The organism is Streptomyces sp. NPDC087270 (assembly GCF_044744625.1).
Classification (GTDB): Bacteria; Actinomycetota; Actinomycetes; order Streptomycetales; family Streptomycetaceae; genus Actinacidiphila.
Genome location: NZ_JBIUYR010000006.1, coordinates 399695 through 456917 on the forward strand (window position 1 = coordinate 399695; position 57223 = coordinate 456917).

Sequence of the window (57223 nt, forward strand, 5' to 3'; positions counted from 1 at the left end):
GCCGGGCCGCGCCGGCCCGGCTGCGCGGTGCGGAGCGCATCCGGGAGGACGTGCGATGAGCGGCGGCGCGGGACGCGACGGGCGACGCACGGGCCGCGGCACCGTACGTGACGCGGTGCGCGGCAGCGCCCTGGGCGCGCGGCTGGGCGCCGGGCGGTCCGCAACCGCGCGGCGCACCCCGTTCGTCGTTCTGGTCGTGACGCTGCTCGCCGGGGGACTCATCTCGCTGCTGATGCTCAACGCGGCCCTGAACCGGGACTCGTTCAAGCTCGACAAGCTCCAGGACCAGACGACCCACTACACCGACCAGCAGCAGCAGCTCCAGCAGGAGGTCGACGGCTACTCGGCGCCGGACTCGCTGGAGCAGCGGGCCCGCGAGCTGGGCATGGTGCCCGGCGGCGACCCGGCCTTCCTCGACCCGAACGGCAAGGTGCAGGGCTCGCCTTCGCCCGCGACCGCCCCGCCCGCGCCCCCGCCGACGACGACCGCGCAGCCGCCCACGACGACGCCGGCCAACCCGGCCACCGGGTCCACCTCGTCCGGCACGAATCCGGTGGGGACGGCCGCGAACCCGGCGGGGACGGCGGACCCGGGCGAGGCCGGCACCCCGACGGGCACCGCGCCGGTGAACGGCACCTCGTCGCGCACCACGCGGTCGACCACCTCCTCGTCGACCACTTCCACCAGCGGCCCGACCTCGACGACGTCCACTACGTCCTCGACCTCCACGACGACCCCGACCCCCGGCAGGTGAGCGCGTGACCCCTCGCGACGACGCAGACCGCCCGCGCGGCGACGGCCCCCGGCGGCCGTCCTCCTCCGGCGGCGCCGGCGGTGCGAGCCGGGAGGGGGGCAGGGACGCCGGCGCGGCACGCGACGCCCGGTACGGCGGGGGCCGGGACGGCTCGGCGCCGCGCCCGCAGGCCCGCCGCACCGCCCGCCCCACCGCGCCCCGCCCCGACGCCGACCCCGCGGACGGCGGCCGGCCCCGCGCCCCGCGCGTACCGCGTCCCGGCGGTGCGGGCGGCTCCGGCGGCTCGGGCGCCCCCGGCCCCCGTCGCGCCCGCCCGCCGCGCCCCGCCGGCCGTTCGCCCCGCCTGCGGCCCCCGCAGCCGGGCGGCCCCCGGGCGGTCCGCCTCGGCGCCGTCCGCCCGCGGCTGCGGCTGGTCGGAGTCGTGCTGACGCTGGTGATGTCGGTGTTCGTGGTGCGGCTGCTCCAGGTGCAGGCGGTCGACGCGTCCGCGTACGCCGCCAAGGCGGCCGTCAACCGCTGGGTCACCCACGAGGTCACCGCCGACCGCGGCACCATCACCGACCGCTCCGGCGTGGACCTGGCGACCACCGTGGACGCCTACGACATCACCGCGGACCCGTACCTGTTCACGCCCGCGCAGGCGAAGGTGAACGACGCGCCGCAGCAGGCCGCGCAACTGCTCGCGCCGATCGTCGGCGGCGACGCCACGAAGATCGCCCAGCAGCTCGCCACCCCGAACTCCCGCTACCAGATCATCGCCCAGCAGCAGTCCCCGCAGGCGTGGAACCAGATCCAGGACCTGAAGTCCACCCTCGCCGCCAAGGGCCCGAACGCCAACGTGCTCGCCGGGATCTTCCACGTACCGCACTCCAAGCGGGTCTACCCGGCCGGCGACCTGGCCGCGGGCGTCGTCGGCTTCGTCAACAGCCAGGGGCAGGGCGCGGGCGGCCTGGAGTCCATGCTCGACAAGGAACTCGCCGGGAAGAACGGCAAGATCCGCTACGCGCAGTCCGACGGCCGCCAGGTGCCCACCGCCGGCAGCCAGGAGCAGCCCGCCGTGCCCGGCACCGACGTGCAGCTCACCCTCGACCGCGACATCCAGTGGGCCGCCCAGAGCGCCATCACCAAGCAGGTGCAGAAGTCCAAGGCGGACCGCGGCTACGTCATCGTGCAGGACCCCCGCACCGGCCAGGTGCTCGCGATGGCCGACGCCCCCGGCTTCAACCCCAACGACCTGACGCACGCCGACCCCGCGTCGCTCGGCAACGCGGCGATGCAGGACGCCTACGAGCCCGGCAGCGTCAGCAAGCTGATGTCGATGTCCGCGATCATCGACACCGGCGCGGCCACCCCCACCACCCGCGTCACCGTGCCCGGCACCCTGCCGCGCGCCGACCGGATCTTCCACGACGACGTCGACCACGGCACCTGGTACCTCACCCTCAACGGGGTGCTCGCCAAGTCCAGCAACATCGGCACCATCGAGGCCAGCGGCCAGCTCGGCAAGACCCAGCCGCAGGCCAACCAGGTGCTCTACGACTACCTGCGGAAGTTCGGCATCGGCCAGCCCACCGGCATCGGCTTCCCCGGCGAGACCCCCGGCATCCTCGCCAAGCCCCAGAAGTGGAACGCCTCGCAGCAGTACACCATCCCGTTCGGCCAGGGCCTGTCGGTCAACGCGCTCCAGGCCACCTCGGTCTACTCCACGATCGCCAACGGCGGGGTACGGGTCGAGCCCAGCCTGATCCGCGGCACCACCGGCCCCGACGGCCGGTTCGTGCCCGCCGCCGCCCCGAAGAAGACCCGGGTGGTGTCCGCGCAGACCGCCAGGACCGTCTCGCAGATGCTGGAGTCGGTGGTCGGCAGCGAGCAGGGCACCGGCATCAACGCCCGGATCGACGGCTACCGGGTCGCCGGCAAGACCGGTACGGCCAACCGGGTGGACCCGCTGACCGGCCGCTACAAGGGCTACACCTCCTCCTTCCTCGGCTTCGCACCGGCCGACAAACCGCGCGTGACGATCTCCTGCGTGATCCAGAACCCCACGAAGGGCAGCTACTTCGGCGGCGACATCTGCGGCCCGGTCTTCAAGCAGGTCATGCAGTTCGCGCTCAAGTCCCTGGGCGTGCCGCCGTCCGGCGCCCCCGCCCCGAAGCTGCCGGTCACCTGGAACCCGTCCGACCCGGCCACCAACGACAAGAAAGTCGGGTGATCACCATCGGCCGCCGATCCACCCCGCCCGCGCCTCCCGCGCCCGGCGGCACCACCAGGCACGACAGCGGTCGTTTTGGCCCGGACCCCGGCTCGCCGGGTAACCTCGCCGCCGTGCCCACAGCTGATCAACCCACCCTCAGACAGCCGGGTGCACCGCGCCCGGCGCACGTGCGCCCCACACCGCTGGCCGACCTCGCCCGCCGCCTCGGCCCCTCCGCGGCCGCGCCGGCGGACGACGGCCCGCAGGTCACCGGCATCACCCACGACTCCCGCGCGGTCCGCCCCGGCGACCTGTACGCGGCCCTGCCCGGCGCCCACGTGCACGGCGCCGACTTCGCCGCGCAGGCCGCCCAGGCCGGCGCGGTGGCCGTACTGACCGATCCCGACGGCACCGAACGCGCGGCAGCGACCGGGCTGCCGGTGCTCACCGCGGCCGACCCGCGCGCCGAGATGGGCGAGCTCGCCGCCGTCGTCTACGGCCGCCCCGGCGAGGGCATGCTGCGGATCGGCATCACCGGGACCTCCGGTAAGACCACCACCTCCTACCTCGCCGAGGGGGGCCTGCGGGCCGGCCACGCGGCCGGCCGCACCGGTCTGATCGGCACCGTCGAGACCCGGATCGGCGACGAGCGGATCAAGAGCGAGCGCACCACCCCCGAGGCCACCGACCTCCAGGCGCTCTTCGCGGTGATGCGCGAACGCGGCGTGGACGCGGCGGTCATGGAGGTCTCCAGCCACGCCCTGATCCTCGGCCGGGTCGACGGCACCGTCTTCGACGTCGCGGTCTTCACCAACCTCAGCCCGGAGCACATGGAGTTCCACTCCGGCATGGAGGACTACTTCCAGGCCAAGGCGCGGCTGTTCACCCCGCAGCGCAGCCGCCTGGGCGTGGTCAACCTCGACGACGAGTACGGCCGCCGGCTCGTCGCGGAGGCCGGCGTGCCGCTGGTGACGTTCTCCGCGCAGGGCAGCCTCGACGCCGACTGGCGGGCCGAGGACGTCCGGGCCGGCCTGATGGACAGCCGCTTCACCGCGATCGGCCCCAAGGGCGAGCGGGTGCAGGCGGTGGCGCCGCTGCCCGGCCCGTTCAACGTCGCCAACACCCTCGCCGCGCTGGCCGCCCTGGCCGCCGCCGGCCTCGACCCGCAGACCGCCGCCGACGGCATCGCCGCCGTCCCCGGCGTCCCGGGCCGGCTGGAGCGGGTCGACGCCGGACAGCCCTACCTCGCGGTCGTGGACTACGCCCACAAGACCGACGCCGTCGAGTCGGTGCTGCGCGCGCTGCGCACCACCACCGACGGCCGTATCCACGCCGTGCTCGGCTGCGGCGGCGACCGGGACGCCACCAAGCGCGCTCCCATGGGCGCGGCCGTCGCCCGGCTCGCCGACACCGCCGTGCTCACGTCCGACAACCCCCGCTCGGAGGACCCGCTGCAGATCCTCAGCGCGATGCTCGCCGGCGCGGCGCAAGTGCCGGCCGCACAGCGCGGACACGTCATCGTCGAACCCGACCGGGCCGCCGCGGTGGCCGCCGCCGTCGCGCTCGCGCGGCCCGGCGACATCGTGCTGGTGGCCGGCAAGGGACATGAGCAGGGCCAGGACATCGCCGGAGAGGTGCGCCCCTTCGACGACCGAGAGGTGCTGCGCGCCGCGATCGATAAGGACCGACAAGAACAGTGATCCCTCTCACCCTCGCCGAGGTCGCACGTGCGGTCGGCGGGAGCACGCACGACATACCGGACAGTGCGGTACGCGTCACGGGTCCGGTGGTCAAGGACTCCCGCGAGGTGGTCCCCGGCGCCCTGTTCGTCGCGTTCGCCGGAGAGCGCTCGGACGGCCACGACTTCGCCGCCGGGGCGGTCGCCGACGGGGCGGTGGCGGTGCTCGCGTCCCGACCGGTCGGCGTGCCCGCCATCGTGGTGGACGACGTCCAGGCCGCGCTCGGCGCGCTCGCCCGGCACGTCATCGAGCAGTTGGGCGCGACCGTGGTGGCGCTCACCGGCTCGGCCGGCAAGACCAGCACCAAGGACCTGCTCGCGCAGCTCCTGGAGCGCCTGGCACCGACGGTGTGGACACCCGGCTCCTTCAACAACGAGATCGGGCTGCCGCTGACCGCGCTCAGCGCCGACGAGGGCACCCGGCACCTGGTGCTGGAGATGGGCGCCCGCGGCATCGGCCACATCGCCTACCTGACCGGGCTCACCCCGCCCCGGATCGGCCTGGTGCTCAACGTGGGCAGCGCGCACATCGGCGAGTTCGGCGGCCGCGAGCAGATCGCGCAGGCCAAGGGCGAACTCGTGGAGGCGCTGCCGGCCGAGGCCGAGGGCGGCATCGCCGTGCTCAACGCCGACGATCCGCTGGTGAGTGCCATGCGCACCCGAACCAAGGCGAAAGTGGTGACCTTCGGCGAAGCCCCCGAAGCGGACGTACGCGCCGAGAACGTGACGCTGGGCGCCGACGGCCGCCCCCACTTCACGCTGCGCACACCCTCCGGGTGCGCCGAAGTGACCTTGCGCCTGTACGGTGAGCATCACGTGTCGAACGCGCTCGCCGCGGCCGCCGTCGCCCGTGAACTCGGCATGCCTGTCGAGGAGATCGCCACCGCGCTCTCCGCGGCCGGCACGCTCTCGCGCTGGCGGATGGAGGTCACCGAGCTGCCCGACGGCGTGACGGTCATCAATGACGCCTACAACGCGAACCCGGAATCCATGAGGGCAGCCCTGCGGACACTCGCGGCGATGGGCAGCTCCGCACAGGCTCGGGGGGGCCGTACGTGGGCGGTGCTGGGCAAGATGGCCGAACTCGGTGAGCAGTCGCTCGCGGAGCACGACGCGGTGGGGCGGCTGGCCGTCCGACTCAACGTCAGCAAGCTCGTGGCCGTCGGCGGCACGGAAGCCGCATGGCTGCAAATGGGCGCCTACAACGAGGGTTCGTGGGGTGAGGAGTCGGTGCACGTGTCCGACGCGGAGGCGGCGGTCGACCTGGTGCGCGCAGGGGCGCGGCCGGGAGATGTCGTGCTGGTCAAGGCATCGAGGTCGGTCGGACTTGAGTCCGTCGCCCTCGCGCTGATCGAGGCCGGCGGCGGCGCCGACGGCCCGGGAGCGGCCCGCGAGGGTGCCACCCGATGAAGCAGATCCTCGTCTCCGGCGTCCTGGGACTGTTCCTGTCGCTGTTCGGCACCCCCCTGCTGATCCGCCTGCTGGCCCGCAAGGGCTACGGGCAGATGATCCGGGACGACGGCCCGAAGACCCACCACAGCAAGCGCGGCACGCCCACCATGGGCGGTATCGCGTTCATCCTGGCCACGGTGATCGCGTATGTGGTCACCAAGCTGGCCACCGGTGACAAGCCCACCGTCTCCGGTGTGCTGGTGCTGTTCCTGACCGTCGGCATGGGCCTGGTCGGCTTCCTCGACGACTACATCAAGATCGTCAAGCAGCGCAGCCTGGGCCTGCGGGCCAAGGCGAAGATGGCCGGCCAGCTCATCGTCGGCATCGGCTTCGCGGTGCTCGCGCTGAACTTCCACGACTCGCGCGGCCAGACCCCGGCGTCCACGAAGCTCTCCTTCACCTCGGACTTCGGCTGGTCGATCGGCCCGGTCATCTTCGTGATCTGGGCGCTGTTCATGATCCTGGCGATGTCCAACGGCGTGAACCTCACCGACGGCCTCGACGGCCTGGCCACCGGCGCGTCCGTGATGGTCTTCGCCGCCTACACCGTCATCGGCGTGTGGCAGCACGGCGAGTGGTGCGGCGCCCCGGTCAGCGCCAACGGTGCCTGCTACGAGGTGCGCGACCCGCTCGACCTGGCCGTGGTGGCCGCCGCGCTGATGGGCGCCTGCTTCGGCTTCCTGTGGTGGAACACCTCGCCGGCGAAGATCTTCATGGGCGACACCGGCTCGCTCGCCCTCGGCGGGGCGCTGGCCGGTCTGGCGATCTGCTCCCGCACCGAGTTGCTGATGGCCATCCTGGGCGGCCTGTTCGTCCTGATCACCATGTCCGTGGTCATCCAGGTCGGCTCCTTCCGCCTCACCGGCAAGCGGGTCTTCCGCATGGCGCCACTCCAGCACCACTTCGAACTCAAGGGCTGGAGCGAGGTCCTGATCGTGGTCCGGTTCTGGATCATCCAGGGCATGTGCATGGCGGTCGGCCTCGGCCTGTTCTACGCGGCCTGGGTGGCGGCGTCGTGACGGGCACTCAGCCCGGTGCCGGCGGCCCGGCCGGGTCCGGGCAGAGCCCGGCCCGGTCCGAGGACGGCCCGGCCCGGTTCGACGACCCGGCCGACTTCAAGGATGCCCGGGTCACCGTCGCCGGGCTCGGCGTCTCCGGGGTGCCCGCGGCGAAGGCGCTGCACCACCTCGGCGCCCGCGTCACCGTGGTCAACGGCCCGGCCGGCGACAAGCAGCACGCCGAAGCGGCCGAACTGGAGGCACTCGGCATCGCCGTACGCCTCGGCGACGCCGACACCCTCCCCGACGGCACCGAACTGGTCGTCACCAGCCCCGGCTGGAAGCCGTCCAGCCCGCTGTTCGCGGCGGCCGGGGCCGCGGGCGTGCAGGTGTGGGGCGACGTCGAACTCGCCTGGCGGCTCCGCGGACCCGGCGCGGCACCGTGGCTGGCCATCACCGGCACCAACGGCAAGACCACCGCCACCCGCATGCTCGCCGCGATCCTCACCGCGGCGGGCCTGCGCACCGCGGCCGTCGGCAACATCGGCGTCTCGCTCTTCGACGTCATCCTCGGCGACCAGGAGGGCGGTCCTTACGACGTCCTCGCCGTCGAACTGTCCAGCTACCAGCTCCACTGGGCGCCGAGCATCCGCCCGCACTCCGCGGCCGTGCTCAACCTCGCGCCCGACCACCTCGACTGGCACGGCTCGATGGCCGCGTACGCCGCGGACAAGGGCCGGATCTACACGGGCAACCAGGTCGCCTGCGTGTACAACGCGGCCGACCCGGAGACCGAGCGGCTGGTCCGCGAGGCCGACGTCGAGGAGGGCTGCCGGGCGATCGGCTTCACCCTCCAGGCGCCCACGCCCTCCCAGTTCGGCGTGGTCGACGGCATCCTGGTGGACCGCGCGTTCGTCGAGGACCGGCAGCACCAGGCGCAGGAACTCGCCGAGGTCGCGGACGTCCGCCCGCCCGCGCCGCACAACATCGCCAACGCGCTGGCCGCAGCCGCGCTCGCCCGCGCCTACGGGGTCCGGCCGGACGCCGTCCGCGAAGGGCTGCGGGCCTTCCGGCCCGACGCCCACCGCATCGCCGAGGTCGCCGTCGTCGACGGCGTCACCTACGTCGACGACTCCAAGGCCACCAACACGCACGCCGCCGAGGCGTCGCTGACGTCGTACCCGTCGGTGGTGTGGCTGGCGGGGGGCCTCGCCAAGGGCGCGGAGTTCGACGAGCTGGCCGCGGCGGCCGCGTCCCGGCTGCGGGCGGCGGTCCTGTTCGGCGCCGACCGGGCGGTGATCCGCGAAGCGCTCGCGCGACACGCCCCGCAGGTACCCGTGGTGGAGCTGGAACGGACCGACACTGGGGCGATGTCCGCCGCCGTCGGCACGGCCCGCGACCTCGCCCAGCCGGGCGACACGGTCCTGCTCGCCCCGGCCTGCGCGTCGATGGACATGTTCACCAACTACAACCAGCGCGGTGACGTGTTCGCCGAGGCGGTACGCGCCCTCGCCGCCCGTGGCGGCGGACCGGAGGAGGCCGGCCCGGCCGACCACGGCCGCTGACCCGCGGTCCCGGCTCGGGACGGCGGCCGGCCGTACCCGCGCACCGAGGAGGGGACGCATGCCGCGAGACCGCTTCACCGCCCACGGCGGCGAGGACCGTCCGCCCCCGTCCGGCCGCCGCCCGGCCGACGGCGCGTCCCCGCGTACCCCCGGCCCGGACCGGCTCCCGCCGGCCGGGCGCAGCGGCGGCGGCGCGCCGAAGGGCACGCCCGGCACCCGTGGCACCGATCCGCTGCCGCCGTCCGGCCGTACCGCCGCCGGCGGCGGCCGCGCGGGCGGAGCACGGTCGCCGGGCGAGCGCCCGGCGCCGGATCGCGGCCGGCCGACCGGTGCTGACGGGGCGTCCGGGAACGGCCGCCGGGCCGACGAGGGGCGCCGCACCGACCGGGGCCGGCTGTCCGGCGCCGGCGGGATCTCCGACGGCCCCCGGCCTTCCGGCGAGCGCCGGGCCGACCGGGCACCCAGCGCACCGCGCGCGGGCCAGGGCGCCGAGGGCGCGCCCGCGGGTTCCGGGCGGCGGATGCCGTCCCCCACGGGTCGCGTGCGGCGGGCCGCCGCCGGCGACGGCCCGGCCGCCCCGCGCGGCAGCGCGAGCACCGCGGACCACGGCGGCTCCCGGGCCGCCGCCGCGGAGCGCGCCGCCGTGCGCCGCGCGGCAACGCCCCCGTCGGACCGCCCGCGCGGCGCATCCGTACCGGCCGCCCGCCCGCCCCGGTACACGGCCGGCGGCAACCGGCCGCGCGGCAGCGCGCGGCGCGGCGCGGCACGGCTGCCGAAGCAGGTGCGCGACGCATGGGACCGCCCGCTCACCGCGTACTACGTGATCCTCGGCGCCGGGCTGCTGATCACCGTGCTCGGCCTGGTGATGGTCTACTCCGCGTCGATGATCCAGGCGCTGCGCTACGGCCTGCCGTCGACGTACTACTTCCGCAAGCAGCTGATGGCCGTGGCGATCGGCTCGGTGCTGCTGTACGCGGCGGCGCGGATGCCGATCCGGCTGCACCGGGCGCTGGCCTACCCGCTGCTGCTCGGCGCGGTCTTCCTGATGTGCCTGGTCCAGGTGCCGGGGATAGGGCAGACGGTCAACGGCAACACCAACTGGCTGTCCATCGGCGGCCCGTTCCAGCTCCAGCCCAGCGAGTTCGGCAAGCTCGCCCTGGTGATGTGGGGCGCCGACCTGCTGGCCCGCAAGAACGAGAAGAAGCTGCTCACCCAGTGGAAGCACCTGCTGGTGCCGCTGGTGCCGGTCGCCGTGCTGCTGCTCGGCCTGATCATGCTCGGCGGCGACATGGGCACCACCATGGTGCTCACCGCGGTCCTGTTCGGCCTGCTGTGGCTGGCCGGCGCCCCCACCCGGCTGTTCACCGGCGTGCTGGCCGCGGCCGGCGTGCTGGCCGCGCTCTTCGTGGCGACCAGCCCCAACCGGATGGGCCGGCTGCACTGCATCGCCGCGACCTCACCCGGCGCCAACGACCAGTGCTGGCAGGCCGTGCACGGCATCTACGCCCTCGCCTCTGGCGGCTGGTTCGGCACCGGCCTGGGCGCGAGCGTGGAGAAATGGGGCGAACTTCCCGAGCCGCACACCGACTTCATCTTCGCCGTGACCGGTGAGGAACTGGGCCTGGCGGGCACGCTGTCCGTACTCGCCCTCTTCGCGGCACTAGGCTACGCGGGTATCCGCGTGGCCGGTCGCACGGAGGACCCCTTCGTCAGGTTCGCAGCGGGTGGCGTGACCACCTGGATCACGGTCCAATCCGTGATCAACGTCGGTGCGGTGCTCGGCCTGCTGCCGATCGCCGGTGTCCCGCTCCCGCTGTTCTCCTACGGAGGCTCGGCCCTCCTGCCGACCATGTACGCCGTGGGGCTGCTGATCTCCTTCGCCAGAAGCGAGCCGGCGGCGCGGGCGGCCCTGGCCATGCGGGAGCACAACTCCCTGACCGGGGTGATGAAAAGGACGATGCGACGGCGTACCGGAAGGCGGCCGTCGGGAGAGCGGTGAATGACGGTGCATGTCGTACTCGCCGGTGGGGGGACCGCCGGCCACATCGAGCCGGCGCTCGCGCTCGCCGATGCCCTGCGCAGGCAGGACCCGACCGTGGGAATCACCGCACTGGGCACCGAGCGCGGCCTGGAGACCAGGCTCGTGCCCGAGCGGGGCTACGAACTCGCCCTCATCCCCGCGGTCCCGCTGCCGCGCCGGCCCACCCCCGAACTGATCACCGTCCCCGGTCGGCTGCGCGGCACCATCAAGGCCGCCGAGCAGATCCTGGAGCGCACCAAGGCCGACTGCCTGGTCGGCTTCGGCGGCTACGTCGCCCTGCCCGGGTACCTCGCCGCCAAGCGCCTCGGCGTGCCGATCGTCGTCCACGAGGCCAACGCCCGGCCGGGCCTGGCCAACAAGATCGGCTCCCGCTACGCGCACACCGTGGCCGTCTCCACCCCGGACAGCAAGCTGCGCGACTCGCACTACATCGGCATCCCGCTGCGCCGCTCCATCGCCACCCTCGACCGGGCCGCCGCCCGCCCCGAGGCCCGGCACGCGTTCGGCCTCGACCAGAACCTGCCGACGCTGCTGGTCTCCGGCGGCTCCCAGGGCGCCCGGCGGCTCAACGAGGTGGTGACCACGGTCGCCCCGCGGCTCCAGCAGTCCGGGGTGCAGATCCTGCACGCGGTCGGCCCGAAGAACGAACTGCCGCAGTCCGACAACATGCCCGGCATGCCGCCGTACCGTCCGGTGCCCTACCTCGACCGGATGGATCTCGCCTACGCCGCCGCCGACATGATGCTGTGCCGGGCCGGCGCGATGACCGTGGCCGAACTCTCCGCGGTGGGGCTGCCCGCGGCGTACGTGCCGCTGCCGATCGGCAACGGCGAGCAGCGGCTCAACGCGCAGCCGGTGGTCAAGGCCGGCGGCGGCGTGCTGGTGGACGACGCGGAGCTGACGCCGGACTGGGTGCTGGGGAACGTCCTTCCCGTCCTCACCGACCCGCACCGGCTGTACGACATGTCCCGCGCCGCCGCGGAGTTCGGCCGCCGCGACGCGGACGAGCTGCTGATGCGAATGGTCTACGAGGCGATCGCCGCCCGACGGTAACGGGGACTCCCGCGGCGGGTTGCCGTACCCGCGGGCGAACCCGTTGCAGGATAGGAGCACCATCGCCCACCCCGGAGGCCGAGATGACCCGACTGGCAGCGCCCGGCGCGAGCCGCGTGCGGGGCGGCCCGCTCCGACCGTCGCCTCGGCCACCCCGCGGCACGGCGCGCCGCAGGCGGAACGTACTGCTGCTCGCGCTGGTCGCGTTGACCGTGGTCGGCGGGGGCGGCGGCTACCTCGTGTACGGCTCTCCGCTGCTGCGGGCCGAACGCGTCAAGGTCACCGGGAACTCCGTATTGACCGATGATCAGATCGTCAGCGCGGCGAAAGTCCCGCTCGGCGGCGCCCTGTTCTCCGTGGACACCGGCGCCGTCGGCAAACGGCTCACCACCGCGCTCCCGCGCATCGACCACGTGGACGTGGACCGCTCCTGGCCGCACACCGTCAAGCTGCGGATCGTCGAACGGACCCCGTCGGCCGTGCTCAAGAACGGCACCCGCTACACCGAAGTCGACCGCGGTGGCGTGCGATTCGCCACCGTCGACCGGGCGCCGCGCGGGGTGCCGCTGGTGCAGTTGACCGACCCGCAGGCCGCGAGCGTTCGCCAATTCGGCACAAAGGGACTGCTGCGCGCCGCCATTGCCGTCTCGGCCGAGTTGCCGCAATCCCTCAGTGGCCACGCCACCGCGATCCGGGTGCGTTCCTACGACGGCATCACCGTCGAACTCTCCGGCGGGCGCGAGGTGGTGTGGGGGAGTTCCGAGAACGGCGCACGCAAGGCGCGCACGCTCGCCGCGCTGATGAAGGCGCAGCCGGACGCGACGCACTACGACGTCAGTGCGCCCACCGCCCCTGCTGCTTCCGGGAGTTGACGGCTGGGAGGCCAGCCGCGACAAGGCGTTCGCACCCGGCTGCGCGAAGGACGGCGTGATCACATAGGGTGAAAAGAAAAACGGGAGGTTCGGCGTGTTCGTTGAACCGCCACCGCTTGTCGACTTAGTGTCTCGTCCCAAGGGAACACATGGGACTGGCGTACTGGTAACCCTAAACCTCAGGGTTAGGGTTCGGAACGGCACCGGCGAGCGTACCGACCGTCCCACACGATTCGTAACTCGAGGCGAGAGGCCTTCGACGTGGCAGCACCGCAGAACTACCTCGCAGTCATCAAGGTCGTCGGCATCGGCGGCGGTGGCGTCAACGCCATCAACCGGATGATCGAGGTCGGTCTCAAGGGCGTCGAGTTCATCGCGATCAATACCGATGCGCAGGCCCTGCTCATGAGCGACGCCGACGTCAAGCTGGACGTCGGCCGCGAACTGACCCGGGGCCTCGGCGCCGGCGCCAACCCCGACGTCGGCCGCAAGGCCGCGGAGGACCACCGCGAGGAGATCGAAGAGGTGCTCAAGGGCGCCGACATGGTCTTCGTCACCGCGGGCGAGGGGGGCGGCACCGGCACCGGCGGCGCCCCCGTCGTGGCCAACATCGCCCGCTCGCTGGGGGCGCTCACCATCGGCGTGGTGACCCGCCCCTTCACCTTCGAGGGCCGCCGCCGCGCCAACCAGGCCGAGGACGGCATCGCCGGCCTGCGGGAGAACGTCGACACGCTGATCGTGATCCCCAACGACCGGCTGCTGTCGATCTCCGACCGCCAGGTGAGCGTGCTGGACGCCTTCCGCTCCGCGGACCAGGTGCTGCTCTCCGGCGTGCAGGGCATCACCGACCTGATCACCACCCCCGGCCTGATCAACCTTGACTTCGCCGACGTCAAGTCGGTGATGTCCGAGGCGGGTTCCGCGCTGATGGGCATCGGCTCCGCCCGCGGCGACGACCGCGCGGTGGCGGCCGCGGAGATGGCGATCTCCTCGCCGCTGCTGGAGGCGTCGATCGACGGCGCCCGCGGTGTGCTGCTCTCCATCTCCGGTGGCTCCGACCTCGGCCTGTTCGAGATCAACGAGGCGGCCCAACTGGTCAGCGAGGCCGCCCACCCCGAGGCGAACATCATCTTCGGCGCGGTCATCGACGACGCCCTCGGCGACGAGGTGCGGGTGACCGTCATCGCGGCCGGCTTCGACGGCGGCCAGCCGCCGACCAAGGGCAGCCGGGACAAACTGGTCGGCGGCTACACCGCCCGTGACGACTCGTCGGGCTCTTCGTCCGGCACCCCGACCGGTTCGTCCGGCGCCGGTGCCGGCCGGGGCGCCGGCTCCGACGCGGGCCGGCTGACCCCGTCGTTCACCGGTATCGGCAGCGTGCCGGCGCCGGTCGAGCGGGAGCCCGAGCCGGACAGCGAGCCGGTCGCCGAGAACCCCGGCACCCCGTCCGGCCCGCTGGTCCCGCCGGCCCGGCCGTACCAGGACCCGGCCGTCGAGGAACTCGACGTTCCCGACTTCCTGAAGTGACCGCCCGGAAGTGATAGGGCACAGCACGGCAGTGGACGGCGCGCACTTCGCCTTCACCGACAGGTGGGGCGGGGTGAGCGCCGTTCCGTATGACAGCCTCAACCTCGGTGGCGCGGTGGGCGACGACCCGGCCGCGGTCCGGGCCAACCGCGAGCGCGCCGCGCGGGCGCTCGGCCGCGACGCGGACCGGGTGGTGTGGATGCACCAGGTGCACGGCCGCGACGTCGTGGTCGTCGACGCACCCTGGGGCGAGAGACCGGTTCCGGCGGCCGACGCCGTCGTCACCACCCGCGCGGACCTGACCCTCGCGGTGCTCACCGCCGACTGCGTACCGGTGTTGCTCGCCGACCCCGCCGCCGGCGTGGTCGCCGCCGCGCACGCCGGACGGCCCGGACTGGTGGCCGGCGTGGTGCCGGCCGCGGTCGGCGCGATGGTCGCGGCCGGCGCGCGGCCGGAGCGGATCAGCGCGCTGCTCGGCCCCTCGGTGTGCGGTAAGTGCTATGAGGTGCCCGCCGCGCTCCGGAGCGAGGTCGCGTCCGCCGTACCCGAGTCGTACGCCGAGACGAGTTGGGGTACGCCCGCGCTCGATGTGAGCGCCGGCGTGATCGCCCAACTCGCGCGCTGCGGCGTACGGGTGATCGAGGGTCCGACGGTCTGCACGCGGGAGTCCGCCGACCACTTCTCGTACCGCCGCGACCGCACCACCGGCCGGCTGGCGGGCTATGTCTGGCGCGACGGCGGGCCGGACGGCACGGCCGCCGCGGCGCCGGAACGGACCGGGTGAACGGGAGTGTCGAGCAGAGCCGAAGAGATCGCCGCGAACCTGGCGGTGGTACGGGAACGGATCGCGCGCGCCTGCGAGGCGGCCGGCCGGAGCCGCGACGAGGTCACCCTGATCGTGGTGACGAAGACCTACCCGGCCGAGGACGTCCGGGTGCTGTCCGGCCTCGGTGTGCGGCAGGTCGCGGAGAACCGCGACCAGGATGCCGGACCCAAGGCCGCCGCATGCGCCGACCTCCCGCTGACCTGGCACTTCGTCGGCCAGTTGCAGACCAACAAAGCGCGCTCCGTGGTCCGTTACGCTGACCACGTGCACTCCGTCGACCGCCCTCGCCTGGTCACCGCACTGTCCGCCGCGGCCACCGCCGCGGGAAGACGGCTCGGCTGCCTGGTGCAGGTCGCCCTCGACGCGGAGTCCGGCGACCGGGGCGAACGCGGCGGGGTGGCACCCGACGCGGTGGGCCCGCTGGCCGACGCGATCGCCGCCGCCGACGGGCTGCGGCTCGACGGTGTGATGACGGTCGCGCCGCTGGCGGGGGCGTACGCGGGTCAACCCCGCGCGGCCTTCGATCGGTTGGCGGAAATCTCATCCCGCCTGCGCGAGACGCATCCGGCTGCGAACATGGTCTCGGCAGGGATGAGTCAGGATCTGGACGAAGCGGTGGCCGCCGGAGCGACACATGTACGCGTCGGTACGGCGGTACTCGGAGTCCGTCCCGGGCTCCGGTAACGTCACCAAACAAGTCGGACCACAGCATAAATATGGTGTGGCGGCCGCCCCGAGCGGCGGCCGCGGACCGAACCCCGCTGAGAGGACGCAGAGCATGGCCGGCGCGATGCGCAAGATGGCGGTCTACCTCGGTCTCGTGGAGGACGACGGATACGACGGACCGGGGTTCGACCCCGACGACGAGTTCGAGCCCGAGATGGCCACGCCGCCCAGCGGCCGGGCCGACCCGGAGCCCGAACGCGCCGCCCCTCGTAGGCCGCACAGCCAGCACGTGCCGCCGAGCCCGCAGCCGCAGGACGACCCCCCGCGGCTGGTGCATGCCCCGGCGCCGCGCGAACCGCGGATCGCCCCAGTGGCATCCATCACACCCGAACGTCAGAACCTGGAGAAGAACGCACCGGTGATCATGCCCAAGGTCGTGTCAGAGCGGGAACCGTACCGGATCACCACGCTGCACCCCCGGACCTACAACGAAGCCCGTACCATCGGGGAACACTTCCGTGAAGGCACCCCGGTGATCATGAACTTGACCGAGATGGACGACACCGACGCGAAGCGACTTGTCGACTTTGCCGCCGGTCTGGTCTTCGGCCTGCACGGCAGCATCGAGCGGGTGACGCAGAAGGTCTTTCTGCTCTCGCCTGCTAACGTCGATGTCACGGCGGAGGACAAGGCTCGCATCGCCGAGGGTGGGTTCTTCAACCAGAGCTAGCCTGAACCTGGTCTGACCAGGCAGAACGCAACCGCACGACATGTAGGACCCGGCCGGCAGGCCGATGGATGAGCAGGGGAGAGGGAAGCGCGATGAATGTCGCACTCCAGGTGCTGTACATCGCGCTGTACGTCTTCCTGTTCGTGCTCATCTTCCGATTGGTGATGGATTACGTCTTCCAGTTCGCCCGTTCGTGGCACCCTGGGAAGGCGATGGTGGTCATCCTGGAAGCCACCTACACTGTCACCGATCCGCCACTTAAGCTTCTGCGGCGTTTCATCCCGCCGCTACGTCTCGGGGGCGTGGCGCTCGACCTGTCCTTCTTCGTATTGATGATCATCGTGTTCATCCTGATCTCCGTCGTAGGGGGTTTGATGTGAACGGTGTGGGCTCCCGATATGTCGACGATCACGTTGAGGTGAAGAGATGCCGCTGACCCCCGAGGACGTTCGGAACAAGCAGTTCACGACCGTCCGCCTCCGAGAGGGCTATGACGAGGACGAGGTCGACGCCTTCCTCGACGAGGTGGAGTCGGAACTGACCCGACTGCTCCGCGAGAACGAGGACCTGCGGGCCAAGTTGGCCGCTGCGACTCGGGCCGCCGCTGCCAACCAGCAGCCGCAGAACATGCGCAAGCCGGAGCAGCAGGATCGTCCGGTCCCCGCCGCCATATCCGGACCGCAGCCGGTGCAGCAGCAGATGCCGCAGCAGCAGATGGGCCCGCCCCAACTGCCGGGTGGCGCACCGCAGCTGCCGGCTGGACCGAGTGGGCAGCAGCAGCACGGCCCCGGCCCGGGCCAGATGGGGCAGATGGGGCAGCACCCCATGCAGCAGCAAGGCCCCGGCCCGATGGGCCAGATGGGCCAGCACCCGATGCAGCAGCAGGGGCACCCCATGCAGCAGCAGGGTCCTGGTGGCATGCAGGGTCCCGGTGGTCCGGGTATGCAGGGGCCTGGTGGTCCCGGCGGTCCGGGCATGCAGGGCGGCCCCGGCCCGATGGGCCAGCACCCGATGCAGCAGCAGGGCCCCGGTGGCGACAGCGCCGCCCGCGTCCTCTCGCTCGCCCAGCAGACCGCCGACCAGGCGATCGCCGAGGCGCGGTCCGAGGCCAACAAGATCGTGGGCGAAGCGCGCAGCCGCGCCGAGGGCCTGGAGCGGGACGCCCGCGCCAAGGCCGACGCGCTGGAGCGGGACGCCCAGGAGAAGCACCGCGTGGCCATGGGCTCCCTGGAGTCCGCGCGGGCGACGCTCGAGCGCAAGGTCGAGGACCTGCGCGGGTTCGAGCGGGAGTACCGCACCCGGCTGAAGTCCTACCTGGAGTCGCAGCTGCGCCAGTTGGAGAACCAGGCGGACGACTCGCTCGCCCCGCCGCGGACCTCCCCGCCGGCGCCGTCGCTGCCCTCCGCGCCTTCCATGGGCGGCAGTTCCATGGGTGGTGGCGGTTCCATGGGCGGCAGCAGCTCCATGGGCGGGATGGCGCCCGCGGGTGCCGGAGCGATGGGTCACGGCGGTTCCGGTGGGCCTTCCTACGGAGCCGGTGCCGCGCAGAACGGCTCCATGGGCGGCGGGCACACACCCGGGCCCACGTATGGTGGCCAGCAGCAGATGTCGCCCGCGATGACGCAGCCGATGGCTCCGGTACGGCCGCAGGGGCCGCAGCCGTTGCAGCAGGCACCGACGCCGATGCGAGGGTTCCTGATTGACGAGGACGACAACTAGGACGTCGCTCTCCCAGCACGACGAAGGTCCGGGCCCCCGGGGAAACATTTCCCCAGCGGGGCCCGGACCTTTTGTGCTTCCCGCCCACCCGCCCCTCAGGGTGCCCCTGCCGGGGCGGGGTTGCCCCGACAGGCGACGGCTCCCCGGGGCGGGGGCGCCCTCACGGATGAGGGCGCCCCCGCCCGTTCGCGGCTAGGCCCTCCGCAGGGTGAAGGTGAGCGACAGGCCCTCGTCCGTGAAGGCGGGGCCGGACTCGGGGGCGGGGGCGCCCTGGGAGAAGTCGGTGGCCAGGACCTCCTCGGAGATCAGGGAGCCGTGGGCGTCGAGAGCCCCCGTGACCTCGGGGTCGGTCGAGGTCCAGCGGATCTCGACCCGGTCCGCCACGTCGAATCCCGACTGCTTGCGCGCCTCCTGGATGAGCCGGATCGCATCGCGGGCGAGCCCGGCGAGCCGCAACTCGGGCGTGATCGTGAGGTCGAGCGCCACGGTCGCACCGGAGTCCGACGCGACCGACCACCCCTCGCGAGGAGTCTCCGTGACGATGACCTCCTCCGGGGAGAGCGTGACCCTCTCACCGTCGACCTCGACACTCGTGGTGCCGCTCTCCCGCAACTGCGCCGACAGGACACTCGCGTCAGCGGCGGCGACGGCGGCCGCGACCGCCTGGACTCCCTTGCCGAACCGCTTGCCCAGCGCGCGGAAGTTGGCCTTGGCGCTGGTGTCGACCAGCGACCCGCCCACCTCGGAGAGGGACGCGAGCGAGGAGACGTTCAGCTCCTCCGCGATCTGGTCGCGCAGTTCGGACGGCAGCGTCGCGAAACCGCTCGCCGCCACCAGCGCACGGGACAGCGGCTGCCGGGTCTTCACCCCGGACTCCGCGCGGGTGGCGCGGCCGAGTTCGACCAGCCGGCGGACCAGCCGTACCTGCTCGGACAGCGCCGGGTCGATCCGCTCGGCGTCGGCCACCGGCCACTCGGCGAGGTGGACCGAGTCGGGGGCGTCGGGCACCACCGGGACCACCAGGTCCTGCCAGACCCGCTCGGTGATGAACGGCACCAGCGGCGCCATCAGCCGGGTGAAGGTCTCCAGCACGTCGTGCAGGGTGCGCAGCGCGGCCGCGTCGCCCTGCCAGAACCGCCGCCGGGAGCGCCGGACATACCAGTTGGACAGGTCGTCGACGAAGGCGGACAGCAGCTTGCCGGCCCGCTGGGTGTCGAAGTCCTCCAGCGCGGCGGTGGTGTCGCGGACCAGCGCGTTGAGCTCGCCGACCAGCCAGCGGTCCAGCAGCGGCCGGTCCGCCACCGCCGGGTCGGCCGCGGACGGCGCCCAGCCGGAGGTGCGGGCGTACAGCGCCTGGAAGGCGACCGTGTTCCAGTAGGTGAGCAGCGTCTTGCGGACCACCTCCTGGATGGTGCCGTGCCCGACCCGGCGGGCCGCCCACGGCGAGCCGCCCGCGGCCATGAACCAGCGCACCGCGTCGGCGCCGTGCTGGTCCATCAGCGGGATCGGCTCCAGGATGTTGCCGAGGTGCTTGGACATCTTGCGGCCGTCCTCGGCGAGGATGTGGCCGAGGCAGACCACGTTCTCGTACGAGGACCGGTCGAAGACCAGGGTGCCGATGGCCATCAGCGTGTAGAACCAGCCGCGGGTCTGGTCGATCGCCTCGGAGATGAACTGCGCGGGGTAGGTCCGCTCGAAGATCTCCTTGTTGCGGTACGGATAGCCCCACTGCGCGAACGGCATCGACCCGGAGTCGTACCAGGCGTCGATCACCTCGGGCACCCGGGTCGCGGTCTGCCCGCACTCCGGGCAGGGGAAGGTGACCGCGTCGATGTACGGGCGGTGCGGGTCGAGGCCGGACTGGTCGGTACCGGTCAGCTCGGTGAGGTCGGCGCGCGAGCCGGCGCAGGTGAGGTGGCCGTCGGCGCAGCGCCAGATGGGCAGCGGGGTGCCCCAGTAGCGGTTGCGGGACAGCGCCCAGTCCACGTTGTTGTCCAGCCAGTCGCCGTAGCGGCCGTGCTTGACGGTCTCCGGGTACCAGTTGGTGCGCTCGTTCTCCCGCAGCAGCGCGTCCTTGACCGCGGTGGTGCGGATGTACCAGGACGGCTGGGCGTAGTAGAGCAGCGCGGTGTGGCAGCGCCAGCAGTGCGGGTAGCTGTGCTCGTAGGGCAGGTGCCGGAAGAGCCGGCCGGCCGCGTCGAGTTCGGCGACCAGCGTCTCGTCGGCCTTCTTGAAGAAGACCCCGCCGACCAGCGGCACGTCCGGCTGGAAGGTGCCGTCCGGGCGGACCGGGTTGACCACCGGCAGGCCGTACGCGCGGCAGGTCCTGAGGTCGTCCTCGCCGAACGCGGGGGACTGGTGCACCAGCCCGGTGCCGTCCTCGGTGGTGACGTACTCGGCGTTGACGACGAAGTGCGCGTCGGGGATGTCCACGTAGTCGAACGGGCGCTGGTACGTCCAGCGCTCCATCTCGCGGCCGGTGAAGGTCTGCCCGGTCGTGGCCCATCCTTCGCCGAGCGCCTTGCCGAGCAGCGGTTCGGCGACGACCAGCCGCTCGGTGCCGTCGGTGGCCACCACGTACGTCACGTCGGGGTGCGCGGCGACCGCCGTGTTGGAGACCAGGGTCCAGGGGGTGGTCGTCCACACCAGGAGCGAAGCCTCGCCGGCCAGCGGGCCGGAGGTGAGCGGGAAGCGCACGTAGACCGAGGGGTCGACGACCGTCTCGTAGCCCTGCGCGAGTTCGTGGTCGGACAGCCCGGTCTGGTCGCGCGGGCACCAGGGGGCGACCCGGTAGTCCTGCACCAGCAGGCCCTTGTCGAAGATCTGCTTGAGCGACCACCACACCGACTCGATGTACTGGGGGTCCATGGTGCGGTAGGCGTCGTCGAGGTCCACCCAGTAGCCCATGCGCGTGGTCAGCTCGGTGAAGGCGTCGGTGTGCCGGGTCACCGACGCGCGGCACTTCGCGTTGAACTCCGCGATGCCGTACTTCTCGATGTCCTGCTTGCCGGTGAAGCCCAGTTCCTTCTCCACCGCCAGCTCGACCGGCAGGCCGTGGCAGTCCCAGCCGGCCTTGCGGGTCACGTGGTGGCCCTGCATGGTCTTGAAGCGCGGGAAGACGTCCTTGAAGACGCGCGCCTCGATGTGGTGGGCGCCGGGCATGCCGTTGGCGGTCGGCGGGCCCTCGTAGAAGACCCAGTCCGGGCGGCCCTCGGACTGCTGGACCGAGCGGGCGAAGGTCTTCCGCTCGCTCCACAGCTCCAGCACCTCGTGTTCGAGGGCGGGCAGGTCGACCTGTGCGGGTACCTGGCGGTACTGCGGCTGGCGCGGCTGGCTCATCAGGGTTCTTCCTCCGGCGGACGCTTGTCGCTTGTCGCGTTCTTCCGTCGGAGGGACGAGAGCCTGTGCCGGCGCTCCCGCGGTACCACCCTCCTTGGCGGTGTGCCGGGCCCGTACGGGACCCACCGCCCCCTCATTGGGGTCGCGAGGCCGGTTCTACCAGCGGACGGGTGTGCTCACCGCACGCCCGTGGGCCTTCTTCCGGCGACTCCGGGGTGATCTTCGCACCGCGCACACCCCCGGGCTTCCACCGTCCCCGGGTCGCTCATGGCTGCGTGCGGCGCTACTCGTCCCATCCACGCCTTTCGCTGCGCCCAGTGTACGGGCCCGCGCGCCGCGCCCGCGCACCGTTTTCCCCCGCCCCGGCCCGGCCGCCGCGCCCGCCTTCTTCCGCCCTCCGGTGGCCTTCCACCTGCCCGTCCCGGACGCGGGGTGACCCTGATGGCCGTCTTTGTTCCGGAATGCGGCATGGTTCGCGGGTTACGGCGGAATACCTGACGGTGAGCTGGGCACAACGGATGCAGACCGGTTCCCCGCCGAGGGGTGCCGGTCGGCCCGGCAGCGCGCCCCGTTGCCGCGGATCGATGCCCGATTTACCGTTTCCGGCACGATTCGCGAACGAGATCACTGACGTGAAGGGGTCGCGGCCATGGTCGTGAAGAAGCCCGCCGCCACCGCGGCGGCGGCGAGTGAACCGGCCAAGAAGGCCGCCGGGAAGAAGGCGGCCACGAAGAAGGGCGCGACCGGCACGGAATCGGCGGCGGAGGCGCCCGCCGCCCGCTCGGCCAAACGGACGGCGGCCAAGCGGACGGCGAAGAAGAGCGCGGCCGGCGGCGCCCACGCCGCGACCCGCCGCACCGGTGGGACCGAGGCTTCTGCGGAGGAGGCGCCGACAGGCGTGGAGGACACAGCCACTGAGGCGACGACGGGGGCGGGGGCGACCGGGACTGCGGCGCGGAAGAAGACAGCCGCGGCGAAGAAGACGGCGGCGAAGAAGTCCGCCGCCAAGAAGTCCGCCGCCAAGAAGGCGCCCGCGAAGAAGACCACGGCCAAGAAGGCGGCCGGCAAGAAGGCCGCCGCGAAGAAGACTTCGGCAGCTCAGCGGCCGAAAGCCGAAGCGGCGTCCGCCGGCGAGGCTGGGACCAGGAAGACAGGAGCCCGCAAGGTGGGAGCTAAGAAGACGGTGGCCGGGACGGCCGACTCCGCGGTGCCCGCGGCGCGGAACGCGGCGGAGCCGGGCGGCCTCGCGGTGCTGCCCGGCGAGGACCCGTGGACCCCCGAGGAGGTCGAGGAGGCGCGGTCGGAGCTGCTCGCGGAGGTGGAGCGGCTCAAGACGGAGATCGCCTCCTCCGAGGCCGCCGTCGCCGGCCTGCTGCGCGACTCCGGGGACGGCGCGGGCGACGAGGCGGACACCGGGTCCAAGAACATCACCCGCGAGTCGGAGCTGGCGCTCGCCGCGAACACCCGGGAGATGCTCACGCAGGCGGATCACGCGCTGCGCCGGCTCGACGAAGGGACGTACGGGCTCTGCGAGGTCTGCGGCAAGCCGATCGGGAAGGCCCGTATGCAGGCGTTCCCCCGGGCGACGCTGTGCCTCGACGACAAGCAGCGCCAAGAGCGCCGCTGAACGGTGCCCCCGACCCCCCGGGTGCCCCCGTTCTGTCGGCCCGGGGACCACCCCCCGGTGGGCGGTTGCGCGCGTCGGTTCCCGCGCCCCTGGGTTTCGCTCGGGCCTTCCGTGAAAAGAGCCTCGCTTCTTCCCTGTACCCGGGTGTGCCTGGTTCTCGCGGGGCTTGGGCGGGTTGGACTGCCGTCCGGGCCGCCCCTTGCGGGGGCTCGCCGGATCTTCCCCCGGCATTGGGCTGGTCGCGCAGTTCCCCGCGCCCCTTCGTGGTGGCTGGTCGCCGCGGGGACAGCGCACCTCAGAAGGTCGGCCTACCCAGGGGCGCGTGGGGGTACCTCCCAGGCGAAGCTCTGGGGGGAGAACGGCGCGAGCAACCCACCACCGGGAGGTGGTCCCGGAACCGACAGTGCGGGGAAGCCCGGGGGTCGGGGGCCCCTTGGTACCCTCGCACGGAGGGTCGGGCACACAAGGCTAGGGACTGACGTGACGGAAGCGGAGCGCACCATCACCACACCGGAGACGCCGGACGCGGAGGCGGGCGCGGAGAAGGGCGCGGGCGGGGCCACCGAGGCGGCGCCGGCGCCGCGCGGCAGGCGCCGGGTCGCCGTGCTGATAGGCGTCGCGGCACTGGCGTACCTGCTGGACCTGCTCTCGAAGCTGTGGGTGGTGCACAGCCTGGAGAACCATGATCCGGTCGACATCTTCGGCCACTACCTGCGGCTGGACGCGATCCGGAACGGCGGCGCGGCCTTCGGCATCGGCCAGGGCATGACCATCGTGTTCACGGTGATCGCCGCCGGCGTCATCGTGGTGATCGTCCGTCTCTCCCGCCGCCTGTACAGCGTCCCGTGGGCGATCGCGCTCGGCCTGCTGCTCGGCGGGGCCTTCGGCAACCTCACCGACCGGGTCTTCCGCACCCCCGGCGGGTTCCAGGGCCGCGTGGTCGACTTCATCGCGCCCGAGCACTTCGCGATCTTCAACCTCGCCGACTCCGCGATCACCTGCGGTGGCGTCCTGATCGTGCTGCTCTCCTTCCTGGGTATCGAGCCTGACGGCAAGCGCCAGCAGCGCGACGACTGACCGCCGGCGCGGGGACCGTACGGCGTCCCCCCGGAGGCCGCTTGGAGACCGCTCGGAGGCCGCCCGGCGTCCGGGCCGCGCCGCGTCCGGCATACTCGACCAGGTGAGTACGCTTCCCGAGGTCCGCTCCCTTCCCGTGCCCGACGGCCTGGAGGGCGAGCGCGTCGACGCCGCCATCGCCCGCATGTTCGGCTTCTCCAGGACGAAGGCCGCCGAACTGGCCGCGGCCGGGAAGGTGTCGATCGACGGGGCAGCGGCGGGCAAGTCCGAGCGGGTGCACGGCGGGGCGTGGCTCGAGGTGGAGATGCCCGCGCCGGCCGCCCCCGTACAGATCGTCGCCGAGCCCGTCGAGGGCATGGAGATCGTGTACGACGACGAGGACGTGGTGGTCGTCGTCAAGCCGGTCGGGGTCGCCGCGCACCCCAGCCCCGGGTGGACCGGGACCACCGTGATCGGCGGGCTGGCCGCCGCCGGGTACCGGATTTCCACGTCCGGCGCCGCCGAGCGCCAGGGCATCGTGCACCGGCTGGACGTGGGCACCTCCGGGCTGATGGCCGTGGCCAAGTCCGAGCGGGCGTACACCCGGCTCAAGCAGCAGTTCCGCGACCGCGTGGTGGACAAGCGCTACCACGCTCTGGTGCAGGGCCACCCCGACCCGATGAGCGGCACCATCGACGCGCCGATCGGCCGGCACCCCACTCACGACTACAAGTGGGCGGTGACCGCCGAGGGCAAGCCGTCGGTGACGCACTACGACCTGATCGAGGCGTTCCGCTCCGCGAGCCTGCTCGACATCAAGCTGGAGACCGGCCGCACCCACCAGATCCGGGTGCACATGTCCGCGCACCGCCACCCCTGCGTCGGCGACCTCACCTACGGGGCCGACCCGACGCTGGCCAAGCGGCTCGGGCTGACCCGGCAGTGGCTGCACGCGGTGCGACTGGGCTTCGAGCACCCCGCGGACGGCGAGTGGGTCGAGTTCGAAAGCACGTATCCCCAAGACCTCCAGGCCGCACTGGACGTGGTGAGGGCCGACAGCCAGTAACCGCGTGGCAACCTAGCGGCGTGGATCAACTCGCGCTGTTCTTCGCGATCATGCTGGCCGCGATCGTCATGGTGCCCGTGGCCGAACGGGTCGGGCTGCCCTCGCCGGTGCTGATGACCGTGCTGGGCGGCGTGCTGGCGCTGATCCCGCAGGTGCCGAACATCGAGATCAACCCCGAGTTGATCCTGCCGCTGGTGCTGCCGCCGCTGCTGTACGCCTCGGTGCAGCGCACCTCGTGGCGGCAGTTCGCGGCGAACCGGCGGGCGATCTTCCTGCTCGCGGTCGCCCTGGTGTTCCTCACCACGGCCGCGGTCGCGGCCGTCGCCAACGCGGTGGTGCCCGGGATCACGCTGGCCGCCGCCGTCACCCTCGGCGCCCTGGTGGCCCCGCCGGACCCGGTCGCCGCGACCGCGGTGGCCGGCAGCCTCGGCCTGCCCCGCCGGATGATCTCCATCCTCGAAGGGGAGGGGCTGTTCAACGACGTCACCGCGATCGTGCTCTACCACGTGGCGGTCGCGGCGGTGCTCTCCGGCCACTTCTCGCTGCCGCACGCCGTCCTGGAGTTCGTCCTGTCGGCGGTCGTCGCGGTCGCGGTCGGGCTGGTGCTCGGCTGGGGCGCGAACAAGCTGATGGGCGTGGTCGGCGACGCCACCTTGCAGATCGGCCTGTCGCTGCTGGTGCCGTTCGCCTCCTACGCGATCGCCGAGGGGCTGCACGGCTCCGGCGTGCTCGCCGTGCTCACCGCGGCGCTCTTCCTCACCGAGTACGCCTTCGAGGCCGACGACGTGACCGCACGGCTGGCCGGCAACACCTTCTGGGAGATCGTCGACACCCTCGTCACCGGGATCGCCTTCGGGCTGATCGGCCTGGAGATGCACCACGTCTTCAGCGCGGGCGCCGGACACTGGGGGCCGATGCTGCGCGACGCCGGGCTGATCGTCGCCGTCGTGGTCGGCATCCGGCTGCTCTACCTGCTGCCCGCCGCGGCCATCGCCAAGCGGCTGCACACGCTGCGGGACATGGACGAGGACATCCCGCTGACCTGGCGGGAGACGGTCACCATGTGGTGGGCCGGGATGCGCGGGGTGGCCTCCGTCGCCCTCGCGCTGGCGATCCCGCTCACCACGGACCACGGCGACCCGTTCCCCGCCCGCGCCCAACTGCTCTTCATCGCCTTCTCCGTGGTCCTGGTCACCCTCGTGATCCAGGGACTCACGCTGCCCTGGCTGGTGCGCAGGCTCGGGGTCACCGGGGACATCGAGGTCGAGCACGACCAGGAACGCGCGCTGGCGCTGCGCGCGATGAAGGCGGCCAGGAGGCGGCTCAAGGAGATCGAGACGGCGGAGGACCTCGACGAGGAACTCGCGGAGATGCTCTACCACCGGGCGATCGACCTCGGGGCCCGTATCTCGCCCGATGTCCTCGACGACGAGCGGCGCGAGAGCCACGCGGGGCGCGCCCGGCGGATCAAGGCGCTGCGCCGTATCCAGGACGACATGCTCTCCGCGGCCCGCCACGAGGTGCTCTCCGCCCGCAGCGAACCCGGGTCCGACCCGGAGATCGTGGATCGCGTGCTGAGACATCTCGATCTGCGGTCCATGCGAGGGGTGTGACGGACCCGGCGGGGTGGTGAGCTCTGCCGGTTCCGGGACACCGGGGGAGGCCCCGGGACTACCTGTCGGGGCTGGGCGGGGGCTCGTCCTGCACGCGAACGCTGACGCGGGGGAGCGCGTACGGGTGCTCCGTGCGCAGCCAGTCGATGAGTTGCTCGCGGATGAGGCAGCGGAGCGCGAAGATGTCGCCGGCGTCCTTGGCGGTGGCGACGGCGCGCACCTGGACGGTGGTGGGGGTGGTGTCGAGGACGACCAGGCTCCAGGCCCGGTGGTCCCACTCGGCGGCCTGCTCGAGTATCTCCAGCAGGCGCTTGCGCATGAGGTCGACGGGCGCGGAGTGGTCGAGGTGGAGGAGGACCGCGCCGGTCATCCGGGGGTCGCCGCGCGACCAGTTCTCGAACGGCTTGCTGGTGAAGTACGAGACGGGCATGGTGATCCGGCGCTCGTCCCAGGTCCGTACGCTCAGAAAGGTGAGCGTGATCTCCTCGACCTCGCCCCACTCGCCGTCGACGACCACGGTGTCGCCGATCCGCACCATGTCCCCGAAGGCGATCTGGAGCCCGGCGAAGAGGTTGCTGAGGGTGGACTGGGCGGCCACACCGGCGACGATGCCGATGATGCCGGCCGAGGCCAGGACGGACGCGCCGACGGTCCGCATCTCCGGGAACGTGAAGAGCATCGAGGCGACCGCGATCACGCCGACGATCGCGGTCAGCACCCGCTGGATGAGGGTGAGTTGGGTACGCAGCCGGCGGATCTTCGGCACGCTGTGCGCGGTGGCGGCGTAGCGGGCGTAGGAGGAGTCGATGACGGCGGCCGCGACGCGGACCACCAGCCAGGCCGACGCGGCGATCAGCACCAGGGTGAGCGCCTGGCCGATGGCCGCCGCGTGGTCGTCCTCGAAGTGCGCGGCGTGGTAGGCGCCGCGCAGCAGGGCCGTGCAGAGCACCACCTGCGACGGCAGCCGGCAGCGGCGCAGCAGGTCCCACAGCGGGGTCTCCGGGTGCCGCGCGTCGGCCGAGCGCAGCGCCCGGTCGCCTATCCAGCCGACCAGTACCGTCAGCACGACCGCCGCGCCGACCACCACGATCGGCCGCAGCGTGCTCTCCATGCCCACCACCTGCTTCTCTTCCCGTCCGTCGGCAGCCCCGTACGGCACCTGTGTACGGCGTCCGACCTGCCGCTGGCAACTGGCACCATGGGACCCGTACCCGACGGACCGTGAACGAAGGCCCCTTGTGACATCTGCGACGATCGTGCTGCTGCACTCCACCTACGGGCTGCGGCCCGCCGTACACTCCGCGGCCGAGCGGCTGCGCGCGGCCGGGCACGAGGTGCACGTGCCGGACCTGTTCGACGGCCGGGTGGCGGACAGCGTCGAGGACGGCCGGAAGATCCGCGACGAGATCGGCAACGAGGAGTTGCTGCGCCGGGCGATCGTGGCCGCCGCCCCGCACTCCGAGAAGGGCCTGGTCTACGCGGGGTTCTCGATGGGCGCCGCGCTGGCGCAGAACCTCGCCCTCGGCGACGAGAAGGCCCGCGGGCTGCTGCTCCTGCACGGCACCTCGGACATCGCGGACGACGCGGCCACCGACATCCCGGTGCAGCTCCATGTCGCCGACCCGGACCCCTTCGAGCCGGACGACTGGCTGAACGCGTGGTACCTGCGGATGCGGCGGGCCGGCGCCGACGTGGAGGTCTTCCGCTACCGCGGCGCCGGCCACCTCTACACCGACCCCGACCTCCCCGACTACGACGAGGAGGCCGCGGAGCGCACCTGGCCGATCGCCCTGGACTTCCTGGCGGACCTGTAGCCGGAAGGCCGACGGCTAGGCACTCCTCGGCTGCTTCGTGCGGCCGAGGGGGCTGACTGCGGACCCGGGGGTCGGGCGGCACCGGGCCGCCCGACCCCACCAGGTGCCCGTGCTACTTCAGGTCGGCCTGGATTCCGGCTGTCACGGTCGCGACCGGCACGCCGTTGACGTCCACGCTCTTGCCGTTCACCTTCACCGTCGGGGTGCCGGAGATGGTCTTGTCGTCCAGGAACTTCTCGAACACGGAGCTGGTGTCCATGGCCCACTTGTCGTAGGTGCCCTTCGTCACCGCGTCGGAGAACTTCGTGTTGCCCTTGAGCGCGGGGACCTTCTGCGCGATGGAGATGAGCTTCGCGGGGTCGCTGAAGGTGTCCTTGTTCTCGTCCGGGTGGACGGCCTTGGAGTACAGCAGGGTGTGGAACTGCTCGAACGCGTCCGTCGACACGTTCAGCGCGGCGCCCAGTGCGCTCAGCGCCTGCTTGGAGCCGGTGCCGCCGAGGTTCGTGTCCAGGAACGTGCCGATGTGCAGCACGATCTTGTACTTGCCGTCCTTGACGCCTTGGAGCACGGCCGCGCCGGACTCCTGCTCGTAGGCGGCGCAGTACGGGCAGCGCATGTCCTCCCACTCCTCGACCGTGTTCTTGTTGTTCGGGTCGCCGAGGGTGATGACGGTGCCGTTGGTGCCCGAGGTGTTGGCCGGCTTGACCAGGGTGGCCTTCGAGGCGGTCGTCCACTTGCTGGGCTTGCTCGGCTTGTTGGCGTTGTTGACCGCCACGGCTATGCCGCCCGCCGCGGCCAGGACCACGACGACACCGGCGGCGACGATGATCTGGCGGCGCACCTTCGCGCGCTTGGCTTCCTTCTCGCGCTGGGCGCGCAGCCGCTCGCGCGCGGCGGCCTTGCTCTGCTTGCTGTTCCTGCTGCTCATGGCTGATATCTCCGGATGAAGAAGTACGCGTGAATGTGGGGGAAGGACGTGCGGGTCGGGCCGGCTGCCTGGTCAGGCAGCGAGCGCGAGCGGCGGTCCTCGGCGTACGACGGAGTGCAGCAGCGGCCGGGCGGCGAGGTGCGCGACGGCCGGGGTGGCGGGGCGGACCCGGCCGGGGGTGGTGCCCGCCATGGCGCCGACCGCGGTGACCGCGAACAGCAGCGGGCGGAACGCGGCGACGGCCACCGCCCGCAGCACGCGGTGCACCGCGGCCTCACCGCGCCGCAGCCACCAGGACGCGAGCAGGCCGACCGCGACGTGCACGGCCAGCAGCAGCCACGGCAGTGCGGAAGCGCCGTGGTGGGAGGTGGCGGCCTGCGCGGGGGAGACGGTGGGAAGCTGCGTGCCGACCTGGCCGCCGTGGCAGACCACCGCCTCGTGCAGCGACCGCCACGAGCCGGTGACGGGGCCGCCGTCGGGCCCGTAACAGGACTGCTGGCCGGAGGTGAAGAGGGTGTCCACGGCCAGTTCCAGCGGCACCATCATCCCGCTGATCGCCCAGAAGCCGCGCTCGCGGCCACCGAGGGCGTAGGCCAGAGCGAAGACGGCCGCGAAGGCGCCCAGGACGACGGTCAGCGGCAGCGGCTTGTGAGCCATCAGGACGTGCGACGTGGAGGAGAGCGTGACGCAGAGCGCGGCGAACAGGGCGGCACGCGCCGCCCTCAGCCGCGGACGTATCGCGCCCAGGGTCTCCATGGGCACAGAGTGTGCCACGCGAACCTGTATGTGTGACCTAAAGGTCGGACACCAACCGGAGACGGTTCGGCCCGGCTGGACGGCACCGCGGGTACGGTGCGCCCGGCCGGGCCGATCGGGACTTACGGTGCGTTCACCGGGTCACGCGACGCCGAGCCAGACGTCGGCGCCGAAGGAGACCTTGATCTCCGAGGCGACCGTGGTGGGGTCGACGAGGAATCCCAGCTCGTAGACGGTGGTCTTCTGCGGGCCGGAGACCTTCGCGCGTACCGGGCTCTCGCCGGGGTGGGCGGACAGGATGCGGCGCAGCTCGTTGATCGCGTCGTGCCGCAGGATCTTGTGCTCGCGGAAGGCCAGTTGCACCGGGGGCTTCCCGCCGCTCTCCGCGGAGGACACGTCCAGCTCCGCCAGCTCGGAACCGATGATGTTCATCGTGCCGTCGCGGTCCTGCGCCCGGCCGCTGATCGAGACGACGCTGTCGGGGATGAGCGCGTGACCCACCAGCTGGTAGGTCGCCGGGAAGAAGCACACCTCGATGCTCGCGTCGCGGTCCGCGAAGGTGACCGCGGCCCAGGCGTTGCCCTGCTTGGTCATTTTACGGTCGACCCCGGTGATGAGCCCCGCGACCTTCACCGGCCGTTCCTGGCCGGAGGCCAGCAGCTCGGCGAGGGTGGTGTCGCGGTTGCGCGCGAGGATGTGCTCGGTGCCGTCCAGCGGGTGCGCCGACACGTACAGGCCGAGCATGTCCCGCTCGATGGCGAGGAGTTGCTTGCGCGGCCACTCGGTCTCGGGGATGGCGAAGTCCAGCCCGAAGGTCTGTACGTCCTCGCCGGGCGCGCCCATGCTCGCGAAGAGGTCGTCCTGTCCGTACGCCTCGGCCTTCTTGACCGGGACGATCGCGTCGACCGCGTCCTCGAAGACGGCGGACAGTCCCATCCGGGTGTGGCCGAGCGAGTCGAACGCGCCGGCCTTGATCAGCGACTCGATGGCGCGCTTGTTCAGGACCGGGATGCTCACCTTGTCCAGGAAGTCGGCGAACGAGGTGAACAGGCCCTTGGACTTGCGCGCCGCGATCAGCGCCTCGATGACGCCCTCGCCCACGTTCCGCACGGACTTCAGACCGAACCGGACGTCCTCGCCGACGGCGGTGAACTCCGCGACCGAGGCGTTCACGTCGGGCGCCAGGACCTGGACGCCGCTCTTGCGGGCGTCGGCGAGGTAGATGGCCGCCTTGTCCTTGTCGTCCCCGACCGAGGTGAGCAGCGCCGCCATGTACTCGGCCGGGTAGTTGGCCTTGAGGTAGGCGGTCCAGAACGACACCAGCCCGTAGCCGGCGGTGTGCGACTTGTTGAACGCGTATCCCGAGAACGGGAGCATGACGTCCCACAGCGCCTTGATGGACTCCTCGGAGTACCCGTTGTCCCGCATGCCGCCGTGGAACTTCTCCCACTCCGCGGCCAGCACCTCGGGCTTCTTCTTGCCCATCGCGCGGCGCAGCAGGTCGGCGCCGCCGAGGGTGTAGCCCGCCAACTGGCGGGCGATGGCCATGATCTGCTCTTGGTAGATCAGCAAGTGGAAGGTGTTGCCGAGGATCGGCTCCAGCGCGTCCTTCAGCTCCGGGTGGATCGGCTCGACGGCCTGCCGGCCGGTCTTGCGGCTGGCGTAGTTCATGTGCGCGTTGGCCGCCATCGGGCCCGGCCGGTACAGCGCCAGGGCCGCCGCGATGTCCTCGAACCGGCTCGGCTCCATCGCCTTGAGCAGCGTCCGCATGCCGCCGCCGTCGAGCTGGAACACCCCGAAGGTGTCACCGCGGGCCAGCAGCGCGTAGGTGTTCTTGTCGTCCAGCGGGATGTTCTCGGTGCTGAGGTCGACGCCGCGGTTCTCCCGCACGTTCTGGATCGCCTGGTCGATCACGCCCAGGTTCCGCAGGCCGAGGAAGTCCATCTTGACCAGGCCCATGGACTCGCACGACGGGTAGTCGAACCCCGTGATCTTCGTGCCGTCCTTGCGCATGTGCAGCGGAATGCGGTTGGTCAGCTTGGTCTTCGACAGGATGACCGCGGCCGCGTGCACACCGGTGTTGCGGATCAGCCCCTCGACGCCCTTGGCGCTGTCCACCACCTTCTTGACGTCGGGCTCGTTCTGGTAGAGCGTCCGGATCTCGCCGGCCTCGCCGTACCGCGGGTGCTCGGGGTTGAAGACGCCGTCGATCGGGATGCTCTTGCCCATCACGTCGGCCGGCAGCGCCTTGGTGATGCGCTCGCCGTGCGCGAAGGGGTAGCCGAGAATCCGCGAGGTGTCCTTGATCGCGTTCTTGGCCTTCAGCTTGCCGAAGGTGTTGACCAGCGCGGTGTACTCGTCGCCGTACTTCTCCACCACGTAGGCGACCATCTGGTCCCGCTTGCGGTCGTCGAAGTCGAGGTCGACGTCCGGCGGGTTGATGCGCTCGGGGTTCAGGAACCGCTCGAAGAGCAGGCCGTGCTCCAGCGGGCACAGCTCGGTGATCCTCGTCGCGTAGGCGACGATCGAGCCGGTCGCCGATCCACGGCCCGGGCCGACCGGGATCTTGTTGTCCCGCGCGTGCCGGCAGATGTCCGCGACCACGAGGAAGTAGGAGGAGAAGCCCATCGGACCGATGACCTTCATCTCGGTCTCGAAGCGCTCCAGCACCTCCGCGGGGATCGGGTCGCCGTAGCGCATCGCCAGGCCCTTGAGGACCTCCTGGCGCAGCCACGACTCCTGCGTCTCGCCCTCGGGCACGTCCGGGTACTGCGGCATCTCGTCCTCGAGGTCGAAGACCTCGTCGTACGCCTCGATCCGCTCGGCGATCAGCAGCGTGTTGTCGCACGCCTCCGGGAGTTCCTTGAACAACTCCCGCATCTGCGCGGCGGTCTTGAGGTAGTAGCCGGTGCCGTTGAACTTGAAGCGGTTCGGGTCGTCCTTGTTCTTGCCGACCCCGATGCACAGCAGGTTGTCGTGCGCGTCGGCGTGCTCCTCCAGGACGTAGTGCGCGTCGTTGGTCGCCAGCAGCGGGATGTCCAGGTCCTTCGCCAGCCGCAGCAGGTCGTCCCGTACGTTGCGCTCCAGGTCCAGGCCGTGGTCCATCAGCTCGAGGAAGTAGTTCTCCTTGCCGAGGATGTCCTGGTAGGCGGCCGCGACCTTGCGCGCCTCGTCGTACTGGTTCAGCCGCAGCCGGGTCTGGATGGCGCCCGAGGGGCAGCCCGTGGTGCCGATGATCCCGGCGGCGTGCTCGGAGATCAGCTCCATGTCCATCCGCGGCTTGCCCGCGGGGAACTGCCCCGTGTAGCTGGCCTCCGTCGACAGGTAGAACAGGTTGCGAAGGCCCTGGACGTTCTGCGCCCACATCGTCATGTGGGTGAAGCGGCCGCCGCCGGAGACGTCCTTGCTTCCCTCGCCGTCGTCCGACATCGCCCGCTGCCCGCCGGGACCCCAGAACTCCTGCTTCTTGTACCTGCGGTGCGACGGTGCGACGTACGCCTCGATGCCGATGATCGGCTTCACCGCGTCGAAGCCCTTGGCGACCTGCTGGAACTCGTACGCACCGAACATGTTCCCGTGGTCGCTCATGGCGATGGCGGGCATGCCCTGCCGCGCCACTTCGGTGAACATCGGCTTCAGGCGCTGGGCGCCGTCGAGCATCGAGTACTCGGTGTGATTGTGCAGGTGAACAAAGCTGTCGGCCACCGGGCTGGCACCTCCAGGACGATCGCGGGGAAGTCTCCACCCTAGTCGCTCGCCGGGTCGATCCGCCGGTGCATCGCCCGCACCCGGGGGCGGCCGCCGTACCCCGTGCCGGCGGCGCCGCGCCCGCCGCAGTGCCCGGCCGCCCTCCGCCGCTTGGTGCCCGCTTGGTGCCCGCCCAACATGTCGAGCGGGGCGCGGACTTCGCGGGGGCGGTGGCGGGACGAACGCGGGGGCGCCCCCCGAAAGGGGCACCCCCGCGTCCGGTAAGTGCGCGTGCGGCGCGATCAGTTGTGGCCGAACTTCTTCTGCTGCTTGCGCGGGGCGTGCGTGCTGGAGGGCATCATGTGCTCCTCGGCCAGGGCGCTCTTGCTGTGCTGCTCCTGGCTCTCGCCCGCCTGGTTCGACCGCTCGTCGTGCTGCTCGCGCTGGGGGCGGTTCTGGTTCTTGTTCTTAGCCACGATCGTGCCTTCCTAGTGAGGGGATGTTGGCCGATGGGCCGCAATCAGACTTACATGTGAGGACGAACGCCGCATTTCGGGCAGTTGGGGGTGTGGGAGGCCGGGAAATACCGCTGACCGCCACGCCGAAGATCGCGTTCGCGGTCATAACCCCCGAGCATTCGGGCACACTCGGGGGAAGCTCAGGGGGCATCCGTGCCGGGGGTCGACCGGAAGAGGTGCAACATGGACCGCTGCGTCGTCCTGGTGGACGCCGGGTATCTGCTGGGCGCAGCGGCGAGCCTGCTGGCCGGCGAACCGTCGCGTTCGAGGATCACGGTTGATCATGCCGCCGTGGTCGCCGGCCTGCGCGAACGCGCCGAACTGGAGACCGGCCAGCCGCTGCTGCGGATCTACTGGTTCGACGGCGCACCCGACCGGGTTCCGCAACCCGAGCACCGCCGGCTGCGGGTGATGCCGCGGGTGACGGTCCGGCTCGGCGCCCTCACCCGGACGGACGGCAGGTGGGCGCAGAAGGGCGTCGACGCCGCGATGCACGCCGAACTGTCCGAACTGGCCCGCAACCGGGCCTGCTCCGACGTGGTGCTGGTCACCGGCGACGGCGATCTGCTGCCCGGGATGATGTCGGCCAAGGAGCACGGGGTGGCCGTCCACCTGTGGGCCGTGCAGGCCGCCGACGGCGACTACAACCAGTCCGAAGACCTGGTCGCCGAGGCCGACGAGCGGCGGGTGCTGGACCGGGAGTGGATCACCGCGGCGATCCGGGCGAAGGAGATCGCCGGCGCGTGCGGGCCCGCGCCCGGGCCGCGGCCCGGGGTACGCCCGGAGATCGCCGCGATCCTGTCCGCGCCGCTGCCGGAGTCCAGCGGCTCGCCGCACCCGGTCCAGGCCCCGGCGAAGAACGGCTCCGCGCCGACCGAGCACCCGGACGACGACGCCGCGGCCGCCCCGTCCGGCAAGGGGGTGCCCACGCCCAAGGACCTCGCCGACCTCGGCCGCTCCCATGCCGCCCCGCAGGTTCCGCCGGTGGCCCACCCGGCGCCGAGCACCCTGCGGTGGTCCTCCGACAAGGGGTGGACCGACCGGCCCGGCGCCGACCAGCCCGACACCTCCGGGCTGCCGACCCTCGCGCAGCTCACCACGGCGGAGCAGCGGTGGGCCGACCGCGAGGCCGACATCACCGCGGTCAGCGGTGATCCCTACGAGGTGGGGCAGGTGTTCGCCCGGCGCTGGATCGCCCGGGTCAGCGACCCGACCCACCTCCAGCACCTCTCCACGCACTACCCGCGGGTGCCGCACCGGCTCGACGGGGAACTCCTGCGGTACGCCGCTCGCTTCGGGTTGCTGGCGCACAAGGACGACCAGATCGACGAGAACGACCGCTACGCGATCAGGGCGGGGTTCTGGCGCGAGTTCGACGCAGCCGCGACTCCGGACTAGCCCCCAGACTAGCCCGCAGCATCGGGGGGGGCGTCCTTCCGTTTGCGGAAGACGGCCACACATGAGGCGGCCCCGGCCCGTTGCGGGGGCGCGCGGGGCCGCAGGCCCGGCTCGCCCGGCGGGTTCGCCCGGACCACCGGCCGATGGGTGGTCGCTCGCGCCGTTCCTCCCCCGGAGCCTCGCCTGGGAGGTACCCCCGGCGCCCCTGATGAGTTGCCCTTGTCCGCAGGGGCAACCACTGATCGTTGCCGGAGGCGCCGTTGTTTTGCGAAGGGCACCCCGTTTCGTGGGGGGCGGGGCGGAGCGCGTACTCTCGGTGCTCGTGAGGACGGGCACCGAGACACGGGCGAGACCGGCGGTAGCCGCGTGCTCGGTACGCGGACTCGTACGGACGTACCCCGGAGGACGGGGGCGGCGCGGCAGGGACATCCCGGCCGTGCGGGCGAACGACGGCATCGACCTGGACGTCCGCACCGGCGAACTCTTCGGCATCCTCGGCCCGAACGGCGCGGGCAAGAGCACCCTGGTCCGGCAGCTCACCGGCCTGCTGCGGCCGGACGCCGGCAGTATCGACCTGCTCGGGCACGACCTCGTCAGGCACCCCGAACGCGCCGCGCGGCTGATCGGCTACCTCGGCCAGGAATCCACCGCGCTGGACGAGCTGACCGTCGCGCTCGCCGCCGAGACCACCGGCCGGCTGCGCGGAATGGACACGGCCGCGGCCCGCGCCGCCCGTGACGAGGTCCTGGACGAGCTGGGGCTCGGCCCGATCGCGGCCCGCCCGATCAAACGGCTCTCCGGCGGCCAGCGCCGCCTCGCCTGCTTCGCGGCGGCCCTCGTCGGCCCGCGGCCGGTTCTGATCCTGGACGAACCCACCACCGGCATGGACCCGATCGCGCGTCGCGCGGTGTGGGCGGCGGTCGACCGGCGCCGTACCGAGCACGGCGCCACGGTCCTGCTGGTCACGCACAACGTCATCGAGGCCGAGACGGTCCTCGACCGGGTCGCGGTGCTCGACCACGGCCGGGTCATCGCCTGCGACTCGCCCGCCGGGCTGCGCTCCCTCGTCGAGGGCGAGGTGCGGCTGGACCTGGTGTGGCGGCACGAACCGCCGACCGACCTGCCCGCGGTGGCCGCGCTGCGGCTCCTCGCGGAGGTCTCCGGCCGCCGCTGGACGCTGCGGCTGCCGCAGGAGCGGGCCAGGGCGGCGGTCGCGGAGGTCACCGGCGGCCCGGCGTTCGCCGCGCTGGACGACTTCACGCTGGCGATGCCGAGCCTGGAGGACGTGTACCTGGCGCTCGGCGGCAGCGGTGAGGGACTGGTGAAGGTATGACAGTGGTCGCCCCGGTCGGCACCGACCCCGGCGAGCGGGTCGGCGGCGGCATCGCGCCGCTCGCCCCCAAGGCCCGGCTGTGGCCCGCGCTCGGCGCGGTCTACCGGGCCCAGCTCTCCCGCGCCCGGGTGGCGCGCATCCCGCTGCTGTTCGTCGCCACCTTCCAGTCCATCGGGATCATGGTGATGCTGCGGGGCGTGGTGCACGCCGGCGACGGGGAGGCGGCGCGCTCGGTGGTGGCGGGCTCCAGCGTGCTGGTGGTCGCGTTCGTCGCGCTGAACCTGCTCGCCCAGTACTTCGGCCAGCTGCGCGCCTCCGGCGGGCTCGACCACTACGCGACGCTGCCGGTGCCACCGGCCGCGGTGGTCCTCGGCGCGGCGGGCGCGTACGCCTCCTTCACGGTGCCCGGCACGCTGGTCACCGCGATCACCGGGTGCGTGCTGTTCCATCTCAGCCTGGCCAACCTGTGGGTGCTGGTGCTCGTGGTGCCGCTGGCCGGGGCCGCGATGTCCGGGCTCGGCGCGGCCTTCGGGCTGCTCGCGCCCCGCCAGGAGATCGCCACGCTGCTGGGCCAGCTCGGCATGTCCGCCGCGCTGCTGCTCGGGGTGCTGCCCGCCTCGCACATGCCCGCGCCGATCGGCTGGGCCCGCGACCTGCTGCCCTCCACGTACGGGGTGGAGGCGTTCGCCCGGACCTTCGGGCGCGGCAGCACCGACTGGGGCGCGGTCGCCGGTGACCTGACGGTGTGCGCGGCCGTGGGGGTGGCCTCACTGGCCGTGGCGACCTGGGCGTACCGCAGGGCCGCCTGCCGCTGACCGGCCGGTGGGGCGGTTGCCAGGAACACCTGGCACGATGGCCTGGTGACCGCTCCTCTGACTCCTCCCGAGCCTCCGCACTCCGGGCCCCCGCAGCCCGAGCCCTCGCAGTCCGAGAGCCGGCACGGCCCGCAGAGTCCCGACGGCCCGCAGGGTCCCGAGAGCCCGCGGAGCTCCGACAGCGCGCAGGGCCCCGACAGCGCGCAGCACCCCGCGAGTCCGCAGGGCCCGCCCGGCCCGCAGCTCTCGCCGTACCCCGTCGGCGACGGCGCCGGCGCCTCGCTCGCGCCGTACAAGGTCGAGCCGGACCGGGACACGGTGCGCACCGCGCTGCGCAACGGGCTGATCGTCGCCGTCCTCGTCGCGATCTGCGGGATCATCCTCGGGCTGTTCTGGCTGTGGCTGTCGCCGCGGGTGCCGATGGTCTCCGACGGGCAGGCGGTCTACCTCAAGGACACCGAGGGCGAGGAGGCGATAGGCGGCGACGGCACGTTCGTGGTGATCGCACTGATCCTCGGCGCGCTCACCGCGGCCGCGGTGTTCTGGCGCTACCGCAGGGGCGGCCTCGGGGTCGTGTTCGGCCTGGCGGTCGGCGGCGCGGTCGCCTCCGTCATCGGCTGGCGGCTGGGCGTGTGGCTCGGCCCGACCACGAACATCGTCGCGCACGCCAAGCAGGTCGGGCCGAAGGTGGTCTTCGACGGCCCGCTGGAACTGCGGGCCAAGGTCGCGATCGTGGTCTGGCCGGCCGCCGCGATGCTGGTGCACTCCGCGCTGAACTACGCGTTCGGGCCCCGCGACGAGTCCTACACGGGCACCTGGACCGAGTGAGTCGGCCGCGGGTGCCCGGGGGGATCAGCCGCGGGTGCCCGGACGGAGCAGCGGGGCGGTGGCCGCGGCGGTGAGCTCCACCAGCGCGGCCGGAGCCAGCTCCACCTCCAGGCCCCGCTTGCCCGCGGACACGAAGACCGTCGGATGGGACAGCGCGGTGGCGTCCACCACCGTCGGCAGCGCCTTGCGCTGGCCGAGCGGGGAGATGCCGCCGCGTACGTAGCCGCTGCTCCGCTCGGCCGCCGCCGGGTCGGCCATCGCCGCGCGCTTGCCGCCGACCGCAGACGCCAGCGCCTTGAGGTCCAGCGAGCCGGACACCGGCACCACCGCCACCGTCAGCGCGCCGTCCACCTCCGCGACGAGCGTCTTGAACACCCGGCCCTGGTCCGTGCCGAGCGCGGCCGCGGCCTCCTCGCCGTAGGACAGCTCGGAGGACGGGTCGTGCGCGTACGCGTGCAGGGTGTAGGGCACGCCGGCCTCTTCGAGGACGCGCAGCGCGACGGTCGCCGGGGGTCCCCCCGCCGAGGGGAGGGGGAGGGTGCCGCTGGTACGGGACTTCTTCGCCATGCCCCGAAGCCTGCCAGGTCAGTTCGCGCAGATCGGCTGCTGGGTCAGGTCCACCGCCGGCAGCGACGGCAGCTTCTCGATGACCGCGCTCTCCCGGCGCAGCAGCCGCAGCTCCTCGGTGAGCCGGGCGGCCGAGTCCGGCGCCTCCAGCAACCGCTGCTTCGCCGGCGTCTCGGCGATCATCGTGGCCGCCACCAGATACGACAGCACCGTCGGGTTGTCGGTGAACTCCTGCGAGGACAGGCTGCGTTCACGCGACCCGGCCAGCCGCTTCTGGTAGGTGCGGAAGGCCCGGGTCACCTCGGGCGCCAGCGCGCCCGCCCCGCTGCCCGCCTCCTCCGCCAGCTCCTCCACCTCGCCGGTCAGATACGCGCCGGACGCGTCCACCGACAGCAGCCGGAACCGTACGATGCCGGTCGCGTGCATCCGGAAGCCGCCGTCGCCGCTGTCCACGATGTCCGCCACGTCGGCGACGCAGCCGAAGCCGTACAGCGCCGCGAGCGGGTCGTCGCCCAGGCCCGCGGCCGGACCGGTGGCCCGGCCCTCCTGACCGGTCGGCGCGATCTCCTGGCCGTTCTTGATCGCCACCACCCCGAACCGCCGCGGCGCGTCCTCCGGCAGCGCCCGCAGGTCGCGCACCAGCGCGCGGTAGCGCTCCTCGAAGACGTTCAGCGGCAGTACCAGCCCTGGGAACAGCGGCGAACTGAGCGGGAAGAGCGGAAGGCGATCGGTCACAGCGGCCAGCGTACGGGCAGTACGCCCCCGTTCGGCACCCTTCCCGACACCCGCGTCCCACCTGCGGCGCGACCGCCGCCGCGGCGGCCAGCCGCCCGCCCGGCGGCAGCCGGCCGGGCGCGGCTAGGCCGTGTTTTGGAAGTAGCGCCGTCCGCCCAAAGGGCGGGGCCCGTGGCGTCTGGTGCGTGCGATCGCAAGGCGGAGGGTTGTCCTCGTAGTGGGCCTACTCGGACAAGCCCGACAACGAAGCGAGCGTGCGTGCCAGGCGCCACGGGCCAGGCGGGACTTCCAAAACACGGCCTAGGCGACCGTGGACCGTATCACGGAGTGGAACCGCGGAACGGGGGCGGCGAGCGGGTCTCTACACTTGGCAGCGTGATCTCCCGAATCGATCTGCGCGGTGCCGCCTTCCCCGACGGTGGCATCGACCGCGACCTGCTGCCCCGGGCCGAGTTCGACGTGGAGGCCGCGCTCGACGCCGTGCGGCCGATCTGCGAGGACGTCCGCCATCGTGGCAGCGCCGCGGTGATCGACTACGGCGAGCGGTTCGACGGAGTGCGGCCGGAGCGGCTGCGGGTGCCCGCGCAGGCCCTCGCCGACGCCCTCGCCCAGCTCGACCCCGAGGTGCGCGCCGCCCTGGAGGAGTCCATCCGCCGGGCCCGGATCGTCCACCACGACCAGCGCCGCAGCGACACCACCACGCAGGTGGTGCCCGGCGGCACCGTCACCGAGCGATGGGTGCCGGTGCAGCGGGTCGGGCTGTACGTCCCGGGTGGCCTGGCCGCGTACGCGTCCTCCGTGGTGATGAACGTGGTGCCCGCGCAGGAGGCCGGCGTCGAGGGTGTCGCCGTCTCCTCCCCGCCGCAGAAGGACACCGGGCTGCCCTCGGCGCCGGTGCTCGCCGCCTGCGCCCTGCTCGGCGTCGACGAGGTCTACGCGGCCGGCGGCGCCCAGGCGATCGCCATGTTCGCCTACGGCACCGACGAGTGCCGCGCGGTCAACCTCGTCACCGGCCCCGGCAACATCTACGTGGCCGCCGCCAAGCGCCTGCTCAAGGGCCGGATCGGCATCGACGCCGAGGCCGGACCGACCGAGATCGCCATCCTCGCCGACGCCTCCGCCGACCCCGGCTTCGTGGCCGCCGACCTGATCAGCCAGGCCGAGCACGACACCCTCGCCGCCGCGGTGCTGGTCACCACCTCCGCCGAACTCGCCGCCGCCGTCGACAAGGAACTCGACGTCCAGGTCGCCGCCGCCAAGCACCGCGAGCGGATCACCGCCGCGCTCTCCGGCCGGCAGTCCGCCACGGTGCTGGTCGACACCCTGGAGCAGGGCCTGGAGGTCGTCGACGCCTACGCGGCCGAGCACCTGGAGATCCAGACCCAGGACGCCGCCGCCGTCGCCGCCCGGGTGCGCAACGCCGGCGCGGTCTTCGTCGGCCCGCACGCCCCCGTCTCGCTCGGCGACTACTGCGCCGGCTCCAACCACGTGCTGCCCACCGGCGGCTGCGCCTGCCACTCCTCGGGCCTGTCCGTGCAGTCCTTCCTGCGCGGCATCCACGTCGTGGACTACTCCCGCGAGGCGCTCACCGAGGTCGCCCACCACGTGGTGGCGCTGGCCGGCGCCGAGGACCTGCCCGCGCACGGCTCCGCCGTCACCGTACGGTTCGGAGGCGGATCGTGACCTCCCTCGACGACCTGCCGCTGCGCGACGAACTGCGCGGCCAGTCCGCGTACGGCGCCCCGCAACTGGATGTGCCGGTGCGGCTGAACACCAACGAGAACCCCTACCCGCTGCCCGAGCCGCTGGTCGCCCGGATCGCCGAGCGCGTCGCCGAGGCCGCCCGCGGGCTCAACCGCTACCCGGACCGCGACGCGGTCGAGCTGCGCACCGAACTGGCCGGCTACCTCAGCCGCACCGCCGGCCACCAGGTCGACACCGCCCAGGTCTGGGCCGCCAACGGCTCCAACGAGGTCATCCAGCAGCTCCTCCAGGCGTTCGGCGGGCCCGGCCGCACCGCGATCGGCTTCGAGCCGTCGTACTCCATGCACGCGCTGATCTCCCGCGGCACCGGCACCGGCTGGGTCTCCGGGCCGCGGCATGCCGACTTCACCATCGACACCGACGCCGCCCGCCGCGAGATCGCCGCGCTCCGCCCCGACGTCGTGTTCATCTGCTCTCCGAACAACCCGACCGGGACCGCGACCGACGCCGAGACCGTCCTGGCGCTGTACGACGCCGCGCAGGCCGCGAAGCCGTCGCTGGTGGTGGTGGACGAGGCGTACGGCGAGTTCTCGCACCAGCCGTCGCTGCTGCCGCTGATCGACGGCCGGCCGAACCTGGTGCTGACCCGCACCATGTCCAAGGCGTTCGGCGCGGCGGGCCTGCGGCTGGGCTACCTGGCGGCCGACCCGGCCGTGGTGGAGGCCGTCCAGCTGGTGCGGCTGCCGTACCACCTGTCGTCGGTCACCCAGGCCACCGCGCTCGCCGCGCTGGAGTACACCGACACGCTGCTCGGCTACGTCGAGCAGCTCAAGGTCGAACGCGACCGGCTGGTCGGCGAGTTGCGCGCGATCGGCTACCAGGTCACCGACTCGGACGCGAACTTCGTCCAGTTCGGCCGGTTCGCCGACAGCCACGCCGCCTGGCAGGCCGTCCTCGACCACGGCGTCCTCATCCGCGACAACGGCGTCCCCGGCTGGCTGCGGGTCTCGACCGGCACCCCCAGCGAGAACAGCGCGTTCCTGGACGCGGCGAAGGCCGTGTTCACGACGCACAGCACCGAGCACAGCACCGAGCACAGCGGCGGCGACAGCCGCACCGACAAGGAGTCCGCATGACCCGCGTGGGCCGCGTGGAGCGCACCACCAAGGAGACGTCCACCGTCGTCGAGATCGACCTCGACGGCACCGGGCAGGTCTCCGTCTCGACCGGCGTGGGTTTCTACGACCACATGCTCGACCAGCTCGGCCGGCACGGCCTGTTCGACCTCACCGTGAAGACCGAGGGCGACCTGCACATCGACACGCACCACACGATCGAGGACACCGCGCTCGCGCTGGGCGCCGCGTTCAAGCAGGCGCTCGGCGACAAGGTCGGCATCTACCGGTTCGGCAACTGCACGGTGCCGCTGGACGAGTCGCTCGCCCAGGTCACCGTCGACCTGTCCGGCCGCCCCTACCTGGTGCACACCGAGCCCGAGCACATGGCGCCGATGATCGGCTCCTACGACACCACGATGACCCGGCACATCCTGGAGTCCTTCGTCGCCCAGGCACAGGTCGCCCTGCACGTCCACGTGCCCTACGGGCGCAACGCGCACCACATCGTGGAGTGCCAGTTCAAGGCGCTGGCCCGGGCCCTGCGCTACGCCAGCGAGCGCGATCCGCGCGCCGCGGGCATCCTGCCGTCGACGAAGGGCGCGCTATGAACAAGGGGTCATCCCTCTTCATCCTGCTGGGGCTGTTCCTGGCCGGCGGGGTCTACTCGTTCTGGAAGCAGAAGCAGTCCAGGAGCCTGATCACGCTGCTCGCGGTCGGTTCGGTGATGGCGCTCGTCACCGGGCTGCTCCAACTGTGAAGGGGGCGCGGCCATGACGAGCAAGAGCGTCGTCGTCCTCGACTACGGGTTCGGCAACGTGCGGTCCGCCGAGCGGGCGCTGGCCCGGGTCGGCGCCGAGGTGGAGATCACCGCGGACTACCGCAAGGCGATGGACGCCGACGGGCTGCTGGTGCCGGGCGTCGGTGCCTTCGACGCCTGCATGGAGGGCATCAGGAAGGTCCGCGGCGACTGGATCGTGGGTCGCCGGCTGGCGGGCGGGCGCCCGGTGCTGGGCATCTGCGTGGGCATGCAGGTGCTCTTCAGCCGCGGCATCGAGCACGGCGTGGAGAGCGAGGGGCTGGACGAGTGGCCCGGCACCGTCGCCCCGCTGCGCGCGCCGGTCGTCCCGCACATGGGCTGGAACACCGTCAAGGCCCCGCAGGACTCGCGGCAGTTCGCCGGCCTCGACGAGGACGCCCGGTTCTACTTCGTGCACTCCTACGCGGTGCGCGAGTGGGAGATGCCGCCCTCGACCAGCGCCATCCGCTCGCCCAAGGTCGCCTGGACCACGCACGGCGAGCCGTTCGTGGCCGCGGTGGAGAACGGCGCGCTGTGGGCCACCCAGTTCCACCCGGAGAAGTCCGGCGACGCGGGCGCGCGGCTGCTGGAGAACTGGCTCGACACGCTCTGACGCCCGCGGCCGGCGCCGCAGGTGTCGCCGGCACCCCGGCCGGGCGCGCGTCCGGCCGGCTGACGTTCCGCTCGACCACCTGCCGCCGGCGGACCGGCGGCTCGACCGGGCCGATCCACCGGCCGACCGACCGCTCGACGGTCCGGCCGGCTGCCGGCCCACCGGCTCACCGACCGACCGTATGACCGTACGACCGACCGCCCCGCATCCGACCGATCCCCCGAGGACCGCATTCCGATGAGCACGCTCGAACTCCTCCCCGCCGTCGACGTCCGCGACGGCCAGGCCGTCCGCCTGGTGCACGGCGAGTCCGGCTCGGAGACCTCCTACGGCGACCCGCTCGCCGCGGCGCTGGCCTGGCAGCAGGCGGGCGCGGAGTGGCTGCATCTGGTCGACCTCGACGCGGCGTTCGGCACCGGCGACAACCGCGACCTGATCGCCGGGGTGGCCCGCACCATGGACATCAAGGTCGAGCTGTCCGGCGGCATCCGCGACGACGACAGCCTCGCGGCGGCGCTGGCCACCGGCTGCACCCGGGTCAACCTCGGCACGGCCGCGCTGGAGAGCCCGGAGTGGGTGGCCAAGGTGATCGCCGAGTACGGCGACCGGATCGCGGTCGGTCTCGACGTGCGCGGCACCACGCTGCGCGGCCGCGGCTGGACCCGCGACGGCGGCGACCTGTACGAGACGCTGGCCCGGCTGGACTCCGAGGGCTGCGCGCGGTACGTCGTGACCGACATCGCGAAGGACGGCACCCTCCAGGGCCCCAACCTGGAGCTGCTGGAGAACGTGTGCGCGGCCACCGACAAGCCCGTGGTCGCCTCCGGCGGCGTCTCCAGCCTCGACGACCTGCGGGCGATCGCCACGCTCGTCCCGAAGGGCGTGGAAGGCGCGATCGTCGGGAAGGCGCTCTACGCGGAGGCGTTCACGCTTCAAGAAGCCCTGGAGGCTGTTTCCCGATGACCGAGTCCCCGGAAGTCCCGGAATCCCCGGAAACCCAGGAAACCCAGGATTCCCCGGAGTCCGCGCGATCCCCGCAGGTGCACCGTGTCCGCTCGGACGACAGCTCCTGGGAGGAGGCGATCGGCTCCTCCCGCGTGGTCGCGGCGGGTGACCGGGTCATCGTGGCCGGGATCATGCCCGCGCCCGCCAGCGGCACCGTCCCGGGCGACGCCGAGCCGTACGACCAGACGGTCAGCGCCTTCCGCAGCGCGCTGTCCGCGCTGGAGCCGTTCGGCCTGGACGCCGGCAGCGTGATCCGGACCCGGATGTACCTCAGCCACGCGCGGGACGCCGACGAGGTCGGCCGGGCGCATCTCGAGGTGTTCGGGGCGGTGCGGCCGGCCGCCACGATGGTCGTGGTGGCGGGGTTCGCGGACTCCCGGGTGCTGGTCGAGGTGGAGATCGAGGCGTACCGCGGCGACGCGCGGGGCGGGCCCGTGGAGCCCGGCGAACGAGAAGAGGGCGGCGCATGAGCCTCGCGGTCCGAGTCATCCCCTGCCTGGACGTGGACGCCGGGCGGGTGGTCAAGGGCGTCAACTTCCAGAACCTGCGCGACGCCGGCGATCCGGTCGAGATGGCGAAGCTGTACGACGCCGAGGGCGCCGACGAGTTGACCTTCCTCGACATCACCGCGTCCTCCGGGGACCGGGAGACCACCTACGACGTGGTGCGCCGCACCGCCGAGCAGGTCTTCATCCCGCTCACCGTCGGTGGCGGGGTGCGCAGCGCCGACGACGTGGACAAGCTGCTGCGGGCCGGTGCGGACAAGGTGGGTGTGAACACCGCGGCGATCGCCCGGCCCGAGCTGATCCGGGAGATCGCCGAGCGGTTCGGCCGCCAGGTGCTGGTGCTCTCGGTCGACGCCCGGCGCACCCCGACCGGCTCGTTCGAGGTCACCACGCACGGCGGGCGGCGCGGCACCGGCATCGACGCGGTGGAGTGGGCGGAGCGCGCGGCCGACCTCGGGGCCGGCGAGATCCTGCTCAACTCGATGGACGCGGACGGCACCAAGGACGGCTACGACACCGAGATGATCGCGGCGGTGCGGGCCCGCGTGACCGTGCCGGTGATCGCCTCCGGCGGCGCCGGCCGGGTCGCCGACTTCCCGCCGGCGGTGGCCGCGGGCGCGGACGCGGTGCTGGCCGCGTCCGTCTTCCACTTCGGCGACCTGCGGATCGGCGAGGTCAAGTCGGCGCTGAGGGAAGCTGGCCACCCGGTCCGCTGAGGCCGCCGGGCCGTTGGCCGCCCCGGCTCCGCGGTCACAGCGCCGTGCCGGTACGGGTGCCGACGAGCACCGCGAAGTCGGGCGCGAGCGGGATCTCGACCGTGTGCAGGGCGGGGTGCTCCAGCCAGTGCAGGCGGGCGGTGTCCGGGCGGCCCTGGAAGGTGGGGGGCTGCCCGGCGGAGGGCGTGAAGTCGTCGACGACGAGCAGGCCGCCGGGCGTGAGGAGGGCCGCCGGGTCGGCCGCCGCGCCGCCCGCGTCCTTGCCCTGGCCGCCGCCGTCGAGGACGAGCAGGTCGAACGGCCCGTGCGCGGCTATCTCCGTCCACTGGGCGCACACCACGTGGACGTCGGGCGCGTACGGGGCGAAGAGCTTGGCGGCGGCCTCGGCCCGTACGGGGTCGCGCTCGACGCTGACCGCGGTGGCGCCGGCGCGCATCCCCGAGACGAGCCAGGCCAGCCCCACCCCGCAGCCGGTCCCGGTCTCGCCGATCCGCCGCGCGCCGGCGGCCAACGCGTGCAGCAGCCGCCCCTGTTCGGGCCGGCAGGAGTAGGGGAAGTCGAGCTGCTGGGCGGTCTGTGCCGCGCGTTCGACCAGGGGCGGAAGGCCGGCGGGGTCGGCGAGGTGGGCACGGGTGCCGTGGAGAGACATGGCTGCCATCCTGCCGGGGGCGTGGCGCGGACGCGGGAAGTCCGGGGAATCGGCGTCGGAGATAGGAAAGAGAAGTTGCGCAAATAGTGTTGCGCAATTTTTCTTTCCTATCTACCGTAGGGAGGGTGGCAGACGAACAGGCAGCTCCGGCTCATGAACCGCGCAATCGCGCACCGCGCATCACCGACCTGGAAGCGCTGAAGGTGTTCACCCACCCGCTGCGCATCCGGATCTACCGCGCGCTGTTCACCAGCGGCGAGGCCACCGCCTCGCGGCTGGCCGACCAGGTCGACGAGGCGGTGTCGCTGGTCAGCTACCACCTGCGCAAGCTCGCCGCGCACGGCTTCATCGTCGAGGCGCCCGGACACGACGGCGACGGCCGCGAGCGCTGGTGGAAGCTCTCCTCCGACCGCGGCTTCAACTTCCGCAACTCCGACTTCGACGACCAGCCCGAGGGCGTCGCCGTCCTCAGCCAGGTCACCCGGCAACTCCTGGCCACCCGCGCGGAGCGGTACGAGCAGTACCTGGACGAACTGCCCGCGTGGTCCAAGGAGTGGACGGAGGCGGCCTTCTCCAACGAGTTCATGCCGCGGCTGACGGCCGCCGAACTCCAGGAGATGGCCGACGAGATCGGCGCCCTGATGTGGCGCTGGGCCGATCGCGGCAAGGCCGCGGAGGAGGCCGGTGACACCGAGGGCCGTGAGCACGTCTCGGTCCAGATGTACGGCTTCCCGCACCGCGGGTAGCGCCGAGGACGGTCGGCGCCCAGGTCCGCCGACAGGGCCCCAGGCGGGGGTTGAGATCGTCCGCCCCTGCCCGGCGCCGCCCACCGACAACCGATCGACCCCACACCCCACCCGGCGCGCATCTCGCGCGACAGCCCGCCGGTAAGGCCCGCATGCCCTGACAGCGCACCTTACGTACGACGTCGTCCCGCCATGCGCAGCGTCCCACCCGCCCACCAGGAAGGCCCATCCGCCATGATCGGCACCGCGCACGCCTCCCCGGCGCCCACCCGTACGACCGCAGCCCACCGCGACCCGAACGTGCTGCGCTGGCTGACCGCGTACACCGCCTCCCTGCTCGGCGACAGCGTCTACTTCCTCGCCCTCGGCTTCGCCGCCGCGAAGGTGGCACCGGCCGCGGAGGTGGGCCTGGTGATGGCCGTCGGCGCCGTACCGCGCGCCCTGCTCATGCTCGGCGGGGGAGTGGTGGCCGACCGCTTCGGGCCGCGCCTGGTGGTGATCGGCAGCGACGCGGTGCGCTGCGTGCTGATCCTCACCGCCGCCGCGGTGCTCGCGCTGACCACGCCCGGCCTGTGGCTGCTGGTGGCCGTCGCCCTCGCTTTCGGCGTCGTGGACGCGCTGTTCATGCCCGCGGTCGGCGCGCTGCCGCCACGGCTCGTCGCCCGCGACCAGCTCGTCCGGCTCCAGGGGATGCGCGCGCTCGCCGTGCGCGCCGGCGACATCGCCGGGCCGCCGCTGGGCGGGCTCGCCATGGGCCTCGGCGGCGCGAGCACCGCGTTCGCCGTGGCCGGCGGCATGTTCGCGCTGTCCGTTCCGCTCCTGCTCACCATCCGCATCGGCGACTTGAAGCGGGACCGCGACCCCGCACCCGCGAGCGCTCCCGAGCCCGAGGACGGCCGACCCGCGGACGGCGAGCCCGTCGACGGCACCGCCTGGGACGAACTGCGCGACGGGCTGCGCTACATACGCCGGCACCGGCTGGTCGGCCCGCTCGTGCTGTCCGGCGCCATCAGCGAGTTCGGGCTCGTCGGCCCGCTCAACATCGGCATGGTGCTGCTCACCCGGCAACGCGGCTGGGGCTCCGGCGGATACGGCTGGATCATCGCCGCATTCGGGGCCGGCGCGGCCGCCAGCGCGCTGCTGATGGCCGTACGCGGCAGGTTCCGCAGGGCCGGTGTCGTGCAGATCGTCACGCTCTTCGGCGGTTCCGCGACGATCGGGCTGATCGGCGTGGCCCCCGCCCTCGGCGTCGCCGTCGCGCTCGCCCTGCTCGCCGGGCTCATCTGCGGGGTCTGCGGCGGCCTCGCCGTCGCGATGATCCAGTCCGCCTCCGACCCCGCCTACCTCGGCCGCGTCACCTCCGTCATGAGCCTCACCGGCTTCGGCATCGCGCCCCTCGTCTACCCCCTCTTCGGCGCCGCCGTCGCCTCCTTCGGCCCCACCCCGGTCTTCCTCACGGCCGGCGCGGTGAGCATGCTCGGCGGCGCCGTCGGCCTGGCCTCCCCGGCGGTGCGCTCCGCGAAATGAGCCGCACCACCCCAGGGGCGCGGGGAACGGCGCGACAAGCTGCCCCGGACCGCAAGGTCCCTCGACTCACGGGACCGGGCAGCCCGGGGGGTCCAGCTCGGCTACACCCCTAGATTCGCTTCGTAGGCCTTCGCAACCGCGTCCTCCGGGCCGTCCGTCTCGACCTTCGCCGCGGCCTGGCGGCCGAACACGAACATCGCCAGCTCGGCCGGCTCCCCGGTCACGGTGACGACCGGCGTGCCCTTGTGCGCGACGGCGGTCCGCCCGTCCGGGCAGCGCAGCACCAGCCCGACCGGGCTGCGCCGCCCGAGCAGCCGGGCGGCCCGCTCCAGCCGCGCCCAGAGCGCGTCCCCGAAGACGGGGTCGATCGTGCGCGGGGTCCAGTCCGCCGCCGCACGCCGTACGTCCTCGGTGTGGACGTAGAACTCCAGGGTGTTCGACGCCTCGTCCACCTGCTTGAGGGAGAAGGGCGACAGCCGCGGTGGGCCGGTCCTGATCAGCTGGACGAGCTCGGCGAAGGGCTTCGCCGCGTACTCGTTGCGGACCCGCTCCAGGCGGTCGGCGAGCCGCGGCACCACCATCCCCACGGCCGCGTCGCCCCGGCGTTCCCGCACCACGACGTGGGCGGCGAGGTCCTTGGTGGTCCAGCCCGCGCAGAGCGTCGGGGCGTCGGGCCCCGAACGCTCCAGCAGGTCGGCGAGGAGCAGACGTTCACGCTGCGCATGGGTCGTCATACCGCAAGGCTAACCATCCGGCGGCCGAAAACATCCGCTTCCGGCCGCCGGATCATCTCAAGTCGTGCGAACGGGTGCGCCGCTCCCGCGCCGCCGCACCCGTCGCCGGTCAGAGCTTGCTGTACAGCTTGGTGTGGTTCGACCCGTTGTTGCGGGTCAGCGAGCAGGTGACGGTCTTCTTGCCCTGAAGCTCGTACGTGATGAGCTTCGGGAACAGCGCGTACGGGTAGTACTCCCGTCCGTCGTGCGGCAGATGCTTGCGCGCGTCGGACTGGCACAGCGACAGCGCCTTGCTCTGGATCTCCGCGTCGGTGGAGAAGGTGCCGCTGAGCGTCTCGTTCGCGACGACCTGCGCGTCGTGCGCGGAACTGCACGAGCGCTTCGTCACCTCCGAGACCGTCGACGTCAGGGACGGAGCGTCGAAGCAGACTCCCGGCTTCAGCGAGACGTACGGCACCAGCTTCTCGTCCGGCGAGGACGGGTCGGTGGGCAGGCCGGTGTCGTCGCCGGTGGGCAGGTCCGTCGGGAGGTCCAGCGTCGGGTCGTCCGTCGGGAGGTCCGTCGGCAGCGTGAAGCTGGGCGTGGGCAGCCCGGTCGGCAGACCGCTGATGCTGACGCTGTGGGTCGGCTTGTCGTCGGCGTTCTTCTTCTTGTCGCCGCCGCTGCTGGCCACCGCGACCCCGCCGACGATCGCGCCGATCACCACGACCGCGCCGACCGCGAGCCACACGTTGCGCTTGGTGTTGTTCGGCGGCGGGGGCGGCTGGTAGCCGAAGCCCTGCGGGTCGCCGGGGTAGCCGTAGCCGGCCGGCGGCATCGGCGCGCCGGGCTGCCCGGGCGGGCCGTACCCGCCCTGCTGGCCCTGCTGCGGGTAGCCGTACGGCTGCTGGCCGTCGGGCTGTTGGGGGTAGCCGTACGGCTGCTGGCCGTCGGGCTGCTGCGGATATCCGTACGACTGGCCGCCGCCCGGTTGTTGGGGAGCACCGTAGCCGCCTTCACCCGGTGGGGGAGGAGGCGGTGGCGGGCCGAAACCCTGCGGCGGCCCAAAACCGCCGCCCTGGTCGGGAGGCGGCGGGGGACCATCTGGCGGCGGCGGAGGAAAACCCATGGCGAAAGGATGCCCCATACGGGTGACACGGGGCGAGCGGCTACCGTATAACGGACAATCGCCTTGCGGCGTTTGCCAGTCAATGCGGCTTTTCTCGTTGCGGCGAATCGGCGGCAGAATGGTCGTATGCCGTCGTCCTCGCTCGACCCCGCGATCACCGCGCGCCTGAAGCGCAACCCCGATGGGCTGGTTCCGGCCATCGCCCAGCAGTACGACACCGGTGAGGTGCTGATGCTCGGGTGGATGGACGCGGAGGCGCTCCACCGCACCCTCACGACCGGCCGCTGCACCTACTGGAGCCGCAGCCGCCACGAGTACTGGGTCAAGGGCGACACCTCCGGCCACGTCCAGCACGTCAAGTCCGTCGCCCTCGACTGCGACGGCGACACGATCCTCGTCCGCGTCGACCAGGTCGGCGCGGCCTGCCACACCGGCGACCGCACCTGCTTCGATGCGGATGTCCTGCTGGCGGGCTAGCGGACCCACCCGGCTGCCGTGTTCTGTCGGTTCAGGGAGAAGCGCAACCCGCCACCGGCCGCAAGGTCCGGGAGGGACCGGGCCGGGCCGCCCGGGCGGACAGGGGCACCCGGGTGCGGATACTCTCTGCGGCCATGGACCTCGCTACGTTCCGCAAGCTCGCCGTCGACCGTCGCGTCATTCCGGTCAGCAGGCGATTGCTCGCGGACGGCGACACCCCGGTCGGCCTGTACAGAAAACTCGCGGGCGAGCGCGTCGGCACCTTCCTGCTGGAATCCGCGGAGGACAGCAAAGCATGGTCCCGCTACAGCTTCGTCGGGGTCCGCTCGGCCGCGACGCTGACCGCGCGCGACGGGCAGGCGCACTGGCTCGGCACCCCGCCGGTGGGCGTCCCGGTGGACGGCGACCCGCTGGCCGCGCTGCGGGCCACCGTGGAGGCCCTGCACACCCCGCGCGACCTGGTCGAGGGCATGCCCCCGTTCACCGGCGGCATGGTCGGCTACCTCGGCTACGACATCGTCAGGCGCCTGGAGCGGATCGGCGAGCACGGGAGCGACCAACTCCGGCTGCCCGAACTGACGATGCTGCTCACCTCGGACATGGCCGTGCTGGACCACTGGGACGGCAGCGTGCTGCTGATCGCCAACGCGATCAACCACAACGACGAGGACACCGGCGTGGACGAGGCGTACGCCGACGCGGTGGCACGGCTGGACGCGATGCAGGCGGACCTGGGCCGCCCGGTCGAGCACCCGCCGGTCGCGCTGCCGCCCTCGGAGCTGCCGGAGTACACCACCCGGTGGGGCGGCCAGGACTTCCGGGACGCGGTGGAGGACGTTAAGGAGCGGATCAGGGCCGGCGAGGCGTTCCAGGTGGTGCCCTCGCAGCGGTTCGAGACCCCGTGCACGGCGAGCGCGCTGGACGTCTACCGGGTGCTGCGGGCCACCAACCCGAGCCCGTACATGTACCTGTTGCGTTTCCCGGGCGAGGACGGGGGCGCGGAGGGCGGCTTCGACGTGGTCGGCTCCAGCCCCGAGGCGCTGGTCAAGGTCGAGGACGGGCACGCCATGGTGCACCCGATCGCGGGCACCCGGCCGCGCGGCGCCACCCCGCAGGCCGACGCGGCGCTCGCCGAGGAACTGCTCGCCGACCCCAAGGAGCGGGCCGAGCACCTGATGCTGGTCGACCTCGGCCGCAACGACCTCGGCCGGGTCTGCGAACCCGGCAGCGTCGAGGTGGTCGACTTCATGTCGGTCGAGCGCTATTCGCACGTGATGCACATCGTCTCGACCGTCACCGGCCGCGTCGCGCCCGGCCGTACCGCCTTCGACGTGCTCACCGCCTGCTTCCCGGCGGGCACCCTCTCCGGCGCGCCCAAGCCCCGCGCGATGCAGATCATCGAGGAACTGGAGCCCGCCAGGCGGGGGTTGTACGGGGGCTGCGTCGGCTATCTCGACTTCGCCGGCGACTCCGACACCGCGATCGCCATCCGTACGGCGCTGCTCCGCGACGGCACCGCCTACGTCCAGGCGGGCGCGGGCATCGTCGCCGACTCCGACCCGGTCGCCGAGGACACGGAGTGCCGCAACAAGGCCGCCGCCGTCCTGCGGGCCGTGGGCACCGCCAACACGCTGTCGGGGTGACCGGACCCCCGGGGTGCCTTGTTCCGCCGGTCGAGGGACCACCTGCCGGTGGGGGTGGGGGCCCTCCCAGGCGAAGCCCTGGGGGAGCGCAGCGCCCCGCGCCCCCGGGGTTCGTGCGGCTCTTCCGCGGAAGAGCCGCAACCCCCAGGGGCGCGGGGAACCGAGCCCGACCGGCTGCCCGGGCGGGCCCGTTCGGCTTCAGCCGGTGAACGCGGTGAGGCCGTTCGGGGTGCCGAGGCCGGTGGGGCCGTCGTACCCGCTGGCGCCGCTGCACAGGTAGGACGTGCTGCAGGAGCCGTTCGACCCGCTGGTCACGTCGTTCAGGGAGGACGTGTGGCTGTACGGGAACGACGCCGGCGTGGAGCCGGACGACGGGGTCCCGGCGAGCGCGTAGACCGAGGCGATGATCGGCGAGGACACGCTCGTGCCGCCGAAGACCTCCCAGCCGCCGTCACCGCCGTAGGTGTCGTAGACCGCCACACCGGTGCTCGGGTCGGCCACCGCGGAGACGTCGGCCACCGTGCGCTTCGAGCAGCCGCTGTCCGTCTGCCAGCTCGGCTTCGCGTCGTAGGCCGAGCAGCCCGAGCCCGAACCGCTCCACGCGGACTCGCTCCAGCCGCGGGCGGAGGAGTCGGCGGTCAGCGAGGTGCCGCCGACCGAGGTGACGTACTGCGAGCCCGCCGGGTACTCCACGCCGTAGCCGGAGTCGCCCGCGCTGACGGTGATCGCCACGCCCGGGTGGTCGAAGTACGAGCTGTCGTACGACGAGTCGGACGAGGACTCGCCGCCGCCGTAGCTGTTGGAGACGTACTTCGCGCCCAGCGACACCGCGGTGTTCACCGAGGTGCCCAGCGCGGTCATCGAGGCGCTGCTCGCCTCCACCAGGAGGATGTGGCACTGCGGGCAGGTGGCGCTGACCATGTCGAGGTCGAGCGAGATCTCCTCGGCCCAGCCGGCGTCGGCGCTGGGCAGCGAGGAGGCGCTGCCGTTCTGGCCGACCTTGCTGAAGCAGCCGTTGGCGGTGGTGCACGCCGACAGGCCGTAGGTGGAGCGGTAGGTGGCGAGGTCCGCTTCGGCGTTGGGGTCGTCGTACGCGTCGACGATCGCCACGGTCGCGGCGGAACCGCCGGTGGTGGGCAGGTTGTAGGCGGCGTGCAGGTCGTCCGGGCCGAAGCCGGAGGGCGCCGCGGCCGGGTTGACCGCACCGCTGGACCTGGCCAGCGTGCTCGCCCCGCTGGTGACCTTGACGGCCTGACACGCCATCTGGCCGGCGGTCGTGGCGGTGGCGCAGGAGTGGGCCGTCCGCAGGCCGTGCACCGCCGGGGCCGCCTGCGCCGAGGAGGCGAGGGCGAGACCGGATGCGGCGAGCCCCGCCGCTGCGGTGAGGGCGAGGCCGGTACGGACGGACGTCGGGCTGAGGGTGCCGAGGGTGAAGCGCAAGCGACTGCCTCCTGTGGTGGGGGGAACCGAGGAGCGTGTGTGAACGCTGGGATTTCTGTGCGGTTTTGGGAACAGTGGGACGGGCGGAACGCTATGTCTGACGGGCACACGTCAACAAGAAGCGGGCGGTGATCTCCGCTTTACCTTCACGTGGCGGACGCGCGGACTCCCCATGACCTACGCGCGATCCCCCCGCGCTCCCGTCGTGCCGCGGCAGGACCCGCCCCCGGGCCGCGCCCGGACCCGCACCCGGACCTGCCCCCCGCCGAGGGGGCGCCGCGCGGGCAGGGGATAGTGGAAGGGTGAACACGTCTTCGGCCGCGCCTGAGCAACCCGTGACGTCCACCGAGCAGCCCGCGCCGGACGCCGGGCCCGAGCCGGCGGACCCCGCCGGGCCCGGTGTCGTACGGCGCGCCGACTCCGACCGCCGCACCGCCTACCGGGCCCTCGCCGTCGCGCTGGCCTGCGGTGTCCTCGGCGCGAGCCTGGTGCTGCTGGCCGCGGGCAAGACCTGGGCGCACGGCACCGCCTCCTCCGCGGGGCACGCCATGCCGGTGCACGCGGGCGGCAGCCAGATGACCGCACTGCCGGGCGCGCTCGCCCTGGTCGGGCTCGCCTCCCTGGTGGCGATCTTCGCGGTGCGCCGGGTCGGCCGCTACGTCGTCGCCGCGCTGCTCACGCTCAGCGGCCTCGGCGCCGCCGTCACCGCGCTCACCCGGCGCGGCGACCACGGCGCCCTGGATTCCGCCGCCGCGACCGCGACCAGCCTCACCCACGCCACCGCCGCGCACACCAGCACCACCGGCTGGCCGTTCGTCTCCGTCGCGGGCGGGCTGCTGCTCCTCCTCGCCGGCCTGATCGCGCTGCGCCACGGCTCCCGGTGGCCCGCGATGTCCAGCCGCTACGACCGGCCCGGCGTCCGCGCCGCCCGCGCGTCCGCGCCCCCCGTGGTCGACCCGGACCGCCCCGAGGACCTGTGGAAGGCCCTCGACCGCGGCGAGGACCCCACGGAGGACCCCGCCGCGGGCCACGCGGAGAAGCCCACCGCGCGCTGACGGCGGCTGCCCGTGGCCGCGCTTCGGGCGGTGTGCCCGGCCCGCGGCCGACGCGCGCGACCCCGGTGCACACCCCACCCCCCGCACGCGCAACAATGGGGGACGAAGTGGGAGGCGCAGGACGCCCCGACCCGACTCAGCAGGGAGCACTCATGGCGGCACAGCACGACCACGGACACACGCCCGCCGCCTGGACCGGCGTGATCATCGCGTTCGTCGGTTTCTGCGTGGCCGGCGGCTTCATGGTCGCGGCGAACACGGCCGGTTTCTGGGTGGGCATGGCGATCGCCGCCCTCGGCGTCGTCGTCGGCGGGGTCATGAAGCTGATGGGCCTCGGCCAGACGTACAAGCCGATCGCGAGCAGCGACAGCTCCTCCACCGAGGAGTCCCGCGCCCACGCCGGCGTCTGAACCGGCGACGGGCCCGACCGGCCGAACGGCTCAGCCGGACCAGCGGCCGAGCCGGCGGGAGCGGCCGGACCGCACCACGTTCGGCGGCGGCTCGACGGCCGATCCGCCCGCCGCGGGACCCGGCAGGGCCTCGTAGTACCTCGTAGTACCTCGCAGGGCGCAGCCGCCCGGACCTCGTTCCGCGCGCTGCGCCTTCGTGCGTCCCGGGGCAGAATCGGCGCTGTGACCCACCTCACTCCCGAGGCTCCCGCCCGCGCGGCCACCCCCGGCCCGCGGTCTCCCGGCGGCACCGGCCGCGACCCGCGCGCCACCCTGCGCCGCGCCGCCGTACCGCTCGGCGTGCTCGGCGGCGTGGCGGCGGCCTTCGCCTACGTCGGCAGCGTCGACCCGAACACGCCCGGGCACTACCCGGCCTGCCCGCTGCTGTACTACACCGGCGTGTACTGCCCCGGTTGCGGCGGCCTGCGCGGCGCCTACGCCCTCGTGCACGGCCACGTCCGCACCGCGCTCGGCTGCAACGCGGTGGCGGTCGCCGGATACGCCGTCCTCGCCGTCGTCTGGGTGCTCTGGGTGGTGCGCGCGGTCCGCGGCAAGCCGTTCGAGCCGAACGTGCGGCCGGCGTGGCGCTGGGCGATCGGCGCGCTGGTCCTCGCCTTCACGGTTGTCCGGAACCTGCCCTTCGGCGCGGCCCTCGCGCCCTGACCGGCACGGCGGCCGTGACGGCATTCGTCCAGGTGGTGGGACCGGACATGGCACGATTC

52 protein-coding genes (1 of these 52 only partly in view) are annotated in these 57223 nt (G+C 72.7%); 40 read left to right on the forward strand and 12 right to left on the reverse strand.

Annotated features, from left to right (window positions below; all coding sequences use genetic code 11):
- The 16 genes from rsmH to ACIPAE_RS15350 all read left to right on the forward strand — a co-directional run.
- Positions 1-59: the 3' end of a 16S rRNA (cytosine(1402)-N(4))-methyltransferase RsmH gene (gene rsmH, locus ACIPAE_RS15275; protein ID WP_329370425.1), read on the forward strand. 910 nt of this gene lie to the left of the window's left edge; 59 of the gene's 969 nt are visible here — the last part of the coding sequence; its start codon lies off the left edge, out of view; it ends in the stop codon at positions 57-59.
- Complete coding sequence (locus ACIPAE_RS15280) at positions 56-754, forward strand: hypothetical protein (RefSeq protein WP_402445421.1); 699 nt, start codon at positions 56-58, stop codon at positions 752-754. The genes rsmH and ACIPAE_RS15280 overlap by 4 nt, the downstream gene beginning before the upstream one ends.
- Positions 755-758: 4 nt before the next feature.
- Positions 759-2966, forward strand: coding sequence for a peptidoglycan D,D-transpeptidase FtsI family protein (locus ACIPAE_RS15285; RefSeq protein ID WP_402445423.1), 2208 nt, complete (start codon positions 759-761; stop codon positions 2964-2966).
- The gene (locus tag ACIPAE_RS15290) at positions 2963-4648 is read left to right on the forward strand and encodes a UDP-N-acetylmuramoyl-L-alanyl-D-glutamate--2,6-diaminopimelate ligase (protein ID WP_329370429.1); all 1686 of its coding nucleotides are present in this window, start codon (positions 2963-2965) and stop codon (positions 4646-4648) included. Before ACIPAE_RS15285 ends, ACIPAE_RS15290 begins: the two co-directional genes overlap by 4 nt.
- On the forward strand, positions 4645-6096 hold the full coding sequence (murF, locus tag ACIPAE_RS15295) for a UDP-N-acetylmuramoyl-tripeptide--D-alanyl-D-alanine ligase (RefSeq protein WP_329370431.1): 1452 nt from the start codon (positions 4645-4647) through the stop codon (positions 6094-6096). The genes ACIPAE_RS15290 and murF overlap by 4 nt, the downstream gene beginning before the upstream one ends.
- On the forward strand, positions 6093-7157 hold the full coding sequence (mraY, locus tag ACIPAE_RS15300) for a phospho-N-acetylmuramoyl-pentapeptide-transferase (protein WP_328462969.1): 1065 nt from the start codon (positions 6093-6095) through the stop codon (positions 7155-7157). The genes murF and mraY overlap by 4 nt, the downstream gene beginning before the upstream one ends.
- A 140-nt stretch (positions 7158-7297) precedes the next feature.
- Positions 7298-8701, forward strand: coding sequence for a UDP-N-acetylmuramoyl-L-alanine--D-glutamate ligase (murD, locus tag ACIPAE_RS15305; RefSeq protein ID WP_329374379.1), 1404 nt, complete (start codon positions 7298-7300; stop codon positions 8699-8701).
- 520 nt (positions 8702-9221) lie between these two features.
- On the forward strand, positions 9222-10700 hold the full coding sequence (gene ftsW / locus ACIPAE_RS15310) for a putative lipid II flippase FtsW (RefSeq protein ID WP_402445508.1): 1479 nt from the start codon (positions 9222-9224) through the stop codon (positions 10698-10700).
- Between the two features lie 6 nt (positions 10701-10706).
- Positions 10707-11795, forward strand: coding sequence for an undecaprenyldiphospho-muramoylpentapeptide beta-N-acetylglucosaminyltransferase (murG, locus tag ACIPAE_RS15315; RefSeq protein WP_328473970.1), 1089 nt, complete (start codon positions 10707-10709; stop codon positions 11793-11795).
- Between the two features lie 83 nt (positions 11796-11878).
- Positions 11879-12667, forward strand: coding sequence for an FtsQ-type POTRA domain-containing protein (locus tag ACIPAE_RS15320; protein WP_329370433.1), 789 nt, complete (start codon positions 11879-11881; stop codon positions 12665-12667).
- 261 nt (positions 12668-12928) lie between these two features.
- Entirely contained in the window at positions 12929-14194 is a 1266-nt protein-coding gene (gene ftsZ / locus ACIPAE_RS15325) for a cell division protein FtsZ (RefSeq protein ID WP_329370435.1), read from the forward strand.
- A gap of 31 nt (positions 14195-14225) precedes the next feature.
- Positions 14226-14978 carry a peptidoglycan editing factor PgeF gene (pgeF, locus tag ACIPAE_RS15330; RefSeq protein ID WP_328462962.1) on the forward strand — a complete coding sequence of 251 codons (753 nt, stop codon included), beginning with the start codon at positions 14226-14228 and terminating at the stop codon, positions 14976-14978.
- 6 nt (positions 14979-14984) lie between these two features.
- On the forward strand, positions 14985-15704 hold the full coding sequence (locus tag ACIPAE_RS15335) for a YggS family pyridoxal phosphate-dependent enzyme (protein WP_402445427.1): 720 nt from the start codon (positions 14985-14987) through the stop codon (positions 15702-15704).
- A 94-nt stretch (positions 15705-15798) separates the two neighbouring features.
- A complete protein-coding gene (locus ACIPAE_RS15340; protein ID WP_366414293.1) occupies positions 15799-16416 on the forward strand; it encodes a cell division protein SepF in 618 nt (205 codons plus the stop codon).
- A 92-nt stretch (positions 16417-16508) separates the two neighbouring features.
- Positions 16509-16796 (forward strand): YggT family protein, encoded by a 288-nt coding sequence (locus tag ACIPAE_RS15345; RefSeq protein ID WP_328462956.1) that lies wholly within the window; start codon positions 16509-16511, stop codon positions 16794-16796.
- Positions 16797-16842: 46 nt separating this feature from the next.
- Positions 16843-18135, forward strand: coding sequence for a DivIVA domain-containing protein (locus ACIPAE_RS15350; protein WP_329370441.1), 1293 nt, complete (start codon positions 16843-16845; stop codon positions 18133-18135).
- 192 nt (positions 18136-18327) lie between these two features.
- Here ACIPAE_RS15350 and ileS read toward each other — a convergent pair whose 3' ends face one another.
- On the reverse strand, positions 18328-21474 hold the full coding sequence (gene ileS / locus ACIPAE_RS15355; protein WP_329370442.1) for an isoleucine--tRNA ligase: 3147 nt from the start codon (positions 21472-21474) through the stop codon (positions 18328-18330).
- A gap of 649 nt (positions 21475-22123) precedes the next feature.
- On the opposite strand from ileS, the gene ACIPAE_RS15360 reads away from it, so the two are divergent.
- The 4 genes from ACIPAE_RS15360 (at position 22124) to ACIPAE_RS15375 (ending at position 26836) form a co-directional block, all read left to right on the forward strand.
- Positions 22124-23101, forward strand: coding sequence for a TraR/DksA family transcriptional regulator (locus tag ACIPAE_RS15360; RefSeq protein WP_402445430.1), 978 nt, complete (start codon positions 22124-22126; stop codon positions 23099-23101).
- 480 nt (positions 23102-23581) lie between these two features.
- A complete protein-coding gene (gene lspA / locus ACIPAE_RS15365; protein WP_402445432.1) occupies positions 23582-24178 on the forward strand; it encodes a signal peptidase II in 597 nt (198 codons plus the stop codon).
- A gap of 103 nt (positions 24179-24281) precedes the next feature.
- Complete coding sequence (locus tag ACIPAE_RS15370) at positions 24282-25223, forward strand: RluA family pseudouridine synthase (protein WP_329370446.1); 942 nt, start codon at positions 24282-24284, stop codon at positions 25221-25223.
- A gap of 20 nt (positions 25224-25243) precedes the next feature.
- Positions 25244-26836 carry a Na+/H+ antiporter gene (locus tag ACIPAE_RS15375; protein WP_329370448.1) on the forward strand — a complete coding sequence of 531 codons (1593 nt, stop codon included), beginning with the start codon at positions 25244-25246 and terminating at the stop codon, positions 26834-26836.
- A 58-nt stretch (positions 26837-26894) separates the two neighbouring features.
- Here ACIPAE_RS15375 and ACIPAE_RS15380 read toward each other — a convergent pair whose 3' ends face one another.
- The gene (locus ACIPAE_RS15380) at positions 26895-27947 is read right to left on the reverse strand and encodes a mechanosensitive ion channel family protein (RefSeq protein ID WP_402445434.1); all 1053 of its coding nucleotides are present in this window, start codon (positions 27945-27947) and stop codon (positions 26895-26897) included.
- Between the two features lie 127 nt (positions 27948-28074).
- Here ACIPAE_RS15380 and ACIPAE_RS15385 point away from each other — a divergent pair, with 127 nt between their 5' ends.
- On the forward strand, positions 28075-28650 hold the full coding sequence (locus tag ACIPAE_RS15385) for a dienelactone hydrolase family protein (protein WP_366414297.1): 576 nt from the start codon (positions 28075-28077) through the stop codon (positions 28648-28650).
- A 112-nt stretch (positions 28651-28762) separates the two neighbouring features.
- Here the strand turns inward: ACIPAE_RS15385 and ACIPAE_RS15390 are convergent, their stop codons facing one another.
- From ACIPAE_RS15390 to ACIPAE_RS15405, 4 genes are all read right to left on the reverse strand, one after another.
- The gene (locus ACIPAE_RS15390) at positions 28763-29578 is read right to left on the reverse strand and encodes a thioredoxin domain-containing protein (RefSeq protein ID WP_366414521.1); all 816 of its coding nucleotides are present in this window, start codon (positions 29576-29578) and stop codon (positions 28763-28765) included.
- A 72-nt stretch (positions 29579-29650) separates the two neighbouring features.
- Positions 29651-30334, reverse strand: coding sequence for a hypothetical protein (locus ACIPAE_RS15395; RefSeq protein ID WP_366414522.1), 684 nt, complete (start codon positions 30332-30334; stop codon positions 29651-29653).
- Positions 30335-30475: 141 nt separating this feature from the next.
- Positions 30476-34039 carry a DNA polymerase III subunit alpha gene (dnaE, locus tag ACIPAE_RS15400; RefSeq protein WP_402445437.1) on the reverse strand — a complete coding sequence of 1188 codons (3564 nt, stop codon included), beginning with the start codon at positions 34037-34039 and terminating at the stop codon, positions 30476-30478.
- 284 nt (positions 34040-34323) lie between these two features.
- Entirely contained in the window at positions 34324-34497 is a 174-nt protein-coding gene (locus ACIPAE_RS15405; RefSeq protein ID WP_329370460.1) for a hypothetical protein, read from the reverse strand.
- A gap of 225 nt (positions 34498-34722) precedes the next feature.
- Between ACIPAE_RS15405 and ACIPAE_RS15410 the strand changes: the two genes are divergently transcribed.
- The 4 genes from ACIPAE_RS15410 (at position 34723) to ACIPAE_RS15425 (ending at position 38913) form a co-directional block, all read left to right on the forward strand.
- Complete coding sequence (locus ACIPAE_RS15410) at positions 34723-35937, forward strand: NYN domain-containing protein (protein ID WP_329370462.1); 1215 nt, start codon at positions 34723-34725, stop codon at positions 35935-35937.
- A gap of 322 nt (positions 35938-36259) precedes the next feature.
- Positions 36260-37270: an ABC transporter ATP-binding protein gene (locus tag ACIPAE_RS15415; protein ID WP_329370464.1), complete on the forward strand. Its 1011-nt coding sequence runs from the start codon at positions 36260-36262 to the stop codon at positions 37268-37270.
- Positions 37267-38085 (forward strand): ABC transporter permease, encoded by an 819-nt coding sequence (locus tag ACIPAE_RS15420; RefSeq protein WP_329370466.1) that lies wholly within the window; start codon positions 37267-37269, stop codon positions 38083-38085. The genes ACIPAE_RS15415 and ACIPAE_RS15420 overlap by 4 nt, the downstream gene beginning before the upstream one ends.
- Positions 38086-38130: 45 nt before the next feature.
- Positions 38131-38913: an ABC transporter permease gene (locus ACIPAE_RS15425; protein ID WP_402445441.1), complete on the forward strand. Its 783-nt coding sequence runs from the start codon at positions 38131-38133 to the stop codon at positions 38911-38913.
- 24 nt (positions 38914-38937) lie between these two features.
- On the opposite strand, the gene ybaK is transcribed toward ACIPAE_RS15425, so the two are convergent.
- Together ybaK and ACIPAE_RS15435 are read right to left on the reverse strand one after the other, a co-directional pair.
- Positions 38938-39480 (reverse strand): Cys-tRNA(Pro) deacylase, encoded by a 543-nt coding sequence (gene ybaK / locus ACIPAE_RS15430; protein ID WP_402445442.1) that lies wholly within the window; start codon positions 39478-39480, stop codon positions 38938-38940.
- Positions 39481-39498: 18 nt separating this feature from the next.
- Positions 39499-40215 (reverse strand): LON peptidase substrate-binding domain-containing protein, encoded by a 717-nt coding sequence (locus ACIPAE_RS15435; RefSeq protein ID WP_329370472.1) that lies wholly within the window; start codon positions 40213-40215, stop codon positions 39499-39501.
- Between the two features lie 375 nt (positions 40216-40590).
- Here ACIPAE_RS15435 and hisD point away from each other — a divergent pair, with 375 nt between their 5' ends.
- The 8 genes from hisD (at position 40591) to hisF (ending at position 46673) form a co-directional block, all read left to right on the forward strand.
- Complete coding sequence (gene hisD, locus ACIPAE_RS15440) at positions 40591-41898, forward strand: histidinol dehydrogenase (RefSeq protein WP_402445444.1); 1308 nt, start codon at positions 40591-40593, stop codon at positions 41896-41898.
- Positions 41895-43055, forward strand: coding sequence for a histidinol-phosphate transaminase (locus ACIPAE_RS15445; protein ID WP_402445446.1), 1161 nt, complete (start codon positions 41895-41897; stop codon positions 43053-43055). The genes hisD and ACIPAE_RS15445 overlap by 4 nt, the downstream gene beginning before the upstream one ends.
- Entirely contained in the window at positions 43052-43645 is a 594-nt protein-coding gene (gene hisB / locus ACIPAE_RS15450; RefSeq protein WP_329370479.1) for an imidazoleglycerol-phosphate dehydratase HisB, read from the forward strand. The genes ACIPAE_RS15445 and hisB overlap by 4 nt, the downstream gene beginning before the upstream one ends.
- Positions 43642-43794 (forward strand): hypothetical protein, encoded by a 153-nt coding sequence (locus ACIPAE_RS15455; protein WP_328462912.1) that lies wholly within the window; start codon positions 43642-43644, stop codon positions 43792-43794. Before hisB ends, ACIPAE_RS15455 begins: the two co-directional genes overlap by 4 nt.
- Positions 43795-43807: 13 nt before the next feature.
- Positions 43808-44446 (forward strand): imidazole glycerol phosphate synthase subunit HisH, encoded by a 639-nt coding sequence (gene hisH, locus ACIPAE_RS15460; RefSeq protein ID WP_329370482.1) that lies wholly within the window; start codon positions 43808-43810, stop codon positions 44444-44446.
- Between the two features lie 237 nt (positions 44447-44683).
- The gene (gene priA, locus ACIPAE_RS15465) at positions 44684-45409 is read left to right on the forward strand and encodes a bifunctional 1-(5-phosphoribosyl)-5-((5-phosphoribosylamino)methylideneamino)imidazole-4-carboxamide isomerase/phosphoribosylanthranilate isomerase PriA (protein WP_328462908.1); all 726 of its coding nucleotides are present in this window, start codon (positions 44684-44686) and stop codon (positions 45407-45409) included.
- Complete coding sequence (locus ACIPAE_RS15470) at positions 45406-45921, forward strand: Rid family hydrolase (RefSeq protein WP_402445448.1); 516 nt, start codon at positions 45406-45408, stop codon at positions 45919-45921. The genes priA and ACIPAE_RS15470 overlap by 4 nt, the downstream gene beginning before the upstream one ends.
- Positions 45918-46673 (forward strand): imidazole glycerol phosphate synthase subunit HisF, encoded by a 756-nt coding sequence (gene hisF, locus ACIPAE_RS15475; protein WP_329370485.1) that lies wholly within the window; start codon positions 45918-45920, stop codon positions 46671-46673. The genes ACIPAE_RS15470 and hisF overlap by 4 nt, the downstream gene beginning before the upstream one ends.
- Positions 46674-46707: 34 nt before the next feature.
- Here the strand turns inward: hisF and ACIPAE_RS15480 are convergent, their stop codons facing one another.
- On the reverse strand, positions 46708-47322 hold the full coding sequence (locus ACIPAE_RS15480) for a class I SAM-dependent methyltransferase (RefSeq protein WP_329370487.1): 615 nt from the start codon (positions 47320-47322) through the stop codon (positions 46708-46710).
- Positions 47323-47447: 125 nt separating this feature from the next.
- On the opposite strand from ACIPAE_RS15480, the gene ACIPAE_RS15485 reads away from it, so the two are divergent.
- Both ACIPAE_RS15485 and ACIPAE_RS15490 read left to right on the forward strand, forming a co-directional pair.
- Positions 47448-48068, forward strand: coding sequence for a helix-turn-helix domain-containing protein (locus tag ACIPAE_RS15485; RefSeq protein ID WP_329370489.1), 621 nt, complete (start codon positions 47448-47450; stop codon positions 48066-48068).
- Positions 48069-48260: 192 nt separating this feature from the next.
- Entirely contained in the window at positions 48261-49595 is a 1335-nt protein-coding gene (locus tag ACIPAE_RS15490) for an MFS transporter (RefSeq protein ID WP_402445451.1), read from the forward strand.
- Between the two features lie 101 nt (positions 49596-49696).
- Here ACIPAE_RS15490 and ACIPAE_RS15495 read toward each other — a convergent pair whose 3' ends face one another.
- Together ACIPAE_RS15495 and ACIPAE_RS15500 are read right to left on the reverse strand one after the other, a co-directional pair.
- Positions 49697-50329 (reverse strand): TIGR03085 family metal-binding protein, encoded by a 633-nt coding sequence (locus ACIPAE_RS15495; RefSeq protein WP_402445452.1) that lies wholly within the window; start codon positions 50327-50329, stop codon positions 49697-49699.
- 109 nt (positions 50330-50438) lie between these two features.
- Positions 50439-51437 (reverse strand): hypothetical protein, encoded by a 999-nt coding sequence (locus ACIPAE_RS15500; protein WP_329370493.1) that lies wholly within the window; start codon positions 51435-51437, stop codon positions 50439-50441.
- 126 nt (positions 51438-51563) lie between these two features.
- Between ACIPAE_RS15500 and hisI the strand changes: the two genes are divergently transcribed.
- Complete coding sequence (gene hisI, locus ACIPAE_RS15505) at positions 51564-51914, forward strand: phosphoribosyl-AMP cyclohydrolase (protein WP_402445455.1); 351 nt, start codon at positions 51564-51566, stop codon at positions 51912-51914.
- Positions 51915-52048: 134 nt separating this feature from the next.
- Positions 52049-53557, forward strand: coding sequence for an anthranilate synthase component I (locus ACIPAE_RS15510; RefSeq protein WP_329370497.1), 1509 nt, complete (start codon positions 52049-52051; stop codon positions 53555-53557).
- A 198-nt stretch (positions 53558-53755) separates the two neighbouring features.
- On the opposite strand, the gene ACIPAE_RS15515 is transcribed toward ACIPAE_RS15510, so the two are convergent.
- The gene (locus ACIPAE_RS15515) at positions 53756-54997 is read right to left on the reverse strand and encodes a peptidase S8 (RefSeq protein WP_329370499.1); all 1242 of its coding nucleotides are present in this window, start codon (positions 54995-54997) and stop codon (positions 53756-53758) included.
- A gap of 302 nt (positions 54998-55299) precedes the next feature.
- Between ACIPAE_RS15515 and ACIPAE_RS15520 the strand changes: the two genes are divergently transcribed.
- The 3 genes from ACIPAE_RS15520 to ACIPAE_RS15530 all read left to right on the forward strand — a co-directional run bounded on the left by ACIPAE_RS15520 (position 55300) and on the right by ACIPAE_RS15530 (position 57164).
- Positions 55300-56052 (forward strand): TIGR02234 family membrane protein, encoded by a 753-nt coding sequence (locus ACIPAE_RS15520; protein ID WP_402445456.1) that lies wholly within the window; start codon positions 55300-55302, stop codon positions 56050-56052.
- A 152-nt stretch (positions 56053-56204) separates the two neighbouring features.
- Entirely contained in the window at positions 56205-56462 is a 258-nt protein-coding gene (locus ACIPAE_RS15525; RefSeq protein WP_329370503.1) for an HGxxPAAW family protein, read from the forward strand.
- 222 nt (positions 56463-56684) lie between these two features.
- Positions 56685-57164 (forward strand): DUF2752 domain-containing protein, encoded by a 480-nt coding sequence (locus tag ACIPAE_RS15530; RefSeq protein WP_402445459.1) that lies wholly within the window; start codon positions 56685-56687, stop codon positions 57162-57164.
- Positions 57165-57223: the final 59 nt, after the last annotated feature.

Excerpts from the sequence above, each read along its gene's own strand:
- ACIPAE_RS15280 (WP_402445421.1), top strand. The coding sequence starts at position 56 with ATGAGCGGCGGCGCGGGACGCGACGGGCGACGCACGGGCCGCGGCACC.
- mraY (WP_328462969.1), top strand. The coding sequence starts at position 6,093 with ATGAAGCAGATCCTCGTCTCCGGCGTCCTGGGACTGTTCCTGTCGCTG.
- ftsW (WP_402445508.1), top strand. The coding sequence starts at position 9,222 with ATGCCGTCCCCCACGGGTCGCGTGCGGCGGGCCGCCGCCGGCGACGGC.
- ACIPAE_RS15320 (WP_329370433.1), top strand. The coding sequence starts at position 11,879 with ATGACCCGACTGGCAGCGCCCGGCGCGAGCCGCGTGCGGGGCGGCCCG.
- ACIPAE_RS15340 (WP_366414293.1), top strand. The coding sequence starts at position 15,799 with ATGGCCGGCGCGATGCGCAAGATGGCGGTCTACCTCGGTCTCGTGGAG.
- ACIPAE_RS15345 (WP_328462956.1), top strand. The coding sequence starts at position 16,509 with ATGAATGTCGCACTCCAGGTGCTGTACATCGCGCTGTACGTCTTCCTG.
- ACIPAE_RS15350 (WP_329370441.1), top strand. The coding sequence starts at position 16,843 with ATGCCGCTGACCCCCGAGGACGTTCGGAACAAGCAGTTCACGACCGTC.
- ileS (WP_329370442.1), bottom strand. The coding sequence starts at position 21,474 with ATGAGCCAGCCGCGCCAGCCGCAGTACCGCCAGGTACCCGCACAGGTC.
- ACIPAE_RS15360 (WP_402445430.1), top strand. The coding sequence starts at position 22,124 with ATGGTCGTGAAGAAGCCCGCCGCCACCGCGGCGGCGGCGAGTGAACCG.
- ACIPAE_RS15380 (WP_402445434.1), bottom strand. The coding sequence starts at position 27,947 with ATGGAGAGCACGCTGCGGCCGATCGTGGTGGTCGGCGCGGCGGTCGTG.
- ACIPAE_RS15390 (WP_366414521.1), bottom strand. The coding sequence starts at position 29,578 with ATGAGCAGCAGGAACAGCAAGCAGAGCAAGGCCGCCGCGCGCGAGCGG.
- ACIPAE_RS15395 (WP_366414522.1), bottom strand. The coding sequence starts at position 30,334 with ATGGAGACCCTGGGCGCGATACGTCCGCGGCTGAGGGCGGCGCGTGCC.
- ACIPAE_RS15410 (WP_329370462.1), top strand. The coding sequence starts at position 34,723 with ATGGACCGCTGCGTCGTCCTGGTGGACGCCGGGTATCTGCTGGGCGCA.
- ACIPAE_RS15420 (WP_329370466.1), top strand. The coding sequence starts at position 37,267 with ATGACAGTGGTCGCCCCGGTCGGCACCGACCCCGGCGAGCGGGTCGGC.
- ybaK (WP_402445442.1), bottom strand. The coding sequence starts at position 39,480 with ATGGCGAAGAAGTCCCGTACCAGCGGCACCCTCCCCCTCCCCTCGGCG.
- hisB (WP_329370479.1), top strand. The coding sequence starts at position 43,052 with ATGACCCGCGTGGGCCGCGTGGAGCGCACCACCAAGGAGACGTCCACC.
- ACIPAE_RS15455 (WP_328462912.1), top strand. The coding sequence starts at position 43,642 with ATGAACAAGGGGTCATCCCTCTTCATCCTGCTGGGGCTGTTCCTGGCC.
- hisH (WP_329370482.1), top strand. The coding sequence starts at position 43,808 with ATGACGAGCAAGAGCGTCGTCGTCCTCGACTACGGGTTCGGCAACGTG.
- priA (WP_328462908.1), top strand. The coding sequence starts at position 44,684 with ATGAGCACGCTCGAACTCCTCCCCGCCGTCGACGTCCGCGACGGCCAG.
- ACIPAE_RS15470 (WP_402445448.1), top strand. The coding sequence starts at position 45,406 with ATGACCGAGTCCCCGGAAGTCCCGGAATCCCCGGAAACCCAGGAAACC.
- hisF (WP_329370485.1), top strand. The coding sequence starts at position 45,918 with ATGAGCCTCGCGGTCCGAGTCATCCCCTGCCTGGACGTGGACGCCGGG.
- ACIPAE_RS15480 (WP_329370487.1), bottom strand. The coding sequence starts at position 47,322 with ATGTCTCTCCACGGCACCCGTGCCCACCTCGCCGACCCCGCCGGCCTT.
- ACIPAE_RS15490 (WP_402445451.1), top strand. The coding sequence starts at position 48,261 with ATGCGCAGCGTCCCACCCGCCCACCAGGAAGGCCCATCCGCCATGATC.
- ACIPAE_RS15495 (WP_402445452.1), bottom strand. The coding sequence starts at position 50,329 with ATGACGACCCATGCGCAGCGTGAACGTCTGCTCCTCGCCGACCTGCTG.
- ACIPAE_RS15500 (WP_329370493.1), bottom strand. The coding sequence starts at position 51,437 with ATGGGTTTTCCTCCGCCGCCGCCAGATGGTCCCCCGCCGCCTCCCGAC.
- hisI (WP_402445455.1), top strand. The coding sequence starts at position 51,564 with ATGCCGTCGTCCTCGCTCGACCCCGCGATCACCGCGCGCCTGAAGCGC.
- ACIPAE_RS15510 (WP_329370497.1), top strand. The coding sequence starts at position 52,049 with ATGGACCTCGCTACGTTCCGCAAGCTCGCCGTCGACCGTCGCGTCATT.
- ACIPAE_RS15525 (WP_329370503.1), top strand. The coding sequence starts at position 56,205 with ATGGCGGCACAGCACGACCACGGACACACGCCCGCCGCCTGGACCGGC.